The organism is Streptomyces sp. NBC_01198, assembly GCF_036010485.1.
Classification (GTDB): Bacteria; Actinomycetota; Actinomycetes; order Streptomycetales; family Streptomycetaceae; genus Actinacidiphila.
In genome coordinates this window covers 56,566-112,135 of record NZ_CP108568.1, presented here as the reverse complement: position 1 = coordinate 112,135, position 55,570 = coordinate 56,566, and the positions used below count along the sequence as shown (strand labels likewise).

Here is a 55,570-nt window from a genome sequence, read left to right as displayed (position 1 = left end):
CCGGGCGCCCTGCGCGGTGGTCAGCCGGTCGCCGCCCTGCGCGATCCTCTTCTGCGCGACCCTGGTCTCCTGGCCGGTGGGGCTGTACGTCTCCGGGCCGCGCTGGTCGGGCTTGGGCGGCAGGGGGCCGGTCGGCGCGGTCGGCTCCTCGACGGACGGTGCCTTCGGGCCGGGGGCGCCAGGAATCGTGTGACCTGCCTCGACCGCGTTCCTGACCGTCTCGGCCACCTTGTCGGCAGTCGCCGCCAGGGGATTCTTCTTCTTCGCAGTCACCTTGTGTTCCGATCCGTCTCGGGGAGCTCCACAGCATGCGGTGGCCGGAGGTCCTGCGCCGACCGCCCATGGCGAGTACCCGGCGGGCGGCCCCCGATACGCATGGGCTGAGCCATCCGGTGGCGACTCCGCCCGGACGGCTCTGCCCCGGCGCGTCAGGCGAGGCCGTGAGCCCGCGTCAGCTGCCCGGCGTCCCGGCGACATCACTGACGGCCCTCGGGGCGCTCGTAGTCCGTCACGGCTTCCGCGACGTTGCGGTAGACCGCGAAGACGGTGTCGGTCCCGGTGAGGGTCAGCAGGCTGCCGATCGGCTTCGGCGAGGCAGCCAGCGCCAGCCACCCGCCGGCCTCCACCACCCGGCGGCGCAGGCGCAGCAGGGCGTTGAAGCCGGAGGAGTCGCAGAACGTAACGCCTGACAGGTCCACGATCAGGTCCGGCCGGCCGACGAGGAGCGCCGTGGTACTGACGTAGGCCTCGGCGGCGGTGGTGATGTCGAGCTCGCCGGTCATCGCCACCACCGTGAGCTCCCCCCGTTCTTCCGCCACGGCCACCTTGAGATCGCTGTCCATTGCCGGCGCTCCCTTCCCACGGACTGCTGAACCACCGAGTGTCATGCGCGATGCCGCACAGGCATCGCCGCAGTCATCACCTACCCGGAAGCACTCGGAGCAGGCAGCGGCACGCCCGGAGGGGGCGCGGGGGAGGGGTGGCGTCGTGCGGGACGCGCTCCCGGCGAGCCGGCACCACAGGGGCGACCGCGGAGATCCGGGTGTTTCGGCCGGGTGAAGCGGGCAGACGTGCGAGGGAAGTTCGGGGAGGTTTCCATGGAGATGTTCGAGGACGAGCGAGGCGGCCCGTCGACGGAGCAGCTGCCCATCGTCGGCTACAACCACCTCCCGGGCCGGACGGCCGAGAGCTATTTCCCCAGCCTCGGCCAGGAGGAGTTGTCAGATCTTCTCCGCTACGAGCAGACGCATCGCAACCGCCTCCCGATCATCCGGTCCCTGACCGCTCGCCTGCGACGACTGCGCGAGCAGAAGAACGCGCGACCGCCGGTGGCCGGCGGTTACGGGCCGCCGGCGGCCAGGCCGCCGGGCGGCACCGAGTGACCCGCCGCAGGGTTGGGGCCCATGTCCGCGTACGTCGTTGACAGCGACCAACGGAGGAGGGGTGCCCGCCTGGATGCGGGCACCCCATTGACCTGCTGTATCGGTACTACCAGCGATACCACCGGCCCCGGCGGCCGCTGGAATGCGTGCCACGGGCGACGAATCCCAGCAGCCACAGGACAAGCACCACGATGGCGATCCACCACAGAAGGTGAAGCGCGAAGCCCCCACCGAAGAGAAGGAGCGCGAGCAGAAGAACAATGAGCAACGGTCCCATGATTATCAACCTCCACGCGGCCGTCTGCCCCTGGTCGCGGGCCGCATGCGGACGAAGTTTCCCGGCCGCACGGGCCGCTTCTGCCTCCGCACCCGGGCGGCTGGGCGCTGCCTAGAGTCCGCGGTCGTCGCGGGGTTCGACGTACGGCTCCCTCTCCGCGGCGTGGCCGGCCTCGATGGCTCGGGCGCGTTCGGTCTCCGCGTTGAATTCCAGGCCCAGAAGCAGGGCGATGTTGGAGATCCAGAGCCAGACGAGAAAGATGATGATGGCCGCGAAGGTGCCGTACGTCTTGTTGTAGCTGCTGAAATGGGCCACGTAGACGGCGAAGGCAGCCGAGGCGACGAGCCAGAGGCCGACACTCAGCAGGCTGCCCCGCGTCACCCACCGGAAGCCGTGCCGCACGTTCGGCGCCGCCCAGTGCAGCACCGAGACGACGAGCGCGAACAAGATCACCATCACGGGCCACTTGGCGAAGTTCCAGACCGTGACGGCGGTGCCGTCCAGGCCCAGGACGCCCCCGGTCCTGCGGGCCAGCTTTCCGGTGAAGACGATGCCCACCGAGATGGCGGCCAGCATGACGACGACGAACACCGTGATGGCAACGCGGGTCGGGACGGTCTTCCACACCGGGCGGCCCTCACCGATGTCGTAGACGGCGTTGCCGGCGCGCATGAAGGCCGCCACGTAACCGGACGCGGACCACAGGGCGACCACGACGCCGATGACCAGGGCGATCACGGCCGACCCCGCGTTGTTCTGCACCTGCCTGACGATGCTGTCCAGGACGCTGCGCACCGGCCCCGGGGCGAGGGTGGCGATGTTGTCGGTCAGCGACCTGACCGCGGAAGGGCCCAGCAGGCCCACGATCGACACCAGGGCCAGCGTCGCGGGAAAGATCGCCAGTACGGCGTAATAGGTCAGCGCCGCGGCCAGGTCGGCGAGATTGTCGTCCTTGTACTCCCTGAGCGTGCGCCGGAAAATCCCGCGCAGGGCCCCCTTCGGCAGGTGCGAGGGCTTCGCGGGCGCGGTCTCCGCGAGGTGCGCACCTCCGGGACCGGCGCCGCCCCGTTCCGGCCTGTCCTCCGCCATCGTCCACCCTCCTGGCGCTCACACACCGGACGCTCTGAGCCGACCGGCGGCGGGCAGTTCCTCGTACCCGTCGACCCTCGCACCGGCGAACAAAGGTGATGCTGCTATGTCCCGCTGAATACTGGCATGTCCGATTGCTGCCGCGTCCCGGCTGCACGGCGTGTCACGCCCGGCTCGGCCCGCTCACGGACCGCGGCCGGCGGCTCCCGGCCCACGGCCTGTGTCATGGCGCGGGTGCGGCGCCGCCGCGGCTGTCGCGGATGTGGTCGGTGTGCTGGGTGACGGCGTCGATGCGGGTGGCGAGGTCGGGGTGGCCGGTCTGCAGATGGGGGAGCGCGGCGGCGAGCGGGGTGAGCAGGCCGGCGGCGTCGTCGGCGGCGAGAGCGGTGTCGAGGTCGCCGACGGCGGTGCCGGCGACGGCGGGCAGGTCGGTGAGCGCGGTGATCTGCCCGGCGAGCCTGCGCAGGTCGGCCGCGTTGGCCCGGGCCCAGGTGTCGATGCTGCGGTCGGCGGCGCGCCGGTTGCGGGTGGCGTTGACCCGCTCCTCGCCGGTCGAGCCGGGCGGGCCGGGGCGCAGGCGCAGGTAGCGGCGCTCGGCGGCCTGGCGGCTGGCGACGCCGAGGGGAGCGGCCAGGTCCGCCCAGCTGGCGCCGGCTGTCCTTGCGGTCTCGATGAGGCCTGTTTCCCAGCCCGCGAGCTGTTCGCGTACTTCGCGCAGCAGGAGCAGGGAGGCGAGGGCCTGCCGGGGGCCCTCGGCAGGCCCGGGGTCATCGCCGGGCGAGGCGGCGCCGGCGCGTTGCAGTGCTGCCCGGATGGTCTCCAGGGCTGCCGCGGCGGCGAGGAAGGAGGCGGCCGTGCCGCCTCCTTCCGGCGGTCCTGGCGGTGCGGAACGGTCGGCTGTCACAGGATCTGGCCCCCAGTGTCACCCTCCGGGTGACGAAGCTGTTTGTCATCGGATGGATGACATGCTACAACAGAGGGCAGGTGAACGACACCCGGCAGCAACTGCCCGACTACCTGGAGGTGTTCCGCGATGCTGATGCGTACCGACCCCTTCCGTGAACTGGACCGACTCACCGAGCAGCTCCTGCGCCCCGGCACCTGGTCGAGGCCGGCGGCGATGCCGATGGACGCCTACCGCGACGGCGAGGAGTACGTGGTCTCCTTCGACCTTCCCGGCGTCTCCCCGGAAGCGATCGACATCGACGTCGAGCGCGACATGCTGACCGTCAAGGCCGAACGACGGCCCCTCGCGCACGGCGACGGCGTGCAGCTGGACGTCTCCGAGCGCCCGCTGGGCGTCTTCTCCCGCCAGATCCTGCTGGCCGACGCCCTGGACACCGAGCACATCCGGGCCGATTACGAGGCCGGGGTGCTGACGCTGCGCATCCCGATCGCCGAGCGCGCCAAGGCCCGCAAGATCGCCGTCGGCGCGCGACCCGAGCGGCAGGAGATCGCGGGCTGACGCCGGCCCGCCCCCGTCCGGGGGAGTGATCGCGCTTCCCCGGCGCCGCTCCCCCCGACCGCGTCACCCGACCACCCATCCGGCGGCCGGCCCCTTCGACGGGCCGGCCGCCGCCCGAGACGGAAGGCATGCTCTCCGCCCATGCACACGATGCCCGGACAGCGTCGGGACGCACCGGCGCTCACCTACGACCAGCTGCTGGAACGCATCCGCTACGACGGCGCGTACCCGACCCGCGAACGAGCCGAGCAGGTCACCCGCCGAGTCCTCGCAGCCCTGGGATCCCAGCTGGCAGAAGACCTGCGCACCGAGCTCGCGGCACAACTGCCCGCCGAAGCCGCCCGCATCCTCACCTCGGCAGCCCGCGCCGCGCACCCCCTCACCGGCTGGGGCTTCGTGCAGGACATGGCCGCCCGCACCGATGTGACCCCCGCTGTCGCGCGCTGGAACACCGGCACGGTCCTGAGTGCCCTCGCCCACCTGGCAGACTCCGACCTGCTGACCCGGACCCTGGGCGAACTCCCCTCCGGCTACGCCCTGCTGTTCGGGCGCGCGGAACTCGTCCAGGCCGCCTGAACGGCCCGCCCCGGCGGAGGTCACGGGTGCGCGGCGGCCCGCCGGCACCGGCCGTGAGAGGCTGGCCCGGAGGGAACGGGACGGCCCGGAGGAGGCGTGGGAGATCGTGTCGAGCGCTGGGACCGGCAACGGGTCCGCAGCTGGGATGGCTTCTCCGGCCGGGCTGCCCGATCTGCTGGGGGCAGCGGTGTGTGAGGTGGACGAGCACGGAGCGATCGCCCGGGTGAACAGCCATGCGGAACGGCTGCTGGGCAGGGCCGCAGCTGATCTGCTGGGTCAGGACGTCCACGATCTGCTGCGCCGGGGCGGGGGCGAACAGCCCGCTGCCGCCGAAGGGACCCCTGGCGGTACCGCCCGGACGCCCTCGGACCGGTGCGCCCAGGCCGGCGCCGGATGGTTCGAGCGCGGCGACGGAGCGCTGGTCGAACTGTCCTGGCTGATCGCTCCTTACGCCGTGCCGAGCCCCACGGCGGACATGGTGGTCGTCTTCGCCGACCACGGCCGTCCCGTGGACGGCGACCTGCCGCGCGAGCCCGGGTCGGCGATGTCGGAGCTGGAGCGACTGGCGATGCTGGCCGAGACGACCACCCAGCTGACCTCCACCCTCGACATCGACGAGGCACTGAGCCGCCTGGTGCGGCTCGCCGTCCCCCGGATCGCCGACTGGGCCGTGGTCGATCTGATCACCGAGAGCGACGAGGTCGAACGGTCCATCGTCATGCACTACGAGGACGGGGTGCTCAGCACCCGGGAGGACCTGCAGGGACCGATGCCACCGGTGCCCGCCGACTCGCCGATGCCGCTGTCACGCGCCCTGCGCGGTGCCGCCTCCACGCTGGTGACCTCGCAGACGTACCAGGGGCCGCCGGACTCCGGCATCGCCATCGAGCAGGCCAGGTTGTTCGAGGCGACGGGCATGCACTCGGCCGCCATCGCCCCGATCAGAGGTCTGCGGGACGTCCTTGGTGCGCTGACCCTCGGGCGGTCGAAACAGCGCGCCCCCCTGACCCCGGCGGACCTGTCGCTGTTGGAGGACCTCACCCGCCGTACGGGGCTGGCCCTGGACAACGCCCGGCTCTACCAGCGCCAGCGCAAGGTCGCCGAGACCATGCAGCGGCACCTGCTGCCGCAGCTCCCCGCGGTCCCCGGGCTGGACATGGCCGCGCGCTACATGCCCGCTCCTGACGAGTCGCAGGTCGGCGGGGACTGGTACGACGCCTTCACCCTCGCCGACGGTATGACAGCAGTCGCGATCGGCGACGTGGTCGGGCACGACCTGGACGCCGCCGCGGGCATGGCGCAGATCCGCAGCATGCTCCGCGCCTACGCCTGGAGCCACCACGAAGCGCCCAGCGTGATCGTGCGGCGGCTCGACGGCTCCACGCGCCTCGCGGGCGTGTCGATGGTGACCCTGGTGTTCGGCGTCCTGGAGCCGGCAGCCGACGGCGCATGGCTGCTGACCTGGACCAACGCCGGCCACCCGCCGCCCCTGCTGATCACCCACGACGGGCAGACCCACTTCCTCACCGAGGGCCACGGCATGATCCTGGGCACCGGCCTCACCCGGGCGCGGACCGACGCCAGCCTGATTCTGCCGCCGCAGTCGACGCTGGTCTTCTACACCGACGGCCTGGTCGAGAGCCGCGACCACCCCATCGACGACGGTCTCGAACGCCTCCGCAAGCACGCCGCCTCGCTGGCGCACCGCCCGCTGGCGGCCTTCACCGACCTGCTGGTGGAGCGGACGCGTCCCACGCAGGAGGAGAACGACGACGATGTCGCGATCCTCGCCCTGCGCATTCCCTGACCGGTCGCCAGGCGCACCGTCCCTCCCGGGGTCGTGGCACTCCGGTGAACTCCCCCTGGGACGCACCACAGGTGACGGGTGACGCGGCGGGTCGCCCGTCGGCCCGCCGCGCCGCCCCGCTTACATGATCACCAGGTCCGCGCTCCTGCGGGCGAGCTGCGTGCCGCCCTGGGTGATCGTGACGGTCACCGTGAGGCGGGTGGCCGTGCAGCCGGCAAAGGTCGTGTAGGTGGTGCTCGTGGTGACCCGCTCGTGCGGCCCGAAGGTCACCGGGCGGGGGTACGGATCCAGCACCGGGCAGCCCGGCGGGATCCCGGTCCCCGAACTCGAGTCGGAGCTGAAGCGCCCGGTCCAGGTCTCGGCGACCGCCTGCGACTGGCCGGTGCAGTTCGTCGCGGTCAGCGCCGCCGCCGAGGACTTGCCGGCGAAGACCGACGGAGGGTCGAAGGCGAAGCTGTTGACCCGCAGGACACCTGAGCAAATGCTCGGTGGCGGCGAGGAGGGCCGAGCCGCCGCCGGGGCGGCCGAGCCGGCGGCGAGCAGGACGGCGACACCCGCGGCGGTCGCCGGGATCGCGAACAGTCTGCGTAACACGTCTTTTCCTTCCACGACCGGGCGGCCGGTGCCTGCCCGGTCTAGCGGGACGACGGGGGGAGGAGCGAAGAACGAGCACAGGTGCGCGAAGAGTTGACGACACCAAAGGTGACGGCGCCGCACCCCACCTGGCAACGCTCCGGACGCCCGCAACCTCCGCCAGGGGGGCCGGGCGGCGGCTTCGCGCGGCCACGGGTCGGGACGCGCGATCGCCGACCACGGCGGTTCAGGCCATCGCGACGAGCACCTGCGGGTCGCCGGTGAACCACGCGCTGTCGATGACCAGGCGGCGGATGCGCCAGCGCTGTCCGTCGCGCACCACGTCCGCGACGTAGCGGTTCATCATCAGCGCGTGCCGGGTCGCCTCCGGGCGCGGCCCGTCGCCCGGCAGGAAGTGCTGCGCCTGCGCGTAGCACCGGACGGTCGCCGTGTCGCCCGTGATCTCGGTTCGCACGTTGGTGACCGAGTGGCTGGTGTCGAGCGGGCCCACCGCCCCGATGAGGGCGCGGACCACTACCTCGCGGGGACTGAGCACCGGGAAGTCCAAGCCGATCTTGCCGGTGGCGGGCGTGAGATCGACGACCGCGTCCTCGGTCAGGGACGACTCCAGGAGTGCCGAGTCGCCCTCGTCCAGGGCGGCCGTGTAGCGGTGGATGGCGTCGGTGATCTCGTACCGGTCGGTGATGTCCTGGGTCGTCTGCTCGGAAGGATTGTGCGTGGTCATGGGTTTCTGCCTTCTGGACGGGGGCGGGCGAGCGGCAGGCAGCCCGACCGTGACGGCCGACCCGTGACGGGGGACCGTTGCCGGCTGGAGCCGGTCGTGACGTAACACCATCAGGAAGGGCGCTGCCCGTCCGTGACCCGTCAGAGGCGTGTCGGCGGCACCTCGGGCTGCGTGTCCCGCAGGATGCGCTCGATGTCCCATGCGTGGTGGTGTCCGTCATGGGCGTTGTTGCGCGCGACGTCCTCCGCGCGCTGGACTCCGCGGGTGGCATGCCGCAGGACGACCCCCTCGTCGAGCGCGGCGGACACCGACGCCGCCCACGCCTCGACCGCGTGCTCCAGGGACCACAGGGCCGCGCCGGGGGCGATCTCGTTGTAGTGCCTGGCCTGAGCGACAAGATCCGGATCGTAACCGGGTACGTCGACGGCTCCGGACAGCCGTGCGCCGGCCAGCCGTTCGGCCCAGTTCCGGAGGTTGTCGGTGACGTGGCTGACGTAGGCCGCAGGTGTCCATCCCAGATCCGGATGCCGCTCGAATCCCGTACGCCCCGCAAGAAGCCCGCGAAAGCGCGCCGGAAGCCCCTCCACGACCCCGATCGCCTCCCGCGGGCTGAGCGACCACTGGAACCCGCACCCACCACACGGATCCCCGAACAGGCTCGCGCCCCATTTCTCCATGGACGGCAACCCTACCCAGCCCCGACGGGGATCTCATGATCGCGTCCACCAGCAGCGCTGCGAAGCCGATCGGGGACCGACCCCCGCCGCGGCGAGCTCGGCGACGTGCCGCCACGGGCCCGGCATCCACCCGCACCGGACCCCGCTGACCAGCGACTTCATACCTCCTCGCCTCGCCAGAACGCGTGTCTGAACATGTTGTATGGTTGCTCATGGACGATGCCTTGCCGGAAGCAGCGTGCGGGCTTCGGCGGCCACGAAGCCCTCTCCTGAAAGCAGGACCCCCGTATGACCCTGACCACCACGCCCTTCGGAATAGGCGCCACCGCGGCCGAGGTGCTCGACGGAGTCGATCTGCGCGGGCGCCGGATGATCGTCACCGGCGGCTCCTCCGGTCTCGGCGTCGAGACCGTGCGCGCGCTGGCAGCCGCGGGGGCGCAGGTCACCATCGCCACCCGGAACGTCGCCACCGCCGAGCCGCTGCTCGCGGAGCTTCCCGGTACGCGGGCCGTCGCACTCGATCTCGCCGACCTGGCTTCCGTCAAGGCCTTCTGCGACGCCTGGAGCGGCCCGCTCGACAGCCTGATCGCGAACGCCGGCGTGATGATGCTTCCCACCCGCCAGGTCAACGCGCAGGGCTGGGAGATGCAGCTCGCCACCAATTACCTGGGCCACTTCGCCCTGGCTCTCGGCCTGCTCCCCGCCCTGCGGGCGGCCGAGAAGCCGCGCGTGGTCGCGGTCAGCTCCGGCGCCCAGCTGCGGGCGGAGTTCGACTTCGACGACCCGCAGTTCGAACGGCGCTCCTACGACCCGTTCGTCGCCTACTCGCAGTCGAAGACCGCCGACGTCCTTCTCGCTGTCGGGATCAGCCGCCGGTGGGCGGAATACGGCATCACCGCCACCGCCTGCGCGCCGGGGGTGATCCACACCAACCTGGCACGCCACCTCGACCAGGCGACCATGCAGGCCTACGGCGCCATGGACGCCGACGGCAACCTCACCACGCCGGACTTCTACAAGACCCCGGCCCAGGGCGCGGCCACCACCGTGCTGCTGGCCGCGTCACCGCTCCTCGACGGCGTGACCGGCCGGTACTTCGAGGACAACCAGGAGTCCGCGGTCGTCGACGGTGGCCCCGAGGTGATGGCGGGAGTCGCGAAGTGGTCGGTCGACCCCGCCGCCGCGGACCGCTTGTGGGACTACGCCCTGCCGGTGGCGCGCTGACCTGGTGGCGCCTGCCACCATGGGGGAATCGAACAGGGCCGCGCCGGGCCGAGGACCGATCCGAGCACAGATGCCCACTGGAAGGTGCCTGATGAGACCCGTGACCCGACGCCAGGCCGACCATCACGCCGCGCGTTCGGCCGCGACACGGGTGCAGGTGATGTCCGCCATGGAACGACTCCTCGATTCCGGCCAGGCCTTCTCCGAGATCAGCGTCCAGCAGATCCTGGAGGAGGCCGGCGTGTCCAGGGCCACGTTCTACGCCCACTTCCAGGGCAAGTCGGACGTCCTGGTGCGGCTCACCGACGATCTGCGGGAGTCACTGCTGGCCCTGGCACGGCAGTGGGACCCGGCGGCCGAGCAGGGCGGGGCCGAACGGTTCGCCCGGTTCTTCACCGACGTCATCGCGATTCACCGCGCCCACCGCAGAGTGCTCACCGCGGTCCAGGAGGCGGCGACCTACGACCCCGCGGTGGGCGACTTCTACACCGCCGACCTGGAGAACTTCGAAGAGACCGCGCTGCGGACCGTGCTGGCGGAACAGGCGGCCGGCGCGACCGCCGCCGATCTCGACCCGGTCAGCGCCAGCCGGATCATCGTCTGGGGCGGCGCGCAGGCGATCGCACACCATATCCGCGTCGACGACGGCGCCGGTGACGCCGCTTTCGCCCGGGAGCTCGCCCGGATCTGGTGGTACGGCGCCTACCGTCGCCCGACCGAGGCGTGACCGCCACGCATCCCCGGCCGGACACCGCCGGAGCGCGGCGGAGCTCCCGCCGCAGCCCTTCGTGAGCGTCACGACGATTCGAGGACCCCGTGCTGGACGGAAACCGCGGATTCTGGGTGATCCGGGCCCGCGGGCGGGGCAGCGCTACGCAGTGCCGCCTCGACCCGGCGGTTGCTGGTCATGGTCGCCGTGACGGCGGTCATGGCGAGGAGGAGGCCGCCCGCGGCGTAGAGGGGGGTGCGGATGTCGAACGCGCTCGCCAGCCAGCCGCCGAGGAAGGCACCGAAGGGGGCAGCGCACATGGCCAGCATGCGGGAGGTGGAGGCGACCCGGCCCATCAGGTGGGCCGGGACGATCGCCTGCCTGAGGGAGGGGGCGAGCACCATCGTCGCGCCCATGCCCGCCCCGCAGACGGCGAGCGCGAGCCCGGCCACGTAAGGGTTCGGGGCGGCGGCAAGTCCCAGGACGGCAAGTCCCTCGACCGCGGCCGTGCAGGTCAGCGCGGTACCGGTACCGAGCCGCCGGCCGAGGAAGGAGGCGATGCCCGCGCCGAGCAGGCCGCCGGCGGCCTCCGCCGTGAGGAGCAGGCCGAAGCCGAAGGTGTGGATGCCGAGACGGTCGTGCGCGAAGAGGGCCAGTACGGTCTCCACGGCGAGGAAGGCGACGTTCCCGACCGCCGGACGCAGTGCGAGCCCGAGCAGCAGCCGGTCCCCGAAGACGTAGGAGGCCCCGGCCCGTGCCTGCCGGAGCAGCGACTCGCGGGCCTCGGGTACGGGCCGCGGCGCGGCGGGCAGCGACCGTACGAGCAGTGCGGAGAGCGCGAACGACACCGCGTCCGCGAGCAGCGGAACCGCCCGCCCGAGCGCGAGCAGCGCACTGCCCGCCGGCGGCCCCACGAAGCCGGACCCGGCGGTCTGTGCCGCGCGCAGGCGGGCGTTGGCCCGCTCCAGGAGCACGGTGTCGCGGCCGAGCAGATGCGGCAGGTAGGCCGTGGCGGCGGTGTCGAAGAAGAGTCCGCCGAGGCCGAGCAGGAAGGCGACGGCCGCGAGCAGCGGAATGCTCAGCACGCCGAGTACGGCCGCCACCGCGGGTATCGCGAGCAGTACGGCACGCGCCGCGTCGGCGACCCACATGGTGCGCCGGCGGTCCCAGCGGTCCACCAGCGCCCCGCCGAGCACGCCGAAGAGCAGCCACGGCAGCGTCCCGGCGGCCGATACGACGGCGAGCGCCATCGGATCCCGCGTCAACGCCAGGGCCAGCAGCGGCAGTGCGGCGTTCGTCACCCCGTCACCGAGCGAGGACACCGTTTGCGCGGTCCACAGCCGTCCGAAACCGGTCGGCAACTTCGCTTCGTCGTTGGTCACTTGGAGTCACCCTCCGTCTGCTCGGGCGCCGCCGGCCAGAAGAGCGCGAAGGCGAGCGACGCGTCCGGCAGCGACGGATCGGACAGCTCCCGATACTCGTCCGCCAGCGCGTCCAGCCGCGCCCCGAGCTCCGCGAACTGCTCCTCGGTGAGCCGCAGATGCGCCATCCGTACGTGCCGCTCGCTGTCCGCCGGCGCCGCCTCGAGGTCCGCCACCGCGTGCCGCATCAGCACATCCCGCTGTCCCGCCCCCGTATCGGGCAGGACGATCGACTGCGCGGCCATCGCGTAGTACCGCTCGGTGACCCCCCGCACCTTCCGGGTCCGCACCACCTTCACCAGGCCGGCCCGCTCTAGCAGCCGCACGTGATAGCTCGAACTCCCCTTCGCCAGGCCCACCCGCCCGGCGATCTGCGTGATCGTCGCCGGCTCGAAGCGGAGCACGGCCATGATCCGGTGACGCGTCAGATTGGAGACGGCGCGCAGCTGCTCGTCCGTGGTGACGTGAAAGGTCTCGGGAACCTCGTCTGTTGGCATGCACGCAATGGTCAACGATCCTTGACCATTGCGCAAGGGATATCCCGCACGGCCTTCCGGAACGTCATCGTCCGGTATGGGGGCGGCGCTGGCCGGCCCCGGGTGCCCGCCCAGCGCCGTGTGGAAGTGTGCGACTCTCGTTCTCCGAGATGCCGATCGAGAAGGCTGCGATGAGCCGCGAAGAAGCTCTCAAGGCAGCTCAGCCACATCGCGCGCGAGAGAGCATTCGGTCGGCATGTGGGATCCGACAACCGCCTGCTGACCCCCGGGGCCGCGGAGTGGGCACAGGCCTACTGGGTCGCCGGTCAGATCGCGGACGGATCCGGATCCTGCTGTGGCGGCGCGGCGAAGCAGTTCCTTCACAGGGGGCCTGCACCCGCCGCGGGGTGAAGGGCCTCAGTTGCTCCGGATGGCGAAAATCACTCCCACGATGAAGATCACCAGGATGATCGAATACCAGATGATGTCTTCCTGAACCTCGCCGCTCAAAGCCAGCTCGACGATCCCTGTGGGCATGGCAACGACCTTTCGTGGGCAAATCTCATCTTTCGATGTATTCCCACGTACTCTCCCAAATTCACACCTCACCGGGGTCGGCCGTAGAACCGGCCTGCCGACGCGGTCCTGGACGCAGGCTTCGGCGCCGGCGTGGGCGTGTCGTCCTTGCGGCATCCCCTGGCACCGCAGGAATGTGCAGACTGGAACCCATGACGGACGCTTACCGCGATGCATGGATCAGTTGTGCCGACGACGCGATACGGATTCGCGGCTACTACTTCCCATGGGGCGCCAAGACGATTCCGTACGAGGCGATCCGCTCGGTCGAGCGGATCGAACAGGGCGCTGCCACCGGGCAGTTCCGGCTGTGGGGCACCGCGAAGCCGACGGTTTGGGCGAGCCTCGACCCGCACCGGATGCGCAAGCGCGAGGGGCTGTTGCTCGACGTCGGCCGCCGGATCCGGCCGTACATCACGCCGGACGACCCGGCGGCCGTCATCGCCGTACTGAACCGCCACGCCGTGCCGGGCGCGGCCCCGGAGGGCACCCCGCACCGGTAGGACACGGGGGACGCCCCTCGGAGTCAGTTCTGTGCGCCGGCGGCCCGGTGCTTCTTCCACTGGCGCTTGACCAGCGCCCACAGCCCCACCACGGCCGCCAGGGCGAGTCCGCCGAGCCAGGACTGGCTCCAGGGGTGTCCGCCGCCGGTGCGTCCGCCGAAGTGCCACACCAGCACCCCGACCGCATACGTTCCGACCACGATCCCCGCACCCCGTATCCACCTCATGCCCACCGGCTACCCGCAGGCGCCCCCGGGACACCGAGGCGTCCAGCCGACAGGCGCGGGCCCGGCGCGGCTACCCGCCCCCGGGGGCCGGTGGCACGGCGAGTCCCGCCACCGCGGCCGGGTCCTCGGCCCGGGCCTTGACGGTGTCTCCCGGCACGGCGGGGAACCCGCCGTCCAGCCGGTCCCACAGGGTGAGCAGTGGTGTGGCCATCACCGTGGTGACCACCGCCACCACGACCAGCACGGTGAACATCGAGGGCGACACGATGCCCTCGGCCAGCCCCACGTTGATGGCGATGAGCTGCATCAGCCCGCGGGCGTTCATCAGCGTCCCGATCCGCAGCGCGACCCCCTGGTGCTGGCCGCCCAGCCGCGCGGCCAGCCAGCACGCCCCGAACTTGCCGAGGACTGCCACCAGCGTGCAGCCCGCCGCGAACAGCAGGAGCGCGGGATCGGACAGCAGGCCCGTGTCGGTGTTCAGGCCGGAATAGGTGAAGAACAGCGGCAGCAGCAGCATCCCGCTCAACGGCGCGGTGGTCTCGATGGTTCGGTCGATGCGCGGCGAGCGCGGGTACGCGACGCCCAGGCTGAAGGCGCCGAAGACCGCGTAGAGGCCGATCCGGTCGGTGTACCAGGCGGCCAGACACAGCACGAGCAGCGTCACCAGCAGCAGTTGTTCCGTGGTGAGCCGCTCGGTCGCGCGCAGCACCGGAGCGCGGTATCTGACCAGGAAGTACAGCGCCACCACCATGCCGGCGGCTCCCGCCGTGGCCAGTACCAGGGCCGTCGAGGTGCCGCGCGCCAGGCTCACCACGCCGGCCAGCATGATCCACGCGGCCACGTCGTCCAGAGCGCCGGCAGCGAGCGAGATGGTGCCGAAGACGGTGCCGCTGAGTCCGCGCTCGATGATGATCCTGGCCAGCATGGGGAACGCCGTGATCGCCAGCGTCACACCGACGAAGAGCACGGTCACGTGCAGCGGGACTCCGGGCGGTGAGGTGTCCACCGAATCGTGCACGGCCCAGGTGAGCCCGACGCCCAGCAGCAGCGGCGTGACGATGCCTGCGAGAGAGACCATCGCCGCCGGCCTCGCCACCGACTTCATCCGGTCCAGCCGGAACTCGTACCCCGACTGGAACATGAACAGGACGAGGCCCAGCTGCCCGGCGACGTAGAGCGTCGGCCGCAACTCGGAAGGAAAGAGGTGGTGTTCGACCGACGGGAGCAGTGCTCCCAGCACAGAGGGGCCGAGCGCCACCCCGGCGATCATCTCGGCGACCACCGGCGGTTGGCCGACCGGCCGCAGCAGCAGGGTGACACCGCGACAGACGACGAGGATGACGACGACGGCGAGCAGGAAGGCGGTGCCCAGTGCGGTCGCGGACATGGGAGACAACCCTTCGGCATGAAGCGGTGGGGGGTGGGGCGGATCAGCCGTCGTGGTATGGACAGCCCGGCGGCGGAGATGGTGCGGCCCCGCCGGTGGTTTCCGCGTCGTCCCCGAGCGGGCGGCCCTGCGTGTCGTGGCCGGCGAACCACGCCGTGGTCATCCGCAGCCGCCGTGCTTCCACCACCATCCAGCTGCCGAGAGCGAGCTGCAGCAGGCTGCGGCCCACGTCCTCCCAGCGGTCCCGCAGCCGCAGGAAGACGAGCACGGCGGCCATCCGGTGGCGCGGCAGGGTCCGCCCGCGTGCCACCAGCAGACACGGTGCCCGGTGCGGGATGGGACGGGTGTGGGAGACCGAGGTGTGCAGGGCGAACCGGGCGAGCACTTCGCGTGTCACCGCCCTCATGGCCAGCGGGGCCAGCCGCCACGCCGGGCAAGGCCGGTTCGCGGCGACGCCGAAGGGGATGTGGTGGGCGTCCTTCAGCGAGATCCGGTCCCACCTGCCGGGGTCGAAGACCTCGGGGCTGGCGTGGCCGGTGGAGTGGTAGGCGGGATAGTCGAAGCACAGCACGGTGCCGGCCGGGTAGCGCGTGCCCCCGCCGAGATCGATGTCGGCGCTGGTGATCCGGTGGGCGATGCCGAACAGCGGGAAGAGGCGCAGCGTCTCGTTCATGACGTTGCCCAGGTCGTGGTCGTCGTCGGGGTGGGCGGCCAGCCGCTGCTGGACGTCCTGATGCTCGGCGAGTACGAGCAGCAGGTGCGCCATGGCCTCCGACATCTGCACGACCGCGGTGTTGAAGAAGGTGCCCTGCAGGTAGTGGGCGCGGTCCAGCGGTGTGGCGAGCTCGGTGGGCAGGGTGTGCGGAACCTCGCCGGCGGCCAGCCGCCGCAGCAGGTAGCGGGTGAGGCGGTCACGGCGGCGCATGTGCCGAAGCCGGGTGTTCTTCAGCGAGTTGATGACGTCCTCGGCGTTGTCCACGATCAGCTGCCGGGCGTGCGGCGGGCACGGCTCACGGAAGACCAGCCCGTAGAAGAACTCCGCCCACACCGGCATCATCAGATCCCGCAGCCGGACGAGCGAGACCTCGCCGGGGACGGTCTCGGTGAGCACCTTCCTGGCACAGCGGGCGGCCGCGGCGGACAGCTCGGCGCTGGTGCCCGCCAGGATCGCGGCGGTGCCGCGGGCGACGGCGTCGTAGCGCGGCCCGGGCTCCAGGTGCTCCTGATGGACCTCGGGCCCCGGGGCGAGCCAGTACCAGAACAGGTCCGACAGCCCGGCGCCCTTGCTGCGGCCGTTGGCCGCCGGGTGCGCGTACAGCTCGGCGAAGCGTTCAGGGCCGACCTCGGCGTTGGGCACCACGACGCCCTCGGGGCCGTTGACCCGGGCGAACACCCGGACGCGCAGGGCGATCAGGGTCTTGGGCAGCCAGTACGGGGTGGACAGCGCGAGCGCGACAGCGGTGGCCTTCCTCAGCATCCGGCCACCCCGTGCGGACCGCGGACGACCACCTGGTCGCGGGTCGGCGCCGTACAGTCGGCGGCGCCGCACAGCGCCAGCACATGAGCGGTGTCGGCCTGCAGCTCCGCCAGCACCCGCGCCACGCCGTCCTCTCCCTCGGCGGCGAGCCCCCACAGCACGGGCCGGCCGACACCGACCGCGGTGGCGCCGAGCGCCAGGGCGGTCACCACGTCCGAGCCGCTGCGTATCCCGCCGTCGAGCAGCACGGGGATCCGGCCTGCCACCGCGTCCGCCACCCGCGGAAGCGCCTCCACGGACGCGGGCGCGGCGTCGAGCTGGCGGCCCCCGTGGTTGGACACGATCACGCCCCGCATCCCCTCGGCGACCGCCAGCCGTGCGTCGTCGGGGTGCAGAACGCCCTTGAGCAGGATGGGCAGTTCGTGGTGGTCGCGGAGCCTGCGCAGGTCGTCCCAGGACAGCGCGGGCGACATGGCGATGTCGAGGGTGCCGTCGGGCGGCGCGCCGGGGAGGTCACGCATGTTCTCGGTGGCACACCCCGGCGGCAGGCCGTGGAAGCCGTTGCGGTCGTCGCGCGGGCGGCGGCCGAAGACGGGGGAGTCCACCGTGACCACCAGGGCGGTGCAGCCTGCCTGCCGTGCCCGCCGGACCAGCGTGTGCGTGACCTCGGGGTCGGGCTGGAGGTAGAGCTGGAACCATACGGCGGCGTCCTCGCAGACGGAACGGGCCGCCACCGTGACCTCGGCGACCGCCGTCGTCGAGGCCATCGAGGTGATCAGCACGGCACCTGCCGCGGCGGCCGCGCGGGCGGTGGCGCGCTCGCCGTCCGGGTGGGCCAGGGCGTGGAAGGCGGTCGGGGCGATCACGACGGGCGTCCTGGCGCGCGCGCCGGGCAGCGTGACCCGGGTGTCGACCGGCCCGGCACCGCGCAGGACGCGCGGGAGCAGGGCCAGCCGCCGGAAGGCCAGGACGTTCTCGGCCACCGCGGTCTCCGTACCGGCGCCGCCCTCGTAGAAGTCCCAGTGCACCGGGTCGAGCCGGGCCCTGGCCTTGTCCCGCAGCTCGGCCAGCAGGCCGGGCAGGACGGCTTCACCGCCGGTCATCAGGGGTCCGCGGCTGCTCCTCAGGGGAGGGCGCGAGGTGCTCGGTCAGGAAACCGACGAGCGGGGCGCGGTGGACGTCGTCGCTGTCCCATTCGTTCTCCAGGTTCTCGGTGAGGTGGTGCTCGGCGACGTGCTTGCCGTCCTGGAACAGCCGGACCACCGGGTGCAGGTAGCGCCCGTCGAGACCGGTGGCCGCCTGCTGCGACACCCGGCCGACCGAGATGTCGAACGGGTTGACCTTGTCGTGGTCCTCGCCGTATTCCAGGGTGACCGTGAGATAGCGGTCGGCAGCGCCGAACACCCCCTCCCCGGCCACCCGGTGGAGATGGCCGACGGGGACCTCCTCGTAGTAGCCGACCACGCCGTCGTCGCCCACCGCCGCGGCGTCGCAGAGGAATCCGAACATCTGCCACAGCGCCGAGGTGCGGTTGATCCGCTCGATCACCGCGTCGGCGACGGCCGCCGGGCCGCCGTCCAGCTCGCGCCGCGGCCAGGGGACGTCGTGGTACCGCTGCTCCAGGATGCGGTGCAGCGCGCGTACGGCGTAGCGGAAGCCGTGGATGAATCCGCTGGTCGACTTCTTGAAGTCGCGGGCCTGGGTGATGGTCCCGGCGAAGTACATATCGGGAATGTTGACCGATTCCCAGGCATCGGTCTGGGCGGGGAACCGATCGTTGATCATCAGCTCGGGGCGGCAGTCCTCGGCGAATACGGAGGCGTCGAAGCGGAATCCGGTGGCAAGGATGACACGGTCGTAGGTGATTTCCTTCACTACTTCATTGACCCGCAGGAACCTGATGGCGACATGGTACGGGCCATCCGTCCCTTCCCGCCTGATGTACGCGATCTCCCCGTCGAGCAGCGCGTTCTGCGACTTGAGCTGGTAGGTGTCGAGGAAGTTGTTGTTCACCGCCCTGAGATGGCCCACGAAATGAGTCTGCCAGGCCAGTTTCAGTGATCCCGGCCCGGCCATGTGAATCACCGCCGCCGTTTCCACAAGGTTGTCAGCGGTCTCGAACGCGGAATTTCCGCGGCCGATGATCAGCACCCGCTTGCCGGTGAAGCCGGCCGGGTCGACGGACACCTCGTCGTACCGCTCGGCCAGCTCGACGCCGTCGATGGGCGGTATGTACGGCCGTGAGACGCCGGTCGCGACGATCAGCCGTCCGGCGTGCAGGACGCTGCCGTCCCCTGTCGTCACCTCGAAGTCGCCACGGGCCGAACCGTCCGCCGCCGGCAGCCGCGAGATGCCTGTGGCGCGGGTGTTGCTGCGGATGCGCAACCCGTGGGCCCCGGCGAAGTCGCGCAGGTAACCGACGAAGCTGTCGGCGGGCGGGAAGTATCGGGGCGTGACGGCGGTGAAGAGCGGGTGGCGCTCCTCGGAGAGCAGCGAGTTCCAGTCGGTGCGCAGGTTCAGCTCGGGGTCGTCCCAGCCCGTGTGCACCTTGTTGATGGAAATCAGCGTCCGGTGCCGGGGGAATTTCGTGAAGAAGGTGCCGGGGGCTTCGCCCGCCTCTACCAGGAGGTAGTTGCGCCCGGATCGCTCCAGGAAATAGGCCGCCTGGATTCCGGCCGGTCCTCCGCCCAGTACCAGATAGTCGACCCGCTCTTCTCCGGACACATGCCCTCCCGGGATCTGATGAGGATGCGGTCCACCCTAGTTGAGGGTTAAAGGATGTATCCAGAGGGCCTAAATGTGATCCATGTCACACCGCATTGCGGTGTTGGGAATCGGATGAGATGGATAACTTCCGGAACGGGCTCGGATGATGGAGCGGTGGCGACGGGATAAGGTGCCTGACAGTGACGGCCGAGGCTGTGCGGATACTGTGCGCGTGCACCCGTCCTCTTTGCGGGTGGCTTGAATTCGACCTGGTGACCCGGTGCCCGGATCGGAGAAAATCATGAACCGACCGGCCGAACCGGTCTTTCCGCAACCCCTCGTCGACGCCTTCAGGCGAGATCCCGGCACGCCGGCCTTCGAGTTCCGGTCACGACCCGTGACCCGTGCCGAGGTGCTCGACCTGATACGGAGCTGCGTCGCCGGCCTGCGGGCGGCGGGCCTCGGGTCGGGCCAGGGGGTCGCCGTCACCACGGCCGTGACCCCGGCGGGCTTCGCCGCACAGATCGCCGCCCACCTGCTCGGATGCCGGGTCACCGGCCTGCGACCGGGCCTGACACCCTCTCAACTGCGCCACACCCTCGCGCAGGACGTCCAGGCGGTGATCACCGACGGCAGCACCGCGACCACGGACCTCGCCGCGGCCGCTGCGGCGGCCTCCGCCTTCGTACTCGACCTCGACGCCGACCTGCTGAAAGCCGGCGCCGGGGAGGTGGTGCGGCGGACCGGCGGGCGCACGGCGGACGACCCCGGTGACGACGCCCTGGTGGCACGGGGCCGTGCCGGCGACGTCGGCCTGATCTGCCTGACCAGCGGCAGCACCGGCAACCCCAAGGGCTCCGCCCAGACCTACCGCGCGCTCACCGAGCACTGGTCCTGGCAGCCCAGCCGCTGGAGCGAGCCGACCCGCCGACTCGCGGGCGCCTACCGCCGGTTCCTCGTCTTCGGCACGCTCACCAGCGCGGTGATACTGGAGCACCTCGCGCTGTGCCTGCTCAGCGGCGGCACCGCGGTGATCCCCGAGGAGCCCGTCTCCTTCCCCCACTCCTGGGAGCGCCACCGCGTCACCGCATGCCTGTGCACGGTGGCCAGGCTCTACCAGGTGCTCGACACCCTGCGCACCGAGCAGGTCGACACCTCCAGCCTGCGGGCGCTGCTCGTCGCCGGGTCGCCACTGCCGCCGCACCGGCTGGCCGAGGCCGTAGAACGCCTCGGCCCGGTGGTCTACGAGGGCTACGGCCAGACCGAGACCGGCATGCTCACCCTGCTCGGCCCCGAAGACCTCGCCGAACACGGCGACAAGGTGCTCGACTCCGTCGGGCGCCCCATGCCCGGCGTCGGGATCAGCGTCCGCGACTCACTGGGAGCGCCGGTCCCGGCCGGCGCGGCGGGCGAGATCTGGGTCCGCGCGGCCGGCGCGATGTCCGGCTACTGGCACGACGAGGAAGAGACCCGCGAGGTGGTCAGGGACGGCTGGATCAGGACCCGCGATCTCGGCACACTCGGCGCCGACGGCTTCCTGCGGCTGGCCGGGCGCGCCCGCGAGGTGATCTTCGTCAACGCGATCCTGCACTACGCGGGCGCGATCGAAGCAGCGCTCACCGCCCACCCGGACGTCGATCAGGCCTACGTGGTCGGCGCGCCCGACGAGCGGACCGGCGAGGCCGTGCACGCCTTCGTGGTCCCGGTCGCCGGCCGCGCGCCCGCTCCCGCAGACCTGCGTGCCGCCGTACGAGCCGCACTCGGCGAGGGCGCCGTGCCCGCCACCGTCACCCTGCTCAGCGCCGTACCCGTCGCGCCCAGCGGCAAGCCGGACAAGAAGGCGCTGCTGCGCCGGCTGCCGACCGGGGGATAGGACCGCCCGCGCCCACCACGGAGCGACTGCTCGGCTGAGGCGCCGGGACGGCTCAGCTGCCCGAGGCCTGCCATTCCTGCGCCAGCACCGACCAGACCTCCGCGTCGTGGCGGACGCCCCGGTAGAGGTAGGTCTCGCGCAGGACTCCTTCGCGGGTCATGCCGAGCCGCCTGGCCACCTTGACACTGGAGATGTTCTTCGGTGACGCCAGCCACACCACACGGTGCATGCCGCGCTCGGTGAACGCCCAGTCGATGATCAGCCGTGCCGCACGTCCGACCAGTCCCCGGCCTGTGGCGGCGGGCTCCAGCCAGCAGCCCACCTCACAAGTGCCCGGGTGCATGCCGCGAGATTGTTGTCCGTTATGTTCCCCTTACTGTCGAGCGCGTCGCTCATCAGGTGGCACGCGCGTGCCCCCGGCCAGAGGGTAGGTCAGGCAGGCGACGCCGATGGTGGCCCGGCCGCCGGGTCCGGGCGGACTGTAATCGATCTTCCCCGGTTGGACCCGCCCGCCGCGCTAACCGAAGCAGTCCTCCACATCGTTCACACCGATGAAGTCCAGGATCCGCTATCCCCCGCTGTCGATGATGAAGGTCTGCAGGTCGGTGCTGACCAGTGCCTGGGCCTGGTTGTACTGGTCGACACAGGTCCGGCCGCAGCTCGCCAGCAGCAGTTGCTCATCACTCGAGTCGAACGCCCGTAGACCCGACGCCGCTTGCGCCGCTGCCGCCTGCGGGGCGGCGACTTCCGCAACCCGAGCACCCGTCGAACGCGGCATCGCAACGGTGAAGTCCTGGCAGCTTTCCGCAGATCTCGCATCAGCCCCAACCGCATGAGCGTCATCACCAAAGCCGTCCTCCCCCTGGAGAGGCAGCGCTGAAAACGCTCACTGATCGATGTCAGATGCGCGCTGTAAGTTCTTTCCATGGGTGTGTACCTGGTGAGTGTCGGCGCGCAGGAGTGGTTCGGTGAGGAGGAAGACGGATGGGGCGAAGTCGCCTCAGCGCTCAACGCTGATCTCAGGCGGCGGGGCCTGCCGCCCTACGAGGACGTGCCCCCGGAGACGGACTTTGCAGCGGGCTCGGGGCACGCCTTCGAGGAGAAGCTGGCCCCATCCATGACCGGGTTCCTCGCCTTGTGCCGGGCGCATCTGTCACGGGAGGAATCGGAAATCCTCTGCGGCTGGACCGTGCTCGTACCCTTCTCGCTCGATGAGGAGATCTGGTTGCCCATCGAATCAGGCGCGTACGAGTCCATGGTCGCCGGCGCCCCCCAGGTGCTACCGCTCGCCGAGAAGCTGGCGGCAGCCCTCGATCTGCCGGCCGAGACCCCGGCGACATGCGACAACCTCGACTTGAGTATGTGGTTCAGGTACCAGGCAAAGGACCTGGCCACTACGCGAACAGGACAGTGGAGCAAGGACCTGGACGCAGCCTTCTACGTCGCACTGTTCCTGCGCGCTGCCCAGCACTCGATCCGACGTGGCTGCCCCATCGTGTGCACCTGAGACCCGCCGTCAATCCCCTGGTCTCCCAGCCGAGATGACACACTCTGCACGCAGCCCACCCACCGTCACACGCCGCTGAAATCATCTACTCCCCGGCGCGGGCCACCAGCAGCTGCTGGAAGAAGCCAGTTTCCTGCGGCATCCGCCAGCCGAGGTCGACAAACCCGGCCTCGGCTGCGAGGCCGGCCAGCCGGTCCCGGCCGAGTGCCCAGTAGGTGGTCCGGCGGACCTGGACGCGCCATCCCGCTCCTGCCGGGAGGAGTTGGAAGTGCTCCAGGTCGTAGTGCTCGCCGTCCTCGTGCCAGTGCCAGAGCTGGAAGGTGACGGTTCGTTCTCCGCTGTCGGCGGTCCGATGGACCTGGGGAGGCGTCGAAACCGGGCGGTCGCGCAGCAGGTCGTCGTAGGGACGTGTGCTGACCAGCAGCAGACCTGCCGGACGCAGCACGCGGCACATCTCAGTCAGGGCTGCGTGCGCATCCTGCTCGGTCAGCAGGTGGGGCAGCGAGTTGTCGGCGCAGACGACAACGTCGAACCGGCCATCGGGAAACGGGAGCCGTCGCATGTCAGCGGCGGCCGTGCGCAGGCTCAGGTTCCGGTGGGCGGCCTCACGGGCAGCGCGGGCCACTGCGCGACGGCTGAGGTCGGTCCCGGTGACGTGGTACCCGCACAGCGCCAGGCCGAGGGCCTGCGTACCGATGCCGCACGAACAGTCGAGCACCACCGCGCGATCCCGGCCGATCAGGGCGCCCAGGGCGTCCCCCTGCCGACGGATGCTCGCGTCCCAGTCCGGGTAGATCAGGTGGTAGTCGTCGGCCAGTTCGTCGTAGAAGTCCGCCACCGATGCCTCGGGCATGTCCCGAGATTACCGCGCCTGATTTCCCCAAGAGCTCTGGTCGCCTCATGATCGGCACGAACCCCTTGCTTACGGCAGTGACGCCATTTCCCGTGGACATCCGCCAGCGCACTCCGCGAGGATCAAGGGTCGGGGACCCGGGCCGGCCATTCCACCAGATCGGGGATCTCCCCGGGACTGACTCCAGGAACAGAGCTGAGTCGATCCAGGGCAGCGGGAACGGGTGCGCAATCGCACGTCATTAACCTGGCGACGATGGCGGGCCCTCCCGGGATACTGATCGTCCATGGATGAGGTCGAACTTGTCGTCGCCCATTCCGAGCGCGCGACCCTGCGCGTCGGTGATGTGTTCCTGAAGGTGGACGCCGACCAGGCGCGCATCGACGTCGAGGTCGCAGCGATGGCCCTGGCGCCGGTCCCGACCCCGGAGGTCCTGTGGCACAAGCCGCCGGTACTCGCGATCGCGGCGGTCCCCGGGACGGCACTCGGCCGCCTCGGCGAGCCGTCGACCGCCTCCCCGGCGGCGTGGGCCGCGGCGGGCGCGGCCATCCGGACGTTGCACGACGCCCCGTTGCCGCCCTGGCCCGACCGGGGGAAGAGCGTCGACGAGTTGACGGCGGATCTCGACGGCGAGTGTCAGCGGCTCGTGGCGAACGGGGTTCTGGCCACCGACCTGGTCACCAGCAACCGCCAGGTCGCCGAAGCCGCGCTCCGGCCATGGACTCCGATGTTCACACATGGCGACCTGCAGATCACCCACGTATTCGTCGATCACGACGACGAGGTCACCGGCGTCATCGACTGGTCCGAGGCGGGCGCGGGTGACGCCCTGTTCGACCTGGCCATCTTGACGCTAGTGTCGCGTGAATGAAGTCCTTGGACGCTTGGGGGTTGCGTGTTCGAGGACTTCGTCGGCGGTTTTGGTCCATGTGAATGGCTGGCAGCGGTCGTTGTAGGCGTCGATGTACCGGCGGATGGCGTCGGTGAGGTCGGCGACCGAGGTGAAGGTGCCGCGGCGTATGGCCTGGCGGGTGATGATGCCGAAGAAGATCTCGACCAGGTTCAGCCAGGAGCACGAGGTCGGGGTGAAGTGCAGCGTGATCCGGGGGTTCTTCGCGAGCCATGCCTTCACGCGGGGGTGCTTGTGGGTGGCGTAGTTGTCGGCGACGACGTGCAGTTTCACCCTCGGGTGGGCTTTGGCGACCTGCTTGAGGAAGCGCAGGAACTCATCGCTGCGGTGCCGGTTGTAGCAGGCGTCGGCGGTGATCTTCCCGGTGGCGACCTCCAGGGCCGCGAACAAGGTGGTGGTGCCGTGCCGGACGTAGTCGTGGGTGCGCCGCTCGGCCAGGCCCGGCCGGACCGGCAGCATCGGGGCGGTCCGGTCCAGCGCCTGGATCTGGCTCTTCTCGTCGACGCAGACCACTACGGCCTTCTCCGGCGGGGCCAGGTACAGCCCGACCACGTCGCGGACCTTCGCCTCAAGCTCCGGGTCGGTGGAGAACTTGAAGGTCTCGCTGCGCCAGGGCTGGATCTTCCACTTGCGCCACACTTTGGCCACCGCGACGTTGGACAGTCGCAGCTCGGCGGCGAGCAGCCGGGAGGACCAGTGGGTCACGCCGAGCTTGTCCGGCGGGCCTTCCAGGGTCCGCACCACCACTTCTGTCTCGTCCACCGTGCCGGGCCGGCCCGAGCGCGGCCGGTCCTCCAGCCCGGGCAGGCCGGCCGAACGGTAACGGCCCCGCCAGGTCACCACCGTCTGCCGGGACAGCTCAAGACGCCGCGCGATCTCGGTGTTCGAAGCGCCTTCCGAGGCGAGGAGCACGATCCGGGCCCGCGTCACCAGCCCCGACGGGGACGACGGCGAGCGGATCCACGATCGCAGGACCTCACGGTCCGCATCGGAGACGACCAGCGGCAGGGCGACAGGCATACGCCATTCAACCGCACACCAAGCCACCGTCCAAGAACTTCATTCACGCGACACTAGGACACGAGGAGCACCTCGGTGACGTTCTCGCCGGCTACGGCAGCGACGTCGACCTCGATGTGATCCGCGCGTGGTGGTCGTTGCGAAGCCTCCTGGTGATCCGCTGGCTGACCGAGCACGGCTTCGACCCGTTCGCGCCGGGCTGTGAGGTCGACGTGCTGAGGTCCCGGATGTGAGGCTGCGGCGGCCCCGGCCATGAGTGACGCGTGGGGGCTGGAACCACGCGCCTCGATGACCGGGCATACGGCACGCGCCGTAGGACGGCGAACAGGCCGGTCAGGAAGGCCCTGCGTGTCGCTGCTGGAGGAACTCCGCGTTGCGCCGAAGCAGGTGGCTGGTGAGAAAAAAGAAGCCCGGGAACACGATGAGCCCGACACCGTCGGCCCACAGCTCCCAGCTGGTGCCGTCCTCAACAAGGGTGAGGATGAAGGTGACGATGACCAGCAGCGAAAACCCCACGTAGCTCCAACGAGCCCAGCGCAGCATCCTGACGACCGGTTCGGAAAGCGGGTATCGAGTCCTCCACTGTTTCCCCATGCCCATCTCCTGCCCCGGACCAGGGCAGGCAACGGTCCGGCGGGGGAGCAGGGATGGGGTGAAGCCGACTGTCTCTTCTGATGTCCCATAAGGCCCGGTAGCCGCTGCCCGAGCGGGCTGAAGCGAGCGGAGCCGAAGCGTCCACATCTGTCGACCCACAGCCGCCGCCAAGTCCCCCCGTTCCGCCCGAACGTCGACGGGGTACACCTGAGTCGTATCCGGTGAAGGGCCGGCAGTTCCAGGCTGTTTGTGACGGTCGCCTGTAGCACTCGGGTCGGGTGGGGATCACCAACGGCCCGGTTCACCACGACGAGCGAGGGGATGTCCGTGAGCGCCTTCGACGACCACATGGCCATGGCAGCGGAGTTGCTGGGAACCTCCGTCCAGATTCCCGATGTGACGATGAACTTGACTATCGCGTTGAACGAGCACCACAACGACGTCGATCTCGCGGCTGCCGACAACGCCCTGCTGCGGAGCTGGACGGGGGCCGCAGACGAGACGCGCTCAGCGGTGCTGCTGTCCATGGCGTGGACGAGCCGTCCGCTCGCTCTTGCGGCGCCCGACGTTACCGCCGGCCGGTACGCCCAAGCGATGCACGCCTACGCGCGGGGATTCTCGGGTGGCGAAACGGAGTTCGTGGGCCCGGCTTTCCCCCGGTCGCCGCTGCCGGGGAAGGCCGGCGCGCTCGCGTCCTGGATCGGATTCGATCGCGACGACATAGCCGGCCTCAAGGCCGCGCTCATCCTGATGGCTTCGACGCGGCAGCGCCTGAGCAATTGGCCGTGAACCGCCCGCCGGCTACATCGCGGATCCAGCGCTTGTCCTGCCAACCGCGTCAGAATGCGTAGACGTCTCGCCAGCGGTGGCCTCGCGCTGCCACAGTGGGGGTCCATGGTCGGTCTCGTCCTGAGGCGTAATCATCCTCGCAGGCTGAGTATGCCGTGAACTTCGGTAGCTCAGGTGATCCCACACGAAGGGAGACACAGGTGCGTGCAACGAAAGAGCGGACTTGGCGGAGGTTGACCGGCCGCCTGGCTGCCGTGGGGATGGTGGTCGGTGGTGTGCTTGCCGTATCCACCTCCACCGCGTCGGCTGCTGGCCCCTACTTCTGCCAGGACGGCAATCACGAAGGCGACTACTGCGCAAAAGTTACGGCTATCAATCCAGGGTCATACCTGGCATTCCACAAGGGTCCCAACTACACCAGCGGCACCATCGCGGGAGTCCGACTCGCAAACGGCACCCCGGTATCCCTCGTTTGCTGGACGACAGGGGCAGGCGACATCGACGGGCACGGCGACACCTATTGGTTCAAGGTGGACACCGGCGCCGTCCAGGGCTACGTCAATGACTGGTACCTCACCACCGGTAGTCCCTCCCAATGGCATCCCTTCGTGCCCTACCACTGCTGACCTGCGGCGGCTCCACCCGGACCCAGCACACCAGGGAACACCTCGCCGGCCCGACAGCAGTTGCTCCTGCCGCACGGTGCCGGAACGCCTCAGGACCACCGCGGAACTCGCCTTTCGTCCCCGGGACAATGCGATGCGCGACCCGGTCACCGCGTTCAGCACCGCCGCACAGGACCGGATGACCGGTGCCGCCGGCGACTGCGGAGCGGATCGGGTTCAGGCCGACGCGTATCCCCAGCGCCGGGGTCAGACCGCGGGGTGACCGCGGGGGATCCGCCCCCGCCGTACGGGAACCGCTTGCCGCCGGGGCGTGGACGGTGGTCGGGTGTCGGCGTCGCGGAAAACACTTTGTCCCGCCCGCGCAGGTCCGGGACCATGCATCCACGTGACGGACGATTCCCCCGGCCCCGGCCCCACCCCCGCTCCGCCCTCCGGGCGGCCGCGCAGGCTGCTGCCCGACCTGACCCCCTGGCGCACCTCGCGCGACTTCCGCCTGATGTGGATGGCCGGGGTGATCACGACCTTCGGCAGCTTCCTGACCCTGGTGGCCCTGCCAGTGCAGCTCAAGCAGCTCACCGGTTCGGCCGCCGCGGTCGGGGCGATCGGCGCGGTGGAGCTGGTGCCGCTGATCGTCTTCGGGCTGTACGGCGGAGCGCTCGCCGACGCCATGGACCGCAAGCTGCTGATCAACGCCACCGAGGCCGCGCAGGGCCTGCTGGCCGCCGCCCTGCTGGCCAACACCTTGCTGCCGCACCCCGCGGTGTGGTTGCTGTACGTGGTGGCGGCACTGTCCAGCGCGCTGACGGGGCTGCGGCGCCCCGCCCTCGACGCGATCGTGCAGCGGATCGTGCCGCGCGACCAGCTCGCCGCGGCCGCGTCGCTCAACGCGTTGCGCTCCCAGGTCGGCGCCATCGCGGGCCCCGCGCTCGCCGGCCTGGTGATCGCCTGGGCGGGGCCGGGCTGGGCGTACGGCGCCGACACCGTGACCTTCGCGGTCTCGGTCTGCCTCGGCCTCGGCCTGGCCCGCTCGCCCGCCGCCCACGACGCCGCAAAGCCCTCGCTGCGCGGCATCGCCGAGGGCGCGCGCTACGCCTGGAGCCGCAAGGAGCTGCTGGGCACCTACGCGATCGACCTGGCCGCGATGTTCTTCGCGTACCCGGCGGCGATCTTCCCCTTCCTCGCCGACGACCTGCACGCCCGCTGGTCGCTCGGCCTGATGTACGCGGCGGGGTCGGTGGGTTCACTGCTGGTCAGCCTCACCAGCGGCTGGGCGGTGCGGGTGCACCGGCACGGGCTGATGGTGGTGCTCGCGGCGGCCGGATGGGGTGCGGCGATGGCCTGTACGGGGTTGACCGGCAACGTGTGGCTGGTGCTGCTGTGCCTGGCCGCGGCGGGCGGGCTCGACATGGTCAGCGGGATCGGCCGCAGCACCATGTGGAACCAGACCATCCCGGACGCCCTGCGCGGACGCCTCGCGGGCATCGAACTGCTCTCGTACTCGGTGGGCCCGCAGCTCGGCCAGGTCCGCTCCGGCGCCGTGGCCGCCCTCAGCTCGGCCCGCGCCTCGGTGTGGTCAGGCGGTGTCGCATGTGTGGCGGCGGTAGGGCTGCTGGCCGCGTCCCTGCCCGCGCTGATGCGCTACGACGACCGCGCCGTCCCGCAGGCCGCGGCGCCGGCGGGCCTCCGGGAGAGCGCGGAGGCGCCGGCGGCGTGACCAGGTCCCGGCCCCGGAGGGCGAGGGCGCAGGTCGACCGTGCCCGGGCGAGTGCTGCCCGGCGACGGCCTGTGCGAGCGGGCCCGCGGTGTAGTCGACGATCCGGTCGGCGCCGTACGAGCGGAGGCGGTCGTGGCTGCGCGGGGCGGCGCTCGTCGTCACCGTGGCGCCCTCCTGCTTGGCCAGCTGGACGGCGTAACCGCCGACCGCGCCGCCTCCGCCGTCGATGAGGACGCTCTGCCCGGCCGTGACCCCGGCGTGCTCGAACGGCGCCTGCCAGGCCGCGTCCCCGACAGGCCAGCCGCGCACATCCTCGCCGACCTCGGAGACGACCCCGGCCACGTCGTAGCGGGGCGGTGGGGAAGCTCACAGTGATACGAATTCGCACCATGTAGCGTGCGGGAATGACCGACAGCCAGCCCCCCACCGGCGCCGGAGGGCCGAGCGTCCGGCCGCTCGATCCGGCGGAACTGGGCACCTGCTTCGTCCTCATGGAAGCTGTCAGTCTGCTCCAGCACCAGGTCGAGCAGCAGCTCCGCGCCACGGGCGGGATCAGCTACGTGCAGTTCCAGCTGCTGGCCCGCCCGGCCCACGGGGACGGTCCGCTGACCATGACGGAACTGGCCGACGGCGTCGTCTACAGCCGCAGCGGCCTCACCTATCAGGCGGGGCTGCTGGAAAAGGCGGGCCTCATCACCCGCGACCCCAGCCCTGACGACGACCGGGCCACCCTCGTCACCGTCACCGACGACGGCCGGGCACTCGTCGAAGCCGTCCTGCCCGGCCATGTCGAGGTCGTCCGCCGCCTGCTCCTCGACCCCATGGCCGGCGACGACCTGCACCGCCTCGGCGACGTCATGACCCGCGTGCGCGCCCAGCCGCCCCGCTCGGCCACCCCGCGCAGGCGCCGCCCCCCTGTCGCCGAGCAGTAGTGGCCCCGGCGTTCGATGTCAGTCGGCGTTCCAGGATGGTGGGTCGGGATGACCCCGGCGGCGGGAGCCCTGGTGACCGCGCTCCTGCCACTCCCTGCCAAACGCTCGCGCCGGTCGGCGGCGTCCCCCGGCGCCGACGGGCACGGGTCCGATGGTGCTGGGACGCGACGGGCCGTCACCGGCCGGCGGGTGCTCCGCGTTCGCACCTGGCGAGGGGCGGCCCGCGCCGGTCCGGGCGGCGGCAGCACGCGGCCGGGCGGGAGCGCGGGAACGCGCCGCCGCCCGGGCCGGTCTACTCGCGTGCGGCCGGATCAGACCTGCTTGACCGCGGAGATGTCGAAGGTGAGCTTGACCTTGTCGCTGATCAGGACGCCACCGCCTTCGAGGGCCGCGTTGTAGGTCAGACCCCAGTCACCGCGGCTGACGGTCGCGGAACCGTCGAAGCCGACGCGGACGGCGCCATACGGGTCGGTGACCTGGCCGTTGAGCGTCAGGTCGATCGAGACGGGCTGGGTGATCCCCTTGACGGTGAGGCCGCCGTGCATCCGGTAGGTCTCGGCGTCGATCTGCTCCGCGCTGGTGCTGCGGAAGGTGATCTCGGGGAACTCGTCGGCGGCGAAGAAGTCGCCGTTGCGCAGGTGCTCGTCGCGCGCACCCAGTGCGGTGTCGATGCTGGCGACCTTGATGGTGAGGGCTGCGGTGGAGGCGGCCGGGTCGGCGCCGTCGAGGTGCAGGGTGCCCTCGTAGTCGGCGAAGCGACCGCGGATCGTCGTCACCATCGCGTGCCGCGCCGAAAAGCCGATCTCGCTGTGCGCGGTGTCGATGACGTAGTCACCGGTCAGGCGCGCCAGCTCGGGGTCGGCGACGGCCGTGGCGGCAGCGGCACTGGGTGCGGTGACAGGTGCGGTGGTCTCGGTCTTGCGGTTGAACAGGCCCATGACGTGATCCTTCGATACGGGGTTGGTTTAGGGTTCAACCAGATACCCATTGGTCCCATTCCTTCGCCAATGTCCGATTCATGTGACACCCGTCACCCGCGCCGGACGGTTCTGCTCGCGACCGGTGCGCCGGGCCGCCCCCACCATCAGCCCTCGCGCGCGCCGACCTCCTCCCGGAACGGGGCCTGCGGGCGGATCCGACGGATCCTGCGGCTACTCTCAGCCCACCGCGGCCTCGGTCGTGGCCAAGCCAACGTCTTGGTCTGTGAGGAGCACCTCCGATGGCTCGTACCACCCCGCCACGACCGATCGATGTCGAGGCGCTGTGCCCGGAAGTGGCCGACTACCGGAAGACGGCCGTCCGCCTGCATCCGCGCCTCGGCGATCCGAGCGCACGGCAGAGCTCGCTCGGCGGACCCATGCTCTGGCCGCTCCCGGAGCCCTGGCCGCACTGCGAGGACGACCACCCGCGCACGGCGTTCTCCCCTCCCGCGCAGGGACCGATCCCGCTCGTCCCGGTCCTCCAGCTCTTCGCGACCGACGTGCCCGACCTGGCCTTTCCCGGCGGCACCGATCTCCTGCAGGTGCTCTGGTGCCCTTTCGACCACGAGGACGGCTACGTTCCCCGCCCCGAGATCCACTGGCGGGACAGCTCCCTGAGCGACCTGCGGCCGGCCGATCCACCCCGCCCGGCCGGCCCTCACGACGACTACCTCCCGGCCCCCTGCGTCCTGCACCCTGAGCGCGTCACCGACTACCCGAACTGGGACCTCCCGGACGAGGTCGCCGACGCGCTCGAAGCCAGGTTCGAACAGCTGAAGGAGGAAACCGGCTGGTCCTACTGGTATCACCTCTCCGTGTCGGACGGCGTCAAGGTCGGCGGGTACCCGACGTGGACGCAAGAGCCCGACTGGCCGACCTGCCCTATATGCAACGTGCACATGGAGCATCTCCTGACGATCAACAGTGCGGAGTTCGGCGGCGAGAGTTGGCGCACGTGGCTGCCCATCGAGGACACGCCGGCCACGGGAACCATCTGGGACCTCCCCTACGAACAACGCACCGAGATCCAATGCCCCCCTGGGCTCACGCTCGGCGACATGGGCGGCATCTACCTGTTCGAATGCACCAGTTGCCCCGGCAGGCCCTTCGCCTACCGCTCAGACAGTTCGTGACCCGCGCAGCATCCGTCAGAAGGTCGTACCGGTGCTCATGAGGCAGCGTCGCTCACTGCGGGGCGGCACTGCGGCATCCTGGGCTTGCGTCGCACGACCTGGGTGATCCGGCCGAGGTCGGCGGCGCCGGCGTCGCGCTCGACCGCCGACCAGATGGGGCGGGCGCTGCCGCTCACTTCACATGCCTTCGCGCGGCAGGGCTGCCAGGAACTCCGGAAGGGCAGTTCCTTCGGGTGGGACCTGCCCGCGGAGATAGCGCTGATAGTGGCCGGCAACCAGGCGGCGGAGTTCTGCCTCGTCCGGCTCCTCACCGGTCAGTCCGAGGCGGGCTTCGTGGGGTCCGCCGGTCATGCGTAGTGGTCTGGCCAGCGCGTCGAATCCACGGGTGTACTCGTCGGGCATCTCCCACCATGCCTCGGCGAACGCCTGATCTCTGAGGACGTACATGTGAGACTCGTCGTCGAAGAGGATCACGGGGCCGACCGGTGCAGTCACCCCTGGAGTATGGCGGATCACCCGGTGGACGCGGCAACAGGGATTCGTGACGGTCCGTCCCGGCGCGGGGCAACTGTGCCGTGGCACATCACGGTCATGGCACGACGGTGCCAGCCCGAACCTATTGTTCGGCACTCTGGGCGACCCCATGATCCGGAAGGTCTTCCGCTCTTCCACTGCATGGGGAGTCTCCTTGGCAATCGTTCCCGTACCCCGACCTGGGCCCATCGTGCTCGCCGCGGTCGCCGCCCTGGCCGTCGGCCTCCTGCCGGCAACCGCCGCGGTGCCCGCGGCTCCGGCGGCGGCCGCCGCCGCGCCCCAACTGCCGGGTGGCGCCTCGCACACCGTCACGCTGATCACCGGCGACAAGGTCACGATGGGCACCGCCGCCGACGGCAGCCCCGTCAACTCCTTCGAGAGCCCGAAGGGTGCCTCCACCGGATACCACCGCGCCGTCGTCGACGGCGCGACCTACGTCTACCCCGACGCCGCCCTGCCGTACGTCGCCGCCGGCACGCTGGACAAGCAGCTGTTCAACGTCACCCGGCTGATCGCGGACGGCTACGACGACGCGCACTCCGCGCAGTTGCCGCTCATCGTCCGCTACACCAATGCCGCCGGACGTGCCAGGACACAGCCGAAGGTGGCCGGTTCCTCGGTCGTACGCCGGCTGGACAGCGTCCAGGGCGCGGCGCTCGCGCAGAACCGCGCACAGGCCCCGGCGTTCTGGTCCGCGCTCACCGGAGGTGCCGCGGCCTCCACCGCCCGGTCGGCGCACCCGGCACTGGCAGGCGGCGTCGCCAAGGTCTGGCTCGACGGCCGGGTGACGGCGGACCTCGCCGACTCCACCGCGCAGATCGGCGCACCGCAGGTCTGGGCGCAGGGTGACACCGGCGCCGGAGTGAAGGTCGCTGTGCTGGACACCGGAATCGACGCCGAGCACCCCGACCTTGTAGGCCAGGTGGGGGATACCAGCAGCTTCGTCCCCAGCGAGCCGGACACCACCGACTGGAACGGCCACGGAACGCACGTCGCCTCGACGATCGCCGGCACCGGCAGCGCCTCCGACGGCAAGGAGCGCGGGGTCGCCCCGAGCGCCCAGCTGGAGGTCGGGAAGGTGCTCGACTCCGACGGCAGCGGGCAGGAGTCCTGGATCATCGCGGGCATGCAGTGGGCCGCGCAGGACGAGCGGGCCAAGGTCATCAGCATGAGCCTGGGCGGCGGAGGCGACGCCGACGACCCGATGAGCCAGGCGGTCGACCAGCTCAGCCGCGACACCGGCGCGCTGTTCGTCATCGCGGCCGGCAACGGCGGCCCGCACTCGATCGGCAGTCCCGGTGCGGCGGACGCCGCCCTGACCGTCGGCGCGGTCGACTCCTCGGACCAGCTCGCCGACTTCTCCAGCCAGGGACCGCGGCTGGGTGACGACGGGCTGAAGCCCGAGATCACCGCCCCGGGAGTCGACATCGTCGCGGCACGCTCGTCCTACACCCGCGGCTCGGGTTACTACACCACGATGAGCGGCACCTCGATGGCGACACCGCACGTCGCCGGTACGGCCGCACTCCTCGCCGCGGCCCACCCCGACTGGACCGGCCCGCAGCTGAAGGAGGCCCTGGTCAGCAGTGCCCAGGCCACTCCGGCCTACACCCCGTACGAGGCGGGCGCCGGCCGGGTGGACGCCCTGGCAGCGGTGCACACCACCCTCTTCGCCACCGCGAGCGCCTTCGCCGGCTTCCACACCTGGCCTGCCACCCCGGGCGGCACGGACGTCCGCAAGGTGACGTACACCAACACCGGGGACGCGCCGGCCGATCTGGACCTGGCGGTCGACGCGGCAGCCGCACCGGCCGGGCTGTTCAGCCTCTCCGCCAGCCATGTCAGCATCCCGGCGCACAGCACGGCCTCGGTCGAGCTGACCACGCACCTGGACCTCCTGGCGGCCGACCAGCCGGTCAGCGGCATGGTCGTCGGTACCGACTCCGGCGGCACGGTCCGTGCCCGTACGCTGATCGGCGGTTCCCAGGAGGGACGGCGGCAGAACCTGACCATCACGGCGAAGGACCGCTCGGGCAAGCCGCTTTCGGGCACGGTCGTGCTGGCCGCGGCGAACCAGTGGACCTCGCTGGACCTGGACGCGTCGGGTACGGGTGCGGCACGCATGCCCGTCGGCAGCTACAGCGGCTGGCTCATCTCCAACGTCCAGGGCGCGAACGGGCCCCACTCGCTGGGCATGGCTCTGCTCAGCTTCAACGACGTCTCCCTCGACCAGGACCGCACCGTCACACTCGACGCCCGAAAGGCCCGTCAGATCGCGGCCCGGGTACCCGGGCAGACCACCGCCGTCGCCCCCCGCCTTGAGGTGCTGCGGTCCTACCCGGACAGCCTCGTCGAGACGACCATGCTTCCCAACGAGTCGTACGACAGCATCTGGGCGCTGCCCACGGGCAAGAAGGTCACCGAGGGCACTTTCGAGTTCGGCGCGCGGTTCCGGATGGAGGAGCCGGCACTCACCCTGGCCAGCGGGTCGCACGGGTACGCCGATCCCCTGGTCAAGCGCGCGGCGGTGCCGCTGCCCACCGGCAACAGGAAGCTGACTGCCGTCTACGCAGGGGACGGTGCGGATTTGGCGGCCCGCCACGACGTACGCGGCAAGGCCGTGGTGGTGCGTGCCGACAACGTCTCGGACATCGGGCCCCAGGCGGAGGCCGCGGCCGCGGCCGGCGCCGAACTGCTCGTCGTGGTCAACAACGGGGTCGGCCGGATGGACCCCTGGGAGGAGAACCCGTGGAGTCCGCAGAGCGCGGCGCCCGTCACGGTGGCCACCCTCAACGCCGACCAGGGCGCGGAACTGATCGCCGCTATCGGACGCGGTGACCGCACGCTGAGTGTCGCCTCGCACCCCACCACCGACTACCTCTACGACGTGGTCCGCCACTGGACCGGCGACGTCCCGGCCGACCCGACCTGGCGCGAGACCCCCGGCAGCCTGGCCAGGGTGGACGTCTCCTTCCGGAACTACCGGCAGGGCAAGGCGATGGAGTACCGCAACGACGTATGGCACGGATGGGTGGACGGCAACCAGCTGACCGCCCCCGCCCAGGGCGAGCGGACCGACTGGGTCACCTCCGGCGTCGACTGGGTGGACAACGCCTTCATCGCCGGTGAGACCGGGCAGCACTCCATCGACACCCTCCACTACACGGCGGGCAAGCCCGCGAAGGTCAGCTGGTTCGGGCCGATCCAGCGGCCCCGCATGGGCCCGGCCGGCTACCAGCCGGTGCGGTACCTGGACACGATGTACATCACCGCGCCCGGCTGGGGGGACTCCGGCTCCGGGCACGTCGGCGACGCCGGCGGCAACTTCGACGTCAAGGACTGGGTGTCGCTCTACCAGGGCGACACCCAGCTCGACTGGGGCAACGCCGAGTGGCTCCAGGTCCCCGGGCTCGCGGCGGACAGCCTGCCGTACCGGCTGGTGGTCGACAACGACCGCGCGGCGTGGACCGACCCGTACTCGACCCACACCCTGACCGAATGGGACTTCACCTCAGCCGCTACCGGCGCCGACTCCTCGGCGGCCCTGCCGCTGATCCAGCTCGACTACGGTGTGGCCACCGACACCGCGGGCCGCGCGGACCGGCACGCCGCGCTCACCATCACCCCTTCCCAACTGCCGGGAGTGACAGCGGCGGTCACCAAACCGTCCGTCGACATCTCCTACGACGACGGGGCAACCTGGCAGCACGTCGCCCTGGACCGCCACGGTGACGCCTGGCGGACCTCGCTGCACGCACCGAAGTCGGCCGCCTTCGCCACCCTCCGGGTGGCAGCCCGGGACGCCTCGGGCGACCGCGTCACCCAGACGATCACCCGGGCCTTCGGCCTCCGCTGACATCCCACCGGCCGGCCCGCACCCCCCGCGGGCCGGCAACCGGTGGCGGGTCGACGGCTGGGCGGCGATCCGCAGAGCGGTTCTGGGAGGGATCAGCACCGGCTCGGCCTGCTCTTGAGACACCAAGGGCCTCTGCGCAGATGGATGCGCAGAGGCCCGGAGAGGCCCCGTGTACTGCGTCTTCCTGCGGAAGGAGCGGATGCCCCGCTGGTCGGCGCGCACGAAGCTGATCCTCGCCGTGGCCAGCGGGAGCACCCTGGTCTCCTTGCAACCGGCACCCCGCGTGCTGTGCCTACCCCGCCGCTGATCCGGCTCGGGTCGCCCTACTGGGTGACGGTGGCGGTGGCGTTGCCGCCGAAGCTGCTGAAGACGGCGATCTGGGTGGGCCTGTTGACCTGGGCGAATTGGGTCTTGAAGGTGCCGTTTCCTTGGTTGGTCAGTGTGGACTGGCTGGTGGGGTCATCGCCGAGGTAGAGGGTCGCTCGGGAGTTGGTGCTGGCGGCTTCGATGGTCTCGATGCCCTTGTTCCACCGGGCCTTGGTGATGTGCACGACGTCGGAGCCCGCCGCTCCTGGCCGTGGGGTGACGATCAGGGTGATGTGCTGGCTCACGGCACCGGAGGTCGCGGTGACGGTCACGCTCGTCGCCGTGGTGACCGTGCCGGTGGTCGCGGTGAACGTCGCCGTGCGCGCGCCGTCGGGGAGGGTGACGGTGGCGGGCACAGCGGCGGCGGAGGGGTTGGAACTGCTCAGCGTGACGGTTGCACCGGGGGTGGGGTCGGTGAAGGACACCTGTCCGGTGTCGGTGTCCGCGCCCGGAACCGGGGAATTCGCGAAGGTGACCTCGTTGAGGGTGGGGCCGCCGACAACGTTGACGAAGAGGCAGCCGACCAGGTCGCCGGGTTCGGCTTCCACGCACATCTCGCCCGCGCCGCTGGTGAGCGGGCCCGCGGTGAGCGGGAACGTGGTGTTGAGCGATCCGGCCGGGACGGTGACGGTGGCGGGAATATGCAGGATGCCTGGGGCGAAGTTCTCCAGGCTCAGCACCGTCGGGCTGGAGGAGACGGCGGCGAGGGCGACCGTGGCGGTCGAGGACTGCCCGCCGCTGATCACGTCGGGGGAGAAGACGATGCCGGCCGTGGCCGCGTCGGCGTTCGATCCGGTGGCCAGCAGCGCTCCGGAGCCGGTGATCACTGCGATCGCGCAGGCCAGAATACGGCGACGCATCCGCCGCGGCTCGAGCGTTCTGGCGTCGTGTATGTCGGGTGACACGATAGAGCTCCTGTCTCGCCACCAAGGCGGCGTATCAGACCGAGTGGGGACATCGCGTCCGTGCTCTGATACGTGGGCGCACTCCGATCGGTTCAATGCCCCAGAGAGGCCGTCGGGTGCTCCTCGGGTCCGGCAACAACCGCTACCTGCAGTCGAGTTGGGCCCGGGGAAATCGACCGGCTGTGGGGGCCTCGCATCGAGTGGAACGTCAGGGAGTGTCGATGGTGAGCAGGGTCCATCAACCGCAGGAGGACGCCGAGTTCGAGTTCGTTCTGGCGAGGGCGGGTCTTCCGGTGCTTGCGTATTTCTTCGGGGTGTGGCCGAAGGCGGTGGCAGCCTGCAGGGCGATGGATCCTCTGGTGCGCGAGGTCGCCGACGCTTACCGGGGCCGGCTGGTCGTCGTGCGGGCCGACATCGCGAGGTGCCCCGGCCCCGTACGGCGGTACGGCGTCACCGGAGCACCCACCTTGGTGCTGATCGGCCAGGGCGAGGCGACGGCGTCCGAGAGCGGTCCGATGTCGTCGACCGCGCTGAGGGAGTTCCTGGACGTCCACCTGTGAGAGGCCGCAACCGGGTGGGCGAGGATTTCGCCCCGCAGCCTCAGCCGTGCCCCCGTGCCCCCGTGCCCCCGTGCCCTCGGCCAGGCGGCGATGATGGTGGCGGTCAGGGACGATTCGCCGCCGCAAGCAGACGCTTCGATCCGGGCCACGGCGACGGGCCTCCGCTGGGGAGGAGGCACATGCTGACTGATTCCGGGCAGGCGTCCGAGGTGGATGATGCTGATGCGGATCCGGCTGTCGCTGACCGCGCACGTCCGCGGTACGGGGTAGCTGCGGGAACGTTGACCGCAAGCGGCTGCGCGGACTTGTTGTCGGCATCATGGCAGCGGCAGCAGTTGGGGCGTCCCGGCTGCGGTCGGTTCTCCGTCACAAGGGAGAAATATGGATCACCTGTATCTAGCCCGTACGCTCCCTGGCCACCATCCGGGCGTGATTTTCATCGTGGCCGTCATAGGGCTGGCTGCCGTTCTGCTTTGGGACCGCACGCGTAGAGGAAGACAATGAATAACTCGGACCCAGACCTCGTGTGCTTCTTCGTGGGCGGCCGTATGTCACGGTGGTCAGATCCGGCGGTCTGCGTGTTCGCCCTCGGCTGTGGCGGCTGCATCCTCGCAGGGACGCACCTAAGCGGCGCCGGCAGTGGCGGGCCGCGCTGATGTTCCGCGCCACGGAAGTCGGCGACGGTATCGGCGGTTCGGTCGGCCTCATCCTCATCAGCATCCTCATTGCCGCTGTGAGCTGCTCGTTCCTCTTCGATGCCGGAGGAATGCGAACCTCGGCGCGTGACCGGCTGAGGCGGGGAGCCGGCCCCACCCCTGTGCCGTACGACGGTTACAACATCGTATGGACCTTCGCGCTGATCCTGGCGGTGCTCTCTGTTGTGTCGACTGCGCGGGAAATCGTGGCGATACTCTGACCGCGCGGGGCGCAGATGCGGCCGTGCTCCCTGGCGCCGCGAAGCACCAACTGTCCGAGAGGAGAGTTTCGATCGAACTACACCGTATAGCCAGGTTCGCCATCTGGTTCGTTCTGGCACTGGCGGTCGTGCTGGTCATGACTCTCATCTGGCAGGCCTCGTGGGTCTTCTGGCAGCAATTCGTCTGCGCGGCCGTCGTAATGTCCGTGGTTATCGGATCGCGCTCAATAACGTCCACCAGAAGGCGCAGGTAGCATCCGCGTTTCATTCGCAAGTCTATCGAGGACCTATCGCCGCTCTGATGCGAGGCGATCAACCGGCCCGTTTGCGTGCGGTCTTCTTCGTGGCGGTCTTCTTGGCCGGCGTCTTCTTCGTGGTGCGCTTGCCGGCGGTCTTCTTGGCCGGTTTGCGCTCGCCGCCGATGGGGTGGACGTCGGCGTCTTCGCCGCGGTCGGCCCGGGCCTGTTCGGTGGCGCGCTGCAGGGCGGTCATCAGATCGGTGACCCCGGCGTCCTCACGCTCGGGTCGGGACGGCTGGGACGGGGCGCCGTGTCCGGTCTTGGCGTCGATCAGCGCGCGGACCGCGGCGGCGTAGTCGTCGTGCATCTGCGCCATGTCGATGTCGCCGAGGACTCCGATGTAATCCAAGGCGGCCTGGAGCTCGTCGTCGGTCACGTCGACGTCGCCGCGGGGCGCGGCGTCATCGGCGGCGCGCAGTTCGTCGGGCCAGTGCAGGCGGTGCAGGACCAGGACGTCGCCCTGGGGGTGGATGACGGCCAGGGTCTCGCCGGAGCCGCGGAAGGCCATTTTGCCGACGGCGCCCTTGCCGGCGCGGGCGAGGGCTTCGCGCATCAGGACGTAGGGCTTGTTCGCGGCCGGGCTCGCGGGGGCAAGGAAGTACGGGGTGCCGAACTGCTCGCCTGGGATGGTGGCCAGGTCGGCGAAGCCGCTGATCTCGACGGTCTTCGCGGTCGGCAGCGGCAGGTCGTCCAGTTCCTGGTCGGAGACCGGCACCAGCGTCCCATCGGCAGCCTCGTAGGCACGGCCGATGTCGCCGGGTTCCAGCGGGTGCGGTCCGTCCTCCGTGTCCAGTTCCAGCTCGCACACCTTCCGGTTCCGGACTCGCCCCTGGTCTTCCCGGTGGATCTGCCGGAAGCCGATCTTGTGCGAGTGGACGGCCGGCTCGACACGCACGGGTATCGCGACCAGGCCAAAGGTCAGGGTCCCGCTCCAGATCGCCGGCACGACCGGTCCTTCCCGCAGGCAGCAGCCCCCTGCCCGCAGGCTAGGACTCCCCGGGGGTTCGTGCAGCCCGGGGTCACCGGATGGGTGACCGGTCGCGGCGGGGGTTGATCATTCTCGCCTGGGAGTCGGTCTTGGTGGTTGGTGGCGGGTGTGGATGTGGCAGGTGGCGTTACGTGGGCGGTATCGCTGTCCTGCTTGTCATGTGGACCTTGCGCCGTGAGGCTGAGGCCTTTGCTGGGCTGGTGGGGTGTGTTTCGGACGTTCTTGAGCCGGTGGCTGTGGGTGATCGGGTTCGGTTCGGTGTGCTGGTGCTCAGGGGAGCGTGTGGTCGGATCTGCGGGGCTGGGGGACGGTGAACGCTGTCGTCTCGTGCTACCTGGAGTCGACAGTGGGCTGCGGGGGCGGTTCCGGTCTCGTAGGCGCGGCTGTGCGGGCGAATTCCTGTCAGGTGTTGCGGGACTTTCAAGTGCTCGGGGGCGGGGGGTGTCGTCGGATTGCCCGAGACTCCGTCCCGGGGCGCGCCGCGCCTCCAGGATCAGGTTCACTGCAGCAGGAGCCATGGGCACCCGGGGGGCGGATGGGCGGCGGGGTGGACGACGAACCGGCCGAAGGTACAGCTCGGCCGGCTGCGCGGAGCCGGAAGGAGAGCGGCCTGCGTGCGCCCCGGTCGTGGATCGGGGAGTTCGTCGTGGAGTCTGTCGGCGAGGTCGTTGTGCAGATCGTGAGTTGTCTGTTCCTGATCGGAGTCGGGGCGGGGTTCTACTGGGCGTGGCAGCGGAGCGCCGCGCTCACCTCGGGGGCTGTCGTGGTGCTGTTCCCGGGTGCCGTTGTGGTGTTCACGCAGTTGCGGCATCCGGGGCCGTTTCGGGTTCGCCGGGTGGGTCTGACCCTGGTGACCGTTCTCGTCGTGCTCGTCGTGTGGTTCCTTCTGTATGGGACGAACTGCGACTGCCTGTGAGCCTGTTGGCAGGCAGCGGGTGGCGTTGACGTCTCGGGTGCTGTCGGGTTTGGGGTGGGGGTGCGGTTCGGGCTGACCGCCTGGTTCCTTGTCAGTCGGTGGTGTAGTGCGGGTGGCCGGTTGTGGGGCCTGGTGTTCGGGGTGGGCCTGGGGCCGGGCGGTGTTTCTGGATCGGGAGTCGGCCGGTCGTGCCGGTGCGCTCGGTGGGTGTTCTGTTTGGGTGTGGTGTTTATGTTGTGTGGGTGTTGTTTGGCGGTGTGGGTTCGCGTGTGATGGCGATTATGGCGATGTCGTCGTTGAGTTGGTTGTTGGTGTGGTGGTGGAGGTCGTTGAGGATGTGTTGGAGGAGGCGTTGGGGTGTGGTGTGGGTCCATTGGCTGGTTCGGTCGATGAGGTTGTAGAAGGTGCCGGTGGGGTTTCGTGCTTCGGTTACGCCGTCGGTGTAGAGGAGGAGGGTCTCTCCGATGCCGAGGTGGAGTTGTTCGATGTGGTAGTCGGAGCTGTTGCGGCTGTTGAGGCCGAGTGGTGGGGAGTGGTGGGGCGGGTTCCGTACGTCGTTTTCTGCTTTTCTTTTCGGGCCGCCGACCAGGAGTGGCGGGTAGTGGCCGCAGTTGACTGATTTTACGGTTTCGAAGTCGTTGGAGATTTCCAGGAAGAGTGCGGTGACGAATCGTTCTCCGGCGGTTTCGTCTGTTTGTTCGATGTCTTGGAAGTGGTTCTCTATGCTTTCTTCGAGGTAGGCGGCGAGTTCTGGCAGGCCGGCGGCCCTGGGGGCGGCTTCGCGGAATCCGCCGAGCAGGGTGACGGCGTCGTCGACGGCGGGGAGGCCTTTTCCGCGGACGTCTCCGATGACGCAGCGCAGGCCGGTTTTCGTGCGGATCGCGGCGTACAGGTCGCCTCCTACCTGGGCCCAGGGTTGTGAGGAGTGGTAGACGGAGGCGATCCGCAACGCGCCGACGCGTTCCGGCAGTGGCCGCATCAGTACTCGCTGTACGGCGTCGGAGACGGCGCGGATCTCGAGCAGTTCTCCGATGTTGCGTTCCCGGATCCTGCGCAGGGCGATCACGAAGCCGGTGACGAAGAGGATCGAGACGACGTGGATGGCGGGGATCGCCGTGCCCCAGCTCCCGTCGACGGCGTCGAGCAGGAGGGCGAAGCCGACGGACGCCGTGGCCACGATCGCGGTGTCCCGGATGCCGCACGCGGCGGCCGTGATGGTGGGCGGCGCGACGAGCAGCGAGGCCAGGTGCTGGTCGGGCCGCAGCAGCAGGCCGAGGACGAGGATGATGGTGATCAGCGCAATGGAGACGAACAGCGGGCCGTCCCGGCCCATCGAGGGCACGTCGCCGTTCGGCTGGTAGGCGACGCGCGCGCCGAATGCCGGGGCTACGTGGCGGGCAATTCTCTGCCGGGTGACGGCGAACTTCCGCGCCGCGCTGTCACGGGCGGTTGCGAGACGCACGAGGTGCCTTTCGATAGGGGCTCGGCCTGCGCGTATTGTCCCTTATCGGCAGGGGTGGGGCCGGGATTCCTCACCGCTGCTCCGGAGATGTCAGAATGCGTTCCGGCCGGGCGTCGAGAACATCCGGCACCACCGCGGACTGCGAGAGCCGGCGGCCCCCGGCGGTTCCCGGCCCGCCCGGCGCGGCCTGGGTCACGGTCCTGCCGGGGGTGCGCGGGTCACGGGTGAACGCGGCGGGCATCGCCGGGTGGTCGGGCAGCGCCTCACGCGGCCGCGCAGCGGCCGGTCGGGGCGGCAGACCTGGCGCGGCGCGGTGTCGAGGCGCTCGAGGACGGTGCGGGCCTGCCTGGTGCCGGTGGGGCGGGGCGGTGTCGTCGCGCGTCAGGGTGACGGGGGCCTGCTCGGTGGTCACCAAGGGTGGTCCCTCGGTCAGCACTGGGTTGCGCCGGGCCGGTTCGGTTCGTTCGGTCTGTTTCCCTCTGGGAGCCGGATCGGGCCGGTCGGCGGGCTGCTCGCCTGTCTCTCGATCGCGGTTGACCCGCGCCTGTGCGGGTGGGCTGCGCGACCCTTGTCACGGCAGGGGGGCGGCGTGTTGTGTCGGGGCTAATGGGCTGGCGTCGCGGTCCGGTTCTCGTCCGGGAGGACGATCCACAGCACGATGTAGAGCACGAACTGCGGCCCGGGCAGCAGGCAGGACACCAGGAAAATGATGCGCATTGTCGTCGCGGAGGTGCCGAACCGGTTGGCGAGCGCGGCGCACACGCCGCCGACCATACGGCCCTCGCGGGGGCGTACCAAGGCACTCATCTCAGACTCCTTCATGAGGTTCTCTACCTCCCACGATGCTCCTGGCCCTGGGGCAGGCGCACCTTCACCAGCGGCACGGCGGCCGCGGGGGCTGTGCTGGAGCTCCGGTAGGATCGCGTGGATCTGGGGGGTGGGTCGGTGTGGGGCGGTCGTGTGCGGCCAGGGCGTCCGGCAGGTTGTGGACCAGCCGTGTCAGGTGGCCGGGCCTCGGGTTGCGTCTCGTGGCCTTCTCCTCGGGTCGGGTGCCGGGGGGCTTTGGCTGCCCCTGGTCCTAGGCTGCCCGTGATAGCCGCCGGTGCTTCCTGGCGGCAGTGAACAGATTTGAGGCGGGGTGTGACTGGTGTGACGTCCGGGCAGGGGTCGTGTCGCGGGCTTTCGTGGCGGGCCGCCCCTTGCCCACCCCCGTGGCCACCCCGTTGTCCGACCCGTGGCCACGCCACGCCACGCCACGCCGTGCTGTGCCGTGGTCGGCTGGCACCGGCGTTTTTTCTGGACCGCCGGGGTTGCCCGGTGGGAAGCTGGTACGGCCGCACCTGTCCGACAACAGGCGATCCGCAACGCCCTGCTGGCGCTCCGGGCCGACAGGCTGGTGCTCTCGGAGGGGAGCACTGCGGGACCTGCGGGGAAGTTCGGGGCACCGGACCGGCGCGGCGAGCCGTCGCAGAAGCTGTGGGGCCTGACGAAGCCGGCCTGGGCTCCGCCGCCATCAAGCTGAAGCGAGAGCCCGACGTGATGGGCGGCCACGCCCGCGGCGCCGGTACGGGGGGGCGCACCGCACGCCATGGCCGTCAACGCCGCGGTCGTGGCGTTCACCCGCGGCGGCAGGCTCCCCGGCTCCCCGGCCGGGATCGGCGGCCTCGACTCCTGGCGCACCGAGGTCGCGACCCGCTGTCGTCCTCGGGTAAGCGCAACGTCCGCGTGGACGCGGTGTTCCAGGACAAGGACGCCGGTGTGCCGCTGCTGATGGTGGAGGTCGACCGGTCCACCGAGTCCGCGCACGTCCTGGCGGACAAGGCCGGCGCATACGCCGACCTCTACGCCCGACGGGTGCGGCCCCGGGACTTCCTCCCGGCACCGGCCACGGCACGATCGGCGAGATGAACACGGTGCCGTTCTGGGAGACGCTCTGCCGCCGCACCGGCCTTGCGGGTCTGCCGCCGCTGGCGATCGTGCTCACCGGGGCCGGCCCTACCGCGCTGGAGGGCCGGATGCGCGCGGTCGGCCGGCTGTCCCGCGAGTTCTGGGCCGGGCAGGAGCACGCCGAGTACAGCTACGGAACGAGCGACGCCGACGACGGCGACTTCTCCCTCGACTTCACCGCCAAGGTCCCGCTGGTGATGACGACCCTGCACCGCCTGCAGCAGCACGGCCCGATGGGGCCGGTGTGGTTCCGCGTCGCACAGGAGCGCGGCAGGGAGCCCGAACCGCTGCTCCAAGCGCTCACCGACACCCACACGGCAGCCGAGTACCGCCAGCGCAGGAACCAGCGCGAGCGCGCGGCGGAGGCTGCCGAAGCCCAGAGGCAGTGCCGCAAGGCAGCCGAGCAGCAGCAGCCGGATGAGGAGTGGGAGCGCTCGGAGTGGTTCGAGAAGCGGAAGAGGAAGGTGAAGAAGCTCGCCCGCCTGTGGGACGAGCCCAAGAACGCAGACGAGCGGTGATCCGCCGGCCCGCACATCTCACCTGGCAACGGTGGCCGGGGCCGGATGTCTCACCGCTGTGACAGTACCTACGTCGCTGCTCGGTCCAGGTGCGGCTACTAGAGGCCATGGGTATCGCTGCAGACGGCTCCAGGCCGGCGCATTGCTGGGTCGTCCGATCTCCATGCTGCACTTTGATCATGGCAGGTCTTGATCAAGGGCCTTCACGGACGGTGTCCGCGAAGGCAAGAGCCCGGAACAATGGTCGGCATCAGTTTGAGGCGGTGGCTGATGGAACGGACGGGACGATGGACTCTGAGCAGCAACTTGACCTCGAATTCGATGGCGAGTTCCTCGTGCCACGGATCAACCAGCAGGCATATCGGGACATCTATACCTTGGAAGGATGGCTGCGCAGGCTCTGCCTGGCATCCTGGATGCGCGCATACGGGGGTCTGTGGCGTCAGCACCTGGAGCCGAAACTGCGCAGGGACCTCGAGCGCCTTGCGGAGAAGAGTCGCCAGCGCCTTCACCTGGATGCCGAGACCAGCGGGGATCTGATTTGGCAGTCCGACTTGGGCCAGCTCTTGTGCATGCTGAACGCCCCGCAGATCGCGGACGACATCGGCCACTTGGCAGGGCAGGATCAGCAGGCGATCGCGCGGGACTTCGATGAGATCCGCGAGATCCGCAACGTGCTCGCCCACAACCGTGCGCTGTCGCCACAGACCTACGCGCTCCTCCGTAGTAGCACCGTGCGTCTGCAGGGAGTCGTCGACCACTTCCGGTCCTGCCTCCTCTATGCGAATCGGACATCCTGGGCGGTGGCGATGGCTATCTGGGGGAGTACCTCGCGGACCTGCTCGAGGACAACGACTGGAGCAGGTTCCAGGCGTTCGTCGCGCGAGGTCACGGGTTCATCGAGTACGTCATGCTTCCCACTCCGCCCTTCAACAAGTGGCCCGACGCCCAACGGCTCTTGAACGTCTTCTCCGGCCACTTGGAGCACATCACCGCGTTCACCATGAACCGGCTGGGCGACGAGTTCATCATCTTGGCCCCGGATGGGCTGGACGAGGACTCCCAAGCCAGCCTGTGCCGAGTTTTCGCTGCGAACCAGGACGTCTGGACCGATGTCCCCTACGAAGAGCAGTACCCCCGCTTCATCTGTAGTCCCAAGATGTGGATCTACGAGAACCGGTCGCCGTTCCGTAACCAGCAAGGGGCGCCCCGGTGAAGACGAGACCCACGGTATGAGGTTCCATGAGTGCAGAAGGTTGCCCATGGACGAGATACTCGATGAGGTCTTCCAGTCGCCCGCCCCCCTATCCATAAACTGCGGTCCGGCTCGCCCGATCTAGCCCGCTGCACCCAGGGGCGGGCCTGTACGGCATTCACGCGCGGCATACGCGGGTGCGGGCGGGCCGCTCCGGTGCTGGGCGGGGGCAACCTCGTCGGGCCGGGACCGCGCGTGCCCAGGCAACGCCGCCCGACGATCACCGGGCCGCACCCACCGCGCGCGGGGCCACCCGCGCCGCTTCATGAAACGCATCCGACCGAGTAGACGACGATGCCCCTACTGCGGATGCCCGTGCACGAGTTCATCGACCGCTGCCAACAGGACACGCTGGCCGATGACCTGGCCAAGTGTCACCGGCAGGCACGACTGGGCCGGCTGGAGGACGCGGAGATACGGTCCTGGCACAACAGCCTGCCCGCCCTGGCCCACGTGCTGGACGAAGCCGGACTGCAGCATGTCGAGGTATTGATCGAGTACCAGCTGGCCCTGTCCAGCCTGCGGGCCGATATGGTGCTGGCCGGCTGGCTGGCACCCCCATACCTCCCAGCCGTCCTACGTCATCGTCGAGCTCAAGCAGTGGACCCACGCCCGCGCTGGCTTTGTCGCCGAGATCCAGCAGCGATTGCTGGTCAGCGCCGAGAGCGGTCTGCAGCCGGCAGAAACGATGTCGCCGAGTTCCGGAAACACCTCGGTACTTGCACTTGGTCACCTCGCGCGCTACAGGGCTGGGGTCAGGTGGTGGGCCACGTGCCGAGCGCATGGGCCAGCCGGTTGCTCTGCTCCCGAGTGATGCCCTGAGCTATGCGTGTTCCGCACCGGGGGCTTCCGGGCTCGTCGCAGTAGAGGATGCCAGTGAAGGATTCCTCGCTGCTGCCGGAGAGCGGCGACGGGGACGGCAGTGACCATGCGGCCGGCTCCCAGTATGGATGGTCCAGGAGCAGGGCTTCGGTCACCCGGTGAGTTTCCGTCTCCGGTGCTCCCGCCCATATCAGGGCGCCGCGGAGGACATCGGCTGCGTCGGTGGGGAGCTCGCTGTCGCCCAGGGCGGGCAGGAGGAGGAGCAGGCGGGCGTTCGGGTCAAGGACTCCTGCGGCAGTTCGATCGGGCGTACGGGCAATGTGGATCAGCTCGCGCCACGACAGGCCAGGGCCGGCCTGGTGCCCGTCAAGCGTTGCCAGATGTCCGAGGCGGCTCCAGGAGGGATGGGTCACCAGGTACTCGGTCCCCGCGTCGTCGGCGAGATTACGCGCCAGCACGACGGCGGTGTGGCCTTCGCCGAACGGAATCCGGAAGACCGGCCATCGATCCGCCTCGGCCAGTGCCTCATACGCCGCATCGGCGTCAGCCTCGTCCACGCCGAACCATGCCGGGTCCGGCTCGTCCTCTTCCGTTTCGCATAGCCACATCAGGTAGGCAGCCCAGAACCCCGGCAGGGAAAGCAGCTCTTCCCCGGCAACGAGCGGGGCGTCCTCATATCCGTCGATCAGCACCGCCCCAGGCTGCCAGCTACCTCCGAGAACCCTCCAACCGCCCCCTGCGGCCCCGTCAGTCGCTGTTGTCGTTCCGAACTTGAGGGCGGCGTTTTCGCTGGTCAGGCATGGGTTCGGTGATTTCGTGGGAGTTGTGGCCTGTCGGGTTGTTACTCGCCGGGGAGGCCGGGATGCCGTCGGTTGTCGGACTGCTGGAACAGCACGAGCTCGCTGCTCGTCGTCGCGTTGGCCGGCTGCGGGAGGAGGCCGACCGGATCCAGGCCGAGCTGGCCGCGGCCGAGCTGGAATGGCAGGAGTGGCGATCGCCCGCAGGCGCGTCGATACGGTGCTGGCACCCGGCAGCGCCGAGACCATCGGCACGAAGACCACTCCGGATCCGCTGGGCGAGCACGTGCCGTCGGTGCGGTCGGATGCGGTGAAGCCGAGGTCGCAGGTGCCGGTGTGGCGTGAGGGCCTCGGCTGGTCGGTTCTGTCGGTGGACTACCAGCGCATGGTGCAGCTCCTCGCGGAGCGTGTCCGGCTTCATCAAGGGCCGCTGACCTGCCAGGAGATGGCCGCATCGTTCGGTATGGACGTGGTGCCGGCGCGGGTGGAGGGCTTGCGGTCGAAGGCGAAGGACCTGGTCGCGCGGGGCTGGCTGGCCGAGCCCGGCCCGGGTCGGTTCACGCCTGCTGCGGGTGTGTCCGGGCCAGGCGGCGGGTCATGAGCAGGGTCATCGACCAGTGGACCATCGCCTCGGCGGTGGTGGTGCGGCGTTCGTAGTCGCGGGCCAGCCGGCGGGTGCGCATCAGCCAGGCGTTGGTGCGCTCCACGATCCACCGTTTGGGCAGCACCACGAAGCCCTTCTGGTTGTCGCTGCGTTTGACGACCTGCAGGACCAGGGCGAGTACGGCCAGGCAGTGCTCGACGAGGCTTCCGGTGTAGCCGCAGTCGGCCCAGACCAGTTCTAGCCGGTGGTGGGCTTCGGCCACCCGCTGGAGCAGGACCTGGGCGGCGGTGCGGTCGCCGATATCCGCGGCGGTGACCATCACGCCCAGCAGCAGGCCGAGCGTGTCGACCACGATGTGTCGCTTTCGGCCGTTGATCAGCTTGCCGCCGTCGAAGCCGCGGCTGTCGGCGCCGACGACGGCATCGGCCTTGACCGACTGTGAGTCGATCACCCCGGCCGTCGGCTCGCTGTCCCGGGCGGCACGGGTACGGACCTGCCCGCGCAGCCGGTCGTGGAACTCCCGGGCCAGGCCATGGTCGCGCCAGCGGCGGAAGAACGCGTAGACCCGGTCCCACGGCGGGAAATCAGCCGGCATCGCACGCCACTTGATTCCGTTGTCGACCAGATAGCGGACCGCGTCCAGTATTGCCCGGTGGCAGTACGCCTCCGGCTGCCCGCCCCGCCCGCGCATCCAGCCCGGTACCGGCAGCAGTGGCCGAACAGCAGCCCACTCGGCGTCCGTCATGTCCGACGGATAACACTGCTGACGCGTGCCGTTGTCGGCGGCGTTTCCGAACCGGTGAGCCAGACAGTCACACTCCCGGGCGACCCAACTGGACTGTGCTGCCGTCGAGACGGAACACTGCGGCACCGGGGCCTCCTGATGTTGCTCGGTGATTCGACACCAACGAGCTGTTCAGGAGGCCCCACCTCTATGCGCCCAAGCCTCCGAGACCACCCAATCGGGACTCCCGTTCGACACGCATCTCTCAAGACCGGAACGACAACAGCGACTGACGCCCGCCTGGCCAAGTATGGCCAAGAGCGTGGCAGAATGCCGCGCCGCTACGACGCCGGGTTCAGGGGAGGCGGTGTCGGTGAAGGTGCTGCGCGCCGACGGCGAGTGGGGCCACCTGGACTCGCGGCGGCTGGACGCGCACGTCGTGGCGGCCGGGAGTGGTCGTGCAGCAGTGGCATCCGGTGCCGGGAGTCGTGGTGCCGGAACCGTGCGACGACCGGACCGCCCACCGGCCGCTCCCACCGATTGCCGCCCGACCAGGAGTACACGACGACCGCTTCGTCCTCCGTGCCTGACGATGTCGGGGATCTTCGAGAGGCCCGAGCTGACGGATGATCGTTGAGGTGGAGCAGCGGAGTTCGGGAGTGCGTGGTGTCGATCCGGTCATTGCCGAGGCGGCTGGCCGCGCTCGCGAGTACGGACTTCAGCTCAAGCCCTGCGGGACGTTTCACGACGAGTAATAGTCAACGGCCATAGCTCGGATAACCTGATCACGACCGGCCGTGGATCTGCCGTGAGGAAGTATATGAAGATGCGTGACCTGAACATCCTGAGTCTTGTGATGACCGTCATCATCGTGATCTGTGCCTGCATCACGTTTGGCATCACAGATGACGCCTGGGTAGAGGGCCTCTCCGCTGGGACAGCACTGCTGGCTCTGCTGGGAGGCTGGCGTGAGCTACGGGCAACACGCAGGTGACCCGTGCTTGATACAGCTGATGACCGTCCGTGACGCGCGGAACTCTGTCACCTTTTCCCAGTGGCAGGCGACGCTGGGTTGATCAGTCCCGATGGGCTTCGTGGGAGGTCGGCTGTCCGCTTCAGCGGCAGGCGGCACTGAGGCGGTCATGGGGAGAGTTGACTTGCTCCGTGCAGTCCGGCCTGGGTGAGGGTGGTGACCACCATCTTGAGAACGATCAGTTCATCCTGCGGGGGTGGGTGGCGACGCGCCAGGACCGGGGCCGGGGGATGTGCTGCCAGTCGAGGAAGTCCTGGAGTGCGGTTGGGTTCCTGGGCTGGCGGGCCGGTGCTGGTGGCAGATTGGCGTCGATGCGTTCGGGGTTGACCGCGATGGCGGTCAGGACGTGCTGGACGTGGGTCTTTTCTTCGCTGCGGTAGCGGCGCTTGTGCATGCCGTGTCCGTTGACGAACTCGCTGATCGTGCTCTCGATGGCGGCCCGCAGCGCGTAGCGCGAGAGCATTTCTGGGTCTGCTGCTCGGTCCGTGACTCGGACTGGATGTCGTAGAGATCGCGCGGGAGGAAGGAGACCTTCCGGGCGTCGGTGCGGGTACAGGCGGCCTTCACTGGGCATTGCCGGCAGTCGTCCGGTGAGAACTCGGCGTTGACGTAGGGCGCGAGGGAGGGCGGTGTCGACCACGCGGCTCACCTTGCCTTGCGAGCAGGTGACCTGCTGTGCGTCCCAGTCGATGGTGAAGACTTCACGGTGGAAGACGGTGCCTTTTCGGAACTGGCGGGTGCTCCTGGCCCGGATCGGTCCAACGAGGCCGACGCCGTGCTCGCGGGCGACCTGCTGCTTGAGTGCGACGGAGAGGTAGCCGCCGTCGACGAAGTGCTCCTTCGACAGCAGGCTCCGGTCATCGAGGTTGGCCAGGATGCCGGGCAGGGCCTTGGTGTCGTGGACCGGGGCTCTGGTGGTGGTCACGTCGGTGATCACGCTGGGGGTGTCCGGGTCGCAGGTCTCGGTGACGTGGGCGAGGAAGCCCCTTCCAGCGGGTCTCGTCGCAGCGGGCGTAGCGGGCGCTCACGTCGTAGGGCGAGACGATGGCGAGAGCTGAGGGCGGCAGGCCGGTCTCCTCGGAGTCTCGCCACTTCGGCCGGTCCTGGGCGTCGAGGACGTAGTTCTGCACGAAGATCTGGCGCAGGGCCTGGAGCTGCTCGCCGTCGCGGAGGGCGGGCGGGCGGATAGCGGTGGACGTAGCGCAGCAGCAGGCGGGCGTCCTCGCCGGTGTCCTTGATCCGGGTCTTGGGCTTGGAGGGTTCTTGCCGAGCCGGGCCGTGCGGCCGTCGCTCTTGCCCCAGTTCCCGGTCACCAGGCCGACCAGCTCGTGCGGCGCCCGGCGGGCGAGCTCTTCAAGGGCCGTGCGCATGGCCTCGGTGACCAGCTCCAGTCGGGTCAGGTCACGGACCGCGGCCAGGACGCGGGTGGCGTCGGTGCGCTGCCGGCCGCGCTCCCGGACCAGGCCGACGTCCCGGATCTTCTCCAGCGCCAGGCCGAGCAGCTTGTCGACCCGGCCCTCCTCGGTAAGGCGTTCGCGGAAGTCGTTGTGAACGCTGTGGTGGAAGCCGGGGTCCTCCAGCTCCATGGCCAGGGCGTATTTCCAGTCGATGCGGTTCCGCACGGACTCGGCGGCCTGCCGGTCGGATAGCTCCAGCAAGAACTACGAGACCGACACGGTCGCCAACTGGGCAGGTGACAGGCCCGGGTTGCCGTCCCGCGGGTACCACTCCTCGAAGTCCTCATCGCTCCACAGGCCGTTGAGGTGGTCGCGGATGGCCATGGCCGTGGTGCCCTGAGGGTTGCTCGCCCGCGCCACCCGCACTGTCAGCTCAGGAACCACGCGGCCGGTACGGGAGCGGACACACATCTCGGACCTCCGAAATCGCGGACGCCAACCTTCCCACCCGCCCGAATCACGAGGGTCATGGTTCCTGGAGCGGCTACGACGAACGGGTGAACACCATCGACACACTCAACACCAGAGAGCACGAATGATGCGTTCGCCCAACGGTCACCAGGCCGCTGCCGCGTTCTCCATCGAGCCGCCGGCCTGTTCACTGGGGCCGTGAGCAGGGGAAGTGGATCGCTTGCCCGGCATCTCCATCATGTTCGACAAACCCGGATACCAAGATCCCCGACAGCGTCAGGCACTGAAGGGCAGGAACGCGCGTTGCACGCCGCTGCCCAAGATCGCGTCTAACGAGCTCGTGCGTGGTTGGCGGTGGCGCGTCGAAGGCTGGAGCAATTGTCAAGAGTTGTGGATTGACACGCTGCCGGGTTGGCGAGGCGGGGTATTGCTCGATGCGCCGAGCATCGGAAAGTTCGCGTGACACCGCGAGCATTGACCGTCGCTCACGAACAGGCTCACCGACGAAATCGTCGCGGTGACGGGCAGCCGGTCGGCCAGTTCCACCTCGCCGAAGATCCGGGATGGCTGCCCATGGGCGACGGTCAGGTGCGGGATGACCTCGGCAAACTGTCCCCCGTAGGGCGGCGCCTCCGGCCATCGTGTGGCAATGGACTCGGTCAGCGCGCGAAGCGGCTGGTCTGGGGTCGGCGCCAGATAGAGCACATCAGGGAAGCGGCCAGACTCGTCGAACCGGACCGTGAAGGAGTCATGCCCGGCGATCAGGGTCGTGAGATCACCGATGACCGCGGCACTGATGAGTTCGACGTCGAGGAACGGGAAGAGCACCGTCACGTGGGCGGGAATCCCGGCCGCTGCGGAGGCGTCGAATCGCCGACGCCAGTTCTCAACCAGTGGTTCGGCTTCCGCCACCGTGGCAAGCAAGGCGGTCTGACCTGCTCGGTAACGTCCTGACTCGTCTTGGGACACGGTTGGATGTTCTCGGACGGCTTCCGTTCGCGCCACCGGTTTCAGGCAGCGTTGACCTCCTCGCGCTCGACCAGGACACCGTTCTCGAACCTCGCCCCGGACCGGACCAGAGCAACAAGCTGAGCCCCGGTGATCGCCCGCCAGCGAGCCTGGGCCGACTCCACCAGCTTGAACACCATCGCCTGGGCTGCGGCCGGGCTGCCCGCGCCGCGAGTGACCTTCGTGCGGAGCTTGACCGTCGAGAACGATCGGGTTCGCGGTCCGCAGGTGGATCCAGTGCTCGGCCGGGAAGTCGTAGAACGCCAGCAGCTCGTCCTGGTCATCGGTGATCTTCGCGAGGGCCTTGGGGAACTTGGCGCCGTAGGTCTTCGCGAACGCCTCGATCGCCTTCTCCGCGTGGGTGCGGCTCTCGGCGTTGTAGATCTCCTGCATCGCCTTCGTGGCGCCCGGCTGTGCGGACTTCGGCAGGCAGTTCGTGACGTTGCGGGCTTTGTGAACCCAACATCTTTGCTGCCGGGCAGCGGGAAACACCTCGGCCAGTGCCCGCCACAAGCCCATGGCACCGTCGCCGACCACCAGCTCGGGGTCACGCATTCCGCGTCCCCGGCAGTCGCGCAGCAGGTCGGCCCACGACTCGGTGGGCTCGCGTAGGCCCTCTGCCAGCGCGATCAGCTCCTTGGTGCCGTCCAGGCGCACCCCGAGCAGGACCAGGACGCACGAGTGCGTCTGGCCGAGACGGACCTTCGGGTGCACCCCGTCGGCCCACACGTAGACGAAGTCCCGGTCGGACAAGTCCCGGTCCTGGAAGGCGGCGTGGTCCTCGCCCCACTGTTTCGTCAGCCTGGTCACGGTCGCCGGCGACAGACCGGCAGCGCCGCCGAGGAACTGCTCCAGCGCGGGCACGAAGTCTCCGGACGACAGTCCGTGCAGGTAGAGCAGGGGCAGCACCTCCGAGATCTTCGGGGACTTGCGGCACCACGGCGCCAGGATCTTCGACGAGAACCGCTTGCGCTCGCTGGTGGCCTCGTCCACGCGGCGGTCGTTCACCCGGGGCGCGGTGACCTCGACCGGACCTGCCGCGGTGACCACGGTGCGGGGCCGGTGATGGCCGTTGCGGACCACCAGGCGCCGCCCGTGATCGTCGGTCTCGGCGGCCAACTCGGCTATGTACTGGTTGACTTCCGCTTCCAGCGCGGCGGCCAGCATGCGGCGGGCGCCCTCGCGGACGATCTCGTCGATCAGGGAGCTGGATTGGGTGGAGCCCTCGTCGGTGACTACGCTCAGCACGGGCGTGCCTTCCCGACCCGCGCTACGAACGCGGGCCTACTCGGAGACCATCACAGGATCATCGGGAAGGTACGCCCTCCGCATACCCTCTCGGGCTGATCCACAAGTCCTGAGCATTGCTCCGAAGGCTGCGGGCCGACGGTCGTGTTCACCAAGGCCGCCCGCTCCAACCTCCGCTTCCAGGACCGCCGCGTCGCCGACCTCGAAGCCCAGATCGCCGATCCTGGCAAGGCAGATGGCTGACCCGGTAAGTGATCCGATGCCGGTTGGCCTCCACCGCCCCGGACTCTCTCGCCGAGATGCACCAGGACCTGGAGCGGTAGCGAAGGCTATGCTTCCTGCATGCATCATTCGTCGTGTCTGAGCTGGTGGCGCTCCACTTAAGGAGCGGCCACCTCTTACGCATGACCTGGGCCGTTCGGATGGACGGCCCCTTTGCATTCCCTGGTCAGGGGCCTGTTCCGTGCGGACGGCACACTACCGACCAGCCAGGAGAACCTCATGACCAGCATGCCCGGTGTTGTCGGCAGCGCCGCAGCCGACTATTCCTCATCGGACTCCCTTGGAACATCTGCCGCACAGACCCGCAGTGCTGCAGTGGAAGACCTGATTCGCCAGGACCCCGGTCGATTTCGCGTGCTGACGGGGGATCGTCCGACAGGCCAGCTGCACTTGGGCCACTACTTCGGAACCCTCCACAACCGGGTCCGCCTGCA

The 55,570-nt window shown here is 69.9% G+C and carries 55 protein-coding genes and 6 pseudogenes (2 of these 61 running past the window's edge); 27 read left to right on the top strand and 34 right to left on the bottom strand.

Annotated elements, in window-relative coordinates; all coding sequences use genetic code 11:
* On the bottom strand, window positions 1-228 hold the start of the coding sequence (locus OG702_RS00595; protein WP_327293041.1) for a catalase. It extends 2,010 nt beyond the left edge of the window; the window shows 228 of its 2,238 coding nt (coding positions 1-228); it begins with the start codon at window positions 226-228; its stop codon lies off the left edge, out of view.
* A 248-nt stretch (window positions 229-476) separates the two neighbouring features.
* Entirely contained in the window at window positions 477-842 is a 366-nt protein-coding gene (locus OG702_RS00590; RefSeq protein WP_327286833.1) for an STAS domain-containing protein, read from the bottom strand.
* 255 nt (window positions 843-1,097) lie between these two features.
* Here OG702_RS00590 and OG702_RS00585 point away from each other — a divergent pair, with 255 nt between their 5' ends.
* Window positions 1,098-1,382, top strand: a complete 285-nt coding sequence (locus tag OG702_RS00585) for a hypothetical protein (RefSeq protein ID WP_327286832.1) — start codon at window positions 1,098-1,100, stop codon at window positions 1,380-1,382.
* 106 nt (window positions 1,383-1,488) lie between these two features.
* On the opposite strand, the gene OG702_RS00580 is transcribed toward OG702_RS00585, so the two are convergent.
* From OG702_RS00580 to OG702_RS00570, 3 genes are all read right to left on the bottom strand, one after another.
* Window positions 1,489-1,659 (bottom strand): DUF5670 family protein, encoded by a 171-nt coding sequence (locus OG702_RS00580; RefSeq protein ID WP_327286831.1) that lies wholly within the window; start codon window positions 1,657-1,659, stop codon window positions 1,489-1,491.
* Window positions 1,660-1,770: 111 nt separating this feature from the next.
* Window positions 1,771-2,748, bottom strand: a complete 978-nt coding sequence (locus tag OG702_RS00575; protein ID WP_327286830.1) for a YihY/virulence factor BrkB family protein — start codon at window positions 2,746-2,748, stop codon at window positions 1,771-1,773.
* A 223-nt stretch (window positions 2,749-2,971) separates the two neighbouring features.
* Window positions 2,972-3,652, bottom strand: a complete 681-nt coding sequence (locus OG702_RS00570) for a type III effector protein (RefSeq protein WP_327286829.1) — start codon at window positions 3,650-3,652, stop codon at window positions 2,972-2,974.
* Window positions 3,653-3,781: 129 nt separating this feature from the next.
* Between OG702_RS00570 and OG702_RS00565 the strand changes: the two genes are divergently transcribed.
* The 3 genes from OG702_RS00565 to OG702_RS00555 all read left to right on the top strand — a co-directional run bounded on the left by OG702_RS00565 (window position 3,782) and on the right by OG702_RS00555 (window position 6,596).
* A complete protein-coding gene (locus OG702_RS00565) occupies window positions 3,782-4,213 on the top strand; it encodes an Hsp20/alpha crystallin family protein (RefSeq protein WP_327286828.1) in 432 nt (143 codons plus the stop codon).
* 150 nt (window positions 4,214-4,363) lie between these two features.
* Window positions 4,364-4,789: a DUF2267 domain-containing protein gene (locus OG702_RS00560; protein ID WP_327286827.1), complete on the top strand. Its 426-nt coding sequence runs from the start codon at window positions 4,364-4,366 to the stop codon at window positions 4,787-4,789.
* Between the two features lie 145 nt (window positions 4,790-4,934).
* Window positions 4,935-6,596, top strand: a complete 1,662-nt coding sequence (locus OG702_RS00555) for a SpoIIE family protein phosphatase (RefSeq protein ID WP_327286826.1) — start codon at window positions 4,935-4,937, stop codon at window positions 6,594-6,596.
* 120 nt (window positions 6,597-6,716) lie between these two features.
* Here OG702_RS00555 and OG702_RS00550 read toward each other — a convergent pair whose 3' ends face one another.
* The 3 genes from OG702_RS00550 to OG702_RS00540 form a co-directional block, all read right to left on the bottom strand.
* Window positions 6,717-7,190 (bottom strand): hypothetical protein, encoded by a 474-nt coding sequence (locus tag OG702_RS00550; protein ID WP_327286825.1) that lies wholly within the window; start codon window positions 7,188-7,190, stop codon window positions 6,717-6,719.
* Window positions 7,191-7,416: 226 nt separating this feature from the next.
* Window positions 7,417-7,914, bottom strand: a complete 498-nt coding sequence (locus OG702_RS00545) for a nuclear transport factor 2 family protein (RefSeq protein ID WP_327286824.1) — start codon at window positions 7,912-7,914, stop codon at window positions 7,417-7,419.
* Between the two features lie 140 nt (window positions 7,915-8,054).
* A complete protein-coding gene (locus OG702_RS00540) occupies window positions 8,055-8,591 on the bottom strand; it encodes a hypothetical protein (protein ID WP_327286823.1) in 537 nt (178 codons plus the stop codon).
* A gap of 288 nt (window positions 8,592-8,879) precedes the next feature.
* On the opposite strand from OG702_RS00540, the gene OG702_RS00535 reads away from it, so the two are divergent.
* Window positions 8,880-9,815, top strand: coding sequence for an SDR family NAD(P)-dependent oxidoreductase (locus tag OG702_RS00535; RefSeq protein ID WP_327286822.1), 936 nt, complete (start codon window positions 8,880-8,882; stop codon window positions 9,813-9,815).
* A 169-nt stretch (window positions 9,816-9,984) separates the two neighbouring features.
* A complete protein-coding gene (locus tag OG702_RS00530; RefSeq protein ID WP_327286821.1) occupies window positions 9,985-10,542 on the top strand; it encodes a TetR/AcrR family transcriptional regulator in 558 nt (185 codons plus the stop codon).
* Between the two features lie 68 nt (window positions 10,543-10,610).
* On the opposite strand, the gene OG702_RS00525 is transcribed toward OG702_RS00530, so the two are convergent.
* Window positions 10,611-11,885, bottom strand: coding sequence for an MFS transporter (locus tag OG702_RS00525; protein WP_442814683.1), 1,275 nt, complete (start codon window positions 11,883-11,885; stop codon window positions 10,611-10,613).
* A 17-nt stretch (window positions 11,886-11,902) separates the two neighbouring features.
* Entirely contained in the window at window positions 11,903-12,442 is a 540-nt protein-coding gene (locus OG702_RS00520; protein WP_327286819.1) for an ArsR/SmtB family transcription factor, read from the bottom strand.
* 707 nt (window positions 12,443-13,149) lie between these two features.
* Here OG702_RS00520 and OG702_RS00515 point away from each other — a divergent pair.
* Window positions 13,150-13,500, top strand: a complete 351-nt coding sequence (locus OG702_RS00515) for a hypothetical protein (RefSeq protein WP_327286818.1) — start codon at window positions 13,150-13,152, stop codon at window positions 13,498-13,500.
* Between the two features lie 23 nt (window positions 13,501-13,523).
* Here the strand turns inward: OG702_RS00515 and OG702_RS00510 are convergent, their stop codons facing one another.
* From OG702_RS00510 to OG702_RS00490, 5 genes are all read right to left on the bottom strand, one after another.
* Entirely contained in the window at window positions 13,524-13,727 is a 204-nt protein-coding gene (locus tag OG702_RS00510) for a hypothetical protein (RefSeq protein WP_327286817.1), read from the bottom strand.
* A 70-nt stretch (window positions 13,728-13,797) separates the two neighbouring features.
* Window positions 13,798-15,114, bottom strand: coding sequence for a cation:proton antiporter (locus OG702_RS00505; protein WP_327286816.1), 1,317 nt, complete (start codon window positions 15,112-15,114; stop codon window positions 13,798-13,800).
* Between the two features lie 43 nt (window positions 15,115-15,157).
* Window positions 15,158-16,591: a cytochrome P450 gene (locus OG702_RS00500; protein ID WP_327286815.1), complete on the bottom strand. Its 1,434-nt coding sequence runs from the start codon at window positions 16,589-16,591 to the stop codon at window positions 15,158-15,160.
* A complete protein-coding gene (locus OG702_RS00495; protein ID WP_327286814.1) occupies window positions 16,585-17,694 on the bottom strand; it encodes an alpha-hydroxy acid oxidase in 1,110 nt (369 codons plus the stop codon). The genes OG702_RS00500 and OG702_RS00495 overlap by 7 nt, the downstream gene beginning before the upstream one ends.
* Window positions 17,681-19,315 (bottom strand): NAD(P)-binding domain-containing protein, encoded by a 1,635-nt coding sequence (locus OG702_RS00490; protein ID WP_327286813.1) that lies wholly within the window; start codon window positions 19,313-19,315, stop codon window positions 17,681-17,683. Before OG702_RS00490 ends, OG702_RS00495 begins: the two co-directional genes overlap by 14 nt.
* Before the next feature lie 283 nt (window positions 19,316-19,598).
* On the opposite strand from OG702_RS00490, the gene OG702_RS00485 reads away from it, so the two are divergent.
* The gene (locus OG702_RS00485) at window positions 19,599-21,170 is read left to right on the top strand and encodes a class I adenylate-forming enzyme family protein (RefSeq protein ID WP_327286812.1); all 1,572 of its coding nucleotides are present in this window, start codon (window positions 19,599-19,601) and stop codon (window positions 21,168-21,170) included.
* 52 nt (window positions 21,171-21,222) lie between these two features.
* On the opposite strand, the pseudogene OG702_RS00480 reads toward OG702_RS00485, so the two are convergent.
* Window positions 21,223-21,504 (bottom strand): annotated as a pseudogene (locus OG702_RS00480) (GNAT family N-acetyltransferase); the annotation flags it as partial.
* A 234-nt stretch (window positions 21,505-21,738) separates the two neighbouring features.
* Window positions 21,739-21,948, bottom strand: coding sequence for a hypothetical protein (locus OG702_RS00475; protein WP_327293483.1), 210 nt, complete (start codon window positions 21,946-21,948; stop codon window positions 21,739-21,741).
* On the opposite strand from OG702_RS00475, the pseudogene OG702_RS00470 reads away from it, so the two are divergent.
* Window positions 21,911-22,050, top strand: a pseudogene (locus tag OG702_RS00470) (IS5/IS1182 family transposase); the annotation flags it as partial. The gene OG702_RS00475 and the pseudogene OG702_RS00470 overlap by 38 nt on opposite strands.
* 45 nt (window positions 22,051-22,095) lie before the next feature.
* Window positions 22,096-22,677 (top strand): hypothetical protein, encoded by a 582-nt coding sequence (locus OG702_RS00465; RefSeq protein WP_327286811.1) that lies wholly within the window; start codon window positions 22,096-22,098, stop codon window positions 22,675-22,677.
* 85 nt (window positions 22,678-22,762) lie between these two features.
* Here the strand turns inward: OG702_RS00465 and OG702_RS00460 are convergent, their stop codons facing one another.
* Window positions 22,763-23,530, bottom strand: a complete 768-nt coding sequence (locus OG702_RS00460) for a class I SAM-dependent methyltransferase (RefSeq protein WP_327286810.1) — start codon at window positions 23,528-23,530, stop codon at window positions 22,763-22,765.
* Window positions 23,531-23,816: 286 nt separating this feature from the next.
* Between OG702_RS00460 and OG702_RS00455 the strand changes: the two are divergent.
* Window positions 23,817-24,398: pseudogene (locus OG702_RS00455) on the top strand (phosphotransferase family protein); the annotation flags it as partial.
* Here OG702_RS00455 and OG702_RS00450 read toward each other — a convergent pair.
* Window positions 24,384-25,460 carry an IS630 family transposase gene (locus OG702_RS00450; protein WP_327286809.1) on the bottom strand — a complete coding sequence of 359 codons (1,077 nt, stop codon included), beginning with the start codon at window positions 25,458-25,460 and terminating at the stop codon, window positions 24,384-24,386. The pseudogene OG702_RS00455 and the gene OG702_RS00450 overlap by 15 nt on opposite strands.
* Before the next feature lie 50 nt (window positions 25,461-25,510).
* Between OG702_RS00450 and OG702_RS00445 the strand changes: the two are divergent.
* Window positions 25,511-25,693: pseudogene (locus OG702_RS00445) on the top strand (aminoglycoside phosphotransferase family protein); the annotation flags it as partial.
* A gap of 100 nt (window positions 25,694-25,793) precedes the next feature.
* On the opposite strand, the gene OG702_RS00440 reads toward OG702_RS00445, so the two are convergent.
* Window positions 25,794-26,054, bottom strand: a complete 261-nt coding sequence (locus tag OG702_RS00440) for a hypothetical protein (RefSeq protein ID WP_327286808.1) — start codon at window positions 26,052-26,054, stop codon at window positions 25,794-25,796.
* A gap of 327 nt (window positions 26,055-26,381) precedes the next feature.
* Between OG702_RS00440 and OG702_RS00435 the strand changes: the two genes are divergently transcribed.
* The 4 genes from OG702_RS00435 to OG702_RS00420 all read left to right on the top strand — a co-directional run bounded on the left by OG702_RS00435 (window position 26,382) and on the right by OG702_RS00420 (window position 30,115).
* Entirely contained in the window at window positions 26,382-26,843 is a 462-nt protein-coding gene (locus OG702_RS00435) for a hypothetical protein (RefSeq protein WP_327286807.1), read from the top strand.
* Between the two features lie 200 nt (window positions 26,844-27,043).
* Window positions 27,044-27,469: a hypothetical protein gene (locus OG702_RS00430; RefSeq protein ID WP_327286806.1), complete on the top strand. Its 426-nt coding sequence runs from the start codon at window positions 27,044-27,046 to the stop codon at window positions 27,467-27,469.
* Window positions 27,470-27,854: 385 nt separating this feature from the next.
* Window positions 27,855-29,183, top strand: coding sequence for an MFS transporter (locus OG702_RS00425; RefSeq protein WP_442814264.1), 1,329 nt, complete (start codon window positions 27,855-27,857; stop codon window positions 29,181-29,183).
* A gap of 404 nt (window positions 29,184-29,587) precedes the next feature.
* Window positions 29,588-30,115 carry a MarR family winged helix-turn-helix transcriptional regulator gene (locus OG702_RS00420; protein WP_327286805.1) on the top strand — a complete coding sequence of 176 codons (528 nt, stop codon included), beginning with the start codon at window positions 29,588-29,590 and terminating at the stop codon, window positions 30,113-30,115.
* Window positions 30,116-30,426: 311 nt separating this feature from the next.
* On the opposite strand, the gene OG702_RS00415 is transcribed toward OG702_RS00420, so the two are convergent.
* Window positions 30,427-31,053 carry a YceI family protein gene (locus OG702_RS00415; protein ID WP_327286804.1) on the bottom strand — a complete coding sequence of 209 codons (627 nt, stop codon included), beginning with the start codon at window positions 31,051-31,053 and terminating at the stop codon, window positions 30,427-30,429.
* Window positions 31,054-31,334: 281 nt separating this feature from the next.
* Between OG702_RS00415 and OG702_RS00410 the strand changes: the two genes are divergently transcribed.
* Window positions 31,335-32,228 carry a DUF1963 domain-containing protein gene (locus OG702_RS00410; protein WP_327286803.1) on the top strand — a complete coding sequence of 298 codons (894 nt, stop codon included), beginning with the start codon at window positions 31,335-31,337 and terminating at the stop codon, window positions 32,226-32,228.
* Between the two features lie 35 nt (window positions 32,229-32,263).
* Here OG702_RS00410 and OG702_RS00405 read toward each other — a convergent pair whose 3' ends face one another.
* Both OG702_RS00405 and OG702_RS00400 read right to left on the bottom strand, forming a co-directional pair.
* Entirely contained in the window at window positions 32,264-32,404 is a 141-nt protein-coding gene (locus OG702_RS00405) for a hypothetical protein (protein ID WP_327286802.1), read from the bottom strand.
* Window position 32,405: 1 nt separating this feature from the next.
* Window positions 32,406-32,723, bottom strand: coding sequence for a hypothetical protein (locus OG702_RS00400; protein WP_327286801.1), 318 nt, complete (start codon window positions 32,721-32,723; stop codon window positions 32,406-32,408).
* Between the two features lie 193 nt (window positions 32,724-32,916).
* Between OG702_RS00400 and OG702_RS00395 the strand changes: the two genes are divergently transcribed.
* Complete coding sequence (locus OG702_RS00395; protein WP_327286800.1) at window positions 32,917-36,618, top strand: S8 family serine peptidase; 3,702 nt, start codon at window positions 32,917-32,919, stop codon at window positions 36,616-36,618.
* Between the two features lie 323 nt (window positions 36,619-36,941).
* Here the strand turns inward: OG702_RS00395 and OG702_RS00390 are convergent, their stop codons facing one another.
* Window positions 36,942-37,889, bottom strand: coding sequence for a hypothetical protein (locus tag OG702_RS00390; protein ID WP_327286799.1), 948 nt, complete (start codon window positions 37,887-37,889; stop codon window positions 36,942-36,944).
* A gap of 221 nt (window positions 37,890-38,110) precedes the next feature.
* Between OG702_RS00390 and OG702_RS00385 the strand changes: the two genes are divergently transcribed.
* A complete protein-coding gene (locus tag OG702_RS00385) occupies window positions 38,111-38,449 on the top strand; it encodes a thioredoxin family protein (protein ID WP_327286798.1) in 339 nt (112 codons plus the stop codon).
* Window positions 38,450-39,104: 655 nt separating this feature from the next.
* Window positions 39,105-39,365, top strand: coding sequence for a hypothetical protein (locus tag OG702_RS00380; protein ID WP_327286797.1), 261 nt, complete (start codon window positions 39,105-39,107; stop codon window positions 39,363-39,365).
* Between the two features lie 312 nt (window positions 39,366-39,677).
* On the opposite strand, the gene ku is transcribed toward OG702_RS00380, so the two are convergent.
* A complete protein-coding gene (gene ku, locus OG702_RS00375) occupies window positions 39,678-40,610 on the bottom strand; it encodes a non-homologous end joining protein Ku (RefSeq protein WP_327286796.1) in 933 nt (310 codons plus the stop codon).
* A gap of 589 nt (window positions 40,611-41,199) precedes the next feature.
* Here ku and OG702_RS00370 point away from each other — a divergent pair.
* Entirely contained in the window at window positions 41,200-41,568 is a 369-nt protein-coding gene (locus OG702_RS00370) for a hypothetical protein (RefSeq protein ID WP_327286795.1), read from the top strand.
* Window positions 41,569-41,797: 229 nt separating this feature from the next.
* Here the strand turns inward: OG702_RS00370 and OG702_RS00365 are convergent, their stop codons facing one another.
* Window positions 41,798-43,030: a PP2C family protein-serine/threonine phosphatase gene (locus OG702_RS00365; RefSeq protein ID WP_327286794.1), complete on the bottom strand. Its 1,233-nt coding sequence runs from the start codon at window positions 43,028-43,030 to the stop codon at window positions 41,798-41,800.
* 603 nt (window positions 43,031-43,633) lie between these two features.
* Window positions 43,634-43,837, bottom strand: coding sequence for a PspC domain-containing protein (locus OG702_RS00360; RefSeq protein WP_327286793.1), 204 nt, complete (start codon window positions 43,835-43,837; stop codon window positions 43,634-43,636).
* Between the two features lie 732 nt (window positions 43,838-44,569).
* Here OG702_RS00360 and OG702_RS00355 point away from each other — a divergent pair.
* Together OG702_RS00355 and OG702_RS00350 are read left to right on the top strand one after the other, a co-directional pair.
* Window positions 44,570-44,938: a replication-relaxation family protein gene (locus OG702_RS00355; protein ID WP_327293039.1), complete on the top strand. Its 369-nt coding sequence runs from the start codon at window positions 44,570-44,572 to the stop codon at window positions 44,936-44,938.
* Complete coding sequence (locus OG702_RS00350) at window positions 44,935-45,495, top strand: hypothetical protein (protein WP_327286792.1); 561 nt, start codon at window positions 44,935-44,937, stop codon at window positions 45,493-45,495. Before OG702_RS00355 ends, OG702_RS00350 begins: the two co-directional genes overlap by 4 nt.
* A 203-nt stretch (window positions 45,496-45,698) precedes the next feature.
* Here the strand turns inward: OG702_RS00350 and OG702_RS00345 are convergent, their stop codons facing one another.
* The gene (locus tag OG702_RS00345; RefSeq protein WP_327286791.1) at window positions 45,699-46,256 is read right to left on the bottom strand and encodes a hypothetical protein; all 558 of its coding nucleotides are present in this window, start codon (window positions 46,254-46,256) and stop codon (window positions 45,699-45,701) included.
* Between the two features lie 149 nt (window positions 46,257-46,405).
* Between OG702_RS00345 and OG702_RS00340 the strand changes: the two genes are divergently transcribed.
* Window positions 46,406-46,711 carry a hypothetical protein gene (locus tag OG702_RS00340; protein ID WP_327286790.1) on the top strand — a complete coding sequence of 102 codons (306 nt, stop codon included), beginning with the start codon at window positions 46,406-46,408 and terminating at the stop codon, window positions 46,709-46,711.
* Between the two features lie 794 nt (window positions 46,712-47,505).
* Here the strand turns inward: OG702_RS00340 and OG702_RS00330 are convergent.
* Window positions 47,506-48,264 (bottom strand): hypothetical protein, encoded by a 759-nt coding sequence (locus OG702_RS00330; protein WP_327286789.1) that lies wholly within the window; start codon window positions 48,262-48,264, stop codon window positions 47,506-47,508.
* A 418-nt stretch (window positions 48,265-48,682) separates the two neighbouring features.
* Between OG702_RS00330 and OG702_RS35330 the strand changes: the two are divergent.
* Window positions 48,683-48,970, top strand: a pseudogene (locus OG702_RS35330) (hypothetical protein); the annotation flags it as partial.
* Here OG702_RS35330 and OG702_RS00320 read toward each other — a convergent pair.
* A complete protein-coding gene (locus OG702_RS00320; RefSeq protein ID WP_327286788.1) occupies window positions 48,927-49,718 on the bottom strand; it encodes an IS5 family transposase in 792 nt (263 codons plus the stop codon). The pseudogene OG702_RS35330 and the gene OG702_RS00320 overlap by 44 nt on opposite strands.
* Window positions 49,719-50,517: 799 nt before the next feature.
* Here OG702_RS00320 and OG702_RS00315 point away from each other — a divergent pair.
* Window positions 50,518-50,691 (top strand): hypothetical protein, encoded by a 174-nt coding sequence (locus OG702_RS00315; RefSeq protein WP_327286787.1) that lies wholly within the window; start codon window positions 50,518-50,520, stop codon window positions 50,689-50,691.
* A 217-nt stretch (window positions 50,692-50,908) separates the two neighbouring features.
* Here OG702_RS00315 and OG702_RS00310 read toward each other — a convergent pair whose 3' ends face one another.
* The 4 genes and pseudogenes from OG702_RS00310 to OG702_RS00295 form a co-directional block, all read right to left on the bottom strand.
* Window positions 50,909-51,667 carry a transposase gene (locus OG702_RS00310; protein WP_327286786.1) on the bottom strand — a complete coding sequence of 253 codons (759 nt, stop codon included), beginning with the start codon at window positions 51,665-51,667 and terminating at the stop codon, window positions 50,909-50,911.
* Complete coding sequence (locus tag OG702_RS00305) at window positions 51,588-52,388, bottom strand: transposase (RefSeq protein ID WP_327286785.1); 801 nt, start codon at window positions 52,386-52,388, stop codon at window positions 51,588-51,590. Before OG702_RS00305 ends, OG702_RS00310 begins: the two co-directional genes overlap by 80 nt.
* A gap of 591 nt (window positions 52,389-52,979) precedes the next feature.
* Window positions 52,980-53,510, bottom strand: a complete 531-nt coding sequence (locus tag OG702_RS00300) for a 2'-5' RNA ligase family protein (protein ID WP_327293038.1) — start codon at window positions 53,508-53,510, stop codon at window positions 52,980-52,982.
* Window positions 53,511-53,608: 98 nt separating this feature from the next.
* Window positions 53,609-54,854: pseudogene (locus OG702_RS00295) on the bottom strand (IS256 family transposase).
* Window positions 54,855-55,364: 510 nt separating this feature from the next.
* Here OG702_RS00295 and trpS point away from each other — a divergent pair.
* Window positions 55,365-55,570 carry the 5' portion of a tryptophan--tRNA ligase gene (trpS, locus tag OG702_RS00290; RefSeq protein ID WP_442814682.1) on the top strand. 895 nt of this gene lie beyond the right edge of the window, so the window shows 206 of its 1,101 coding nt (coding positions 1-206); the start codon lies at window positions 55,365-55,367; its stop codon lies off the right edge, out of view.

What these genes read in the sequence shown, in the direction of transcription:
- OG702_RS00485 (WP_327286812.1), top strand. Translation starts at nt 19,599, where the DNA reads ATGAACCGACCGGCCGAACCGGTCTTTCCGCAACCCCTCGTCGACGCC.
- OG702_RS00385 (WP_327286798.1), top strand. Translation starts at nt 38,111, where the DNA reads ATGGTGAGCAGGGTCCATCAACCGCAGGAGGACGCCGAGTTCGAGTTC.
- OG702_RS00510 (WP_327286817.1), bottom strand. Translation starts at nt 13,727, where the DNA reads ATGAGGTGGATACGGGGTGCGGGGATCGTGGTCGGAACGTATGCGGTC.
- OG702_RS00500 (WP_327286815.1), bottom strand. Translation starts at nt 16,591, where the DNA reads ATGCTGAGGAAGGCCACCGCTGTCGCGCTCGCGCTGTCCACCCCGTAC.
- OG702_RS00495 (WP_327286814.1), bottom strand. Translation starts at nt 17,694, where the DNA reads ATGACCGGCGGTGAAGCCGTCCTGCCCGGCCTGCTGGCCGAGCTGCGG.
- OG702_RS00590 (WP_327286833.1), bottom strand. Translation starts at nt 842, where the DNA reads ATGGACAGCGATCTCAAGGTGGCCGTGGCGGAAGAACGGGGGGAGCTC.
- OG702_RS00360 (WP_327286793.1), bottom strand. Translation starts at nt 43,837, where the DNA reads ATGAGTGCCTTGGTACGCCCCCGCGAGGGCCGTATGGTCGGCGGCGTG.
- OG702_RS00530 (WP_327286821.1), top strand. Translation starts at nt 9,985, where the DNA reads ATGGAACGACTCCTCGATTCCGGCCAGGCCTTCTCCGAGATCAGCGTC.
- OG702_RS00440 (WP_327286808.1), bottom strand. Translation starts at nt 26,054, where the DNA reads ATGGGGAAACAGTGGAGGACTCGATACCCGCTTTCCGAACCGGTCGTC.
- OG702_RS00575 (WP_327286830.1), bottom strand. Translation starts at nt 2,748, where the DNA reads ATGGCGGAGGACAGGCCGGAACGGGGCGGCGCCGGTCCCGGAGGTGCG.
- OG702_RS00520 (WP_327286819.1), bottom strand. Translation starts at nt 12,442, where the DNA reads ATGCCAACAGACGAGGTTCCCGAGACCTTTCACGTCACCACGGACGAG.
- OG702_RS00315 (WP_327286787.1), top strand. Translation starts at nt 50,518, where the DNA reads ATGAAGATGCGTGACCTGAACATCCTGAGTCTTGTGATGACCGTCATC.
- OG702_RS00505 (WP_327286816.1), bottom strand. Translation starts at nt 15,114, where the DNA reads ATGTCCGCGACCGCACTGGGCACCGCCTTCCTGCTCGCCGTCGTCGTC.
- OG702_RS00515 (WP_327286818.1), top strand. Translation starts at nt 13,150, where the DNA reads ATGACGGACGCTTACCGCGATGCATGGATCAGTTGTGCCGACGACGCG.
- OG702_RS00535 (WP_327286822.1), top strand. Translation starts at nt 8,880, where the DNA reads ATGACCCTGACCACCACGCCCTTCGGAATAGGCGCCACCGCGGCCGAG.
- OG702_RS00565 (WP_327286828.1), top strand. Translation starts at nt 3,782, where the DNA reads ATGCTGATGCGTACCGACCCCTTCCGTGAACTGGACCGACTCACCGAG.
- OG702_RS00540 (WP_327286823.1), bottom strand. Translation starts at nt 8,591, where the DNA reads ATGGAGAAATGGGGCGCGAGCCTGTTCGGGGATCCGTGTGGTGGGTGC.
- OG702_RS00555 (WP_327286826.1), top strand. Translation starts at nt 4,935, where the DNA reads ATGGCTTCTCCGGCCGGGCTGCCCGATCTGCTGGGGGCAGCGGTGTGT.
- OG702_RS00355 (WP_327293039.1), top strand. Translation starts at nt 44,570, where the DNA reads ATGGGCGGCCACGCCCGCGGCGCCGGTACGGGGGGGCGCACCGCACGC.
- OG702_RS00560 (WP_327286827.1), top strand. Translation starts at nt 4,364, where the DNA reads ATGCCCGGACAGCGTCGGGACGCACCGGCGCTCACCTACGACCAGCTG.
- OG702_RS00320 (WP_327286788.1), bottom strand. Translation starts at nt 49,718, where the DNA reads ATGACGGACGCCGAGTGGGCTGCTGTTCGGCCACTGCTGCCGGTACCG.
- OG702_RS00475 (WP_327293483.1), bottom strand. Translation starts at nt 21,948, where the DNA reads ATGCCGCGTTCGACGGGTGCTCGGGTTGCGGAAGTCGCCGCCCCGCAG.
- OG702_RS00545 (WP_327286824.1), bottom strand. Translation starts at nt 7,914, where the DNA reads ATGACCACGCACAATCCTTCCGAGCAGACGACCCAGGACATCACCGAC.
- OG702_RS00465 (WP_327286811.1), top strand. Translation starts at nt 22,096, where the DNA reads ATGGGTGTGTACCTGGTGAGTGTCGGCGCGCAGGAGTGGTTCGGTGAG.
- OG702_RS00350 (WP_327286792.1), top strand. Translation starts at nt 44,935, where the DNA reads ATGAACACGGTGCCGTTCTGGGAGACGCTCTGCCGCCGCACCGGCCTT.
- OG702_RS00410 (WP_327286803.1), top strand. Translation starts at nt 31,335, where the DNA reads ATGGCTCGTACCACCCCGCCACGACCGATCGATGTCGAGGCGCTGTGC.
- OG702_RS00460 (WP_327286810.1), bottom strand. Translation starts at nt 23,530, where the DNA reads ATGCCCGAGGCATCGGTGGCGGACTTCTACGACGAACTGGCCGACGAC.
- OG702_RS00450 (WP_327286809.1), bottom strand. Translation starts at nt 25,460, where the DNA reads ATGCCTGTCGCCCTGCCGCTGGTCGTCTCCGATGCGGACCGTGAGGTC.
- OG702_RS00380 (WP_327286797.1), top strand. Translation starts at nt 39,105, where the DNA reads ATGTTCCGCGCCACGGAAGTCGGCGACGGTATCGGCGGTTCGGTCGGC.
- OG702_RS00420 (WP_327286805.1), top strand. Translation starts at nt 29,588, where the DNA reads ATGACCGACAGCCAGCCCCCCACCGGCGCCGGAGGGCCGAGCGTCCGG.
- OG702_RS00580 (WP_327286831.1), bottom strand. Translation starts at nt 1,659, where the DNA reads ATGGGACCGTTGCTCATTGTTCTTCTGCTCGCGCTCCTTCTCTTCGGT.
- OG702_RS00415 (WP_327286804.1), bottom strand. Translation starts at nt 31,053, where the DNA reads ATGGGCCTGTTCAACCGCAAGACCGAGACCACCGCACCTGTCACCGCA.
- OG702_RS00585 (WP_327286832.1), top strand. Translation starts at nt 1,098, where the DNA reads ATGGAGATGTTCGAGGACGAGCGAGGCGGCCCGTCGACGGAGCAGCTG.
- OG702_RS00340 (WP_327286790.1), top strand. Translation starts at nt 46,406, where the DNA reads ATGCTTCCCACTCCGCCCTTCAACAAGTGGCCCGACGCCCAACGGCTC.